At 65.0% G+C, this 55,948-nt stretch carries 53 protein-coding genes and 2 tRNA genes (2 of these 55 cut by a window edge); 25 read left to right on the top strand and 30 right to left on the bottom strand.

Going from position 1 to position 55,948, the window contains the following annotated elements; genetic code table 11:
- Positions 1–114, top strand: the 3' portion of a protein-coding gene (locus tag AC0QTQ_RS02710) for a hypothetical protein (RefSeq protein WP_480258143.1). Its footprint begins 201 nt before the window's first position; 114 of the gene's 315 nt are visible here — the last part of the coding sequence; its start codon lies beyond the left edge, outside the window; the stop codon is at positions 112–114.
- Here the strand turns inward: AC0QTQ_RS02710 and AC0QTQ_RS02715 are convergent.
- Together AC0QTQ_RS02715 and AC0QTQ_RS02720 are read right to left on the bottom strand one after the other, a co-directional pair.
- Positions 104–955 (bottom strand): hypothetical protein, encoded by an 852-nt coding sequence (locus AC0QTQ_RS02715; RefSeq protein WP_480258144.1) that lies wholly within the window; start codon positions 953–955, stop codon positions 104–106. The genes AC0QTQ_RS02710 and AC0QTQ_RS02715 overlap by 11 nt on opposite strands.
- A gap of 44 nt (positions 956–999) precedes the next feature.
- Positions 1,000–1,773 carry an ABC transporter permease gene (locus AC0QTQ_RS02720; protein WP_480258145.1) on the bottom strand — a complete coding sequence of 258 codons (774 nt, stop codon included), beginning with the start codon at positions 1,771–1,773 and terminating at the stop codon, positions 1,000–1,002.
- A gap of 579 nt (positions 1,774–2,352) precedes the next feature.
- Between AC0QTQ_RS02720 and AC0QTQ_RS02725 the strand changes: the two genes are divergently transcribed.
- Positions 2,353–3,564: a KpsE/RkpR family capsule polysaccharide export protein gene (locus AC0QTQ_RS02725; RefSeq protein WP_480258146.1), complete on the top strand. Its 1,212-nt coding sequence runs from the start codon at positions 2,353–2,355 to the stop codon at positions 3,562–3,564.
- A gap of 3 nt (positions 3,565–3,567) precedes the next feature.
- The gene (locus AC0QTQ_RS02730) at positions 3,568–4,224 is read left to right on the top strand and encodes an ABC transporter ATP-binding protein (protein WP_480258147.1); all 657 of its coding nucleotides are present in this window, start codon (positions 3,568–3,570) and stop codon (positions 4,222–4,224) included.
- 6 nt (positions 4,225–4,230) lie between these two features.
- On the opposite strand, the gene AC0QTQ_RS02735 is transcribed toward AC0QTQ_RS02730, so the two are convergent.
- Positions 4,231–5,172, bottom strand: a complete 942-nt coding sequence (locus tag AC0QTQ_RS02735; protein WP_480259185.1) for a glycosyltransferase — start codon at positions 5,170–5,172, stop codon at positions 4,231–4,233.
- Positions 5,173–5,378: 206 nt separating this feature from the next.
- Between AC0QTQ_RS02735 and glf the strand changes: the two genes are divergently transcribed.
- Together glf and AC0QTQ_RS02745 are read left to right on the top strand one after the other, a co-directional pair.
- Positions 5,379–6,542 (top strand): UDP-galactopyranose mutase, encoded by a 1,164-nt coding sequence (gene glf, locus AC0QTQ_RS02740; protein ID WP_480258148.1) that lies wholly within the window; start codon positions 5,379–5,381, stop codon positions 6,540–6,542.
- A 221-nt stretch (positions 6,543–6,763) separates the two neighbouring features.
- A complete protein-coding gene (locus tag AC0QTQ_RS02745; RefSeq protein WP_480258149.1) occupies positions 6,764–7,888 on the top strand; it encodes a hypothetical protein in 1,125 nt (374 codons plus the stop codon).
- A 37-nt stretch (positions 7,889–7,925) separates the two neighbouring features.
- Here AC0QTQ_RS02745 and AC0QTQ_RS02750 read toward each other — a convergent pair whose 3' ends face one another.
- From AC0QTQ_RS02750 to rpmH, 10 genes are all read right to left on the bottom strand, one after another.
- On the bottom strand, positions 7,926–9,758 hold the full coding sequence (locus AC0QTQ_RS02750) for a glycosyltransferase family protein (RefSeq protein ID WP_480258150.1): 1,833 nt from the start codon (positions 9,756–9,758) through the stop codon (positions 7,926–7,928).
- Positions 9,759–9,878: 120 nt separating this feature from the next.
- A complete protein-coding gene (locus tag AC0QTQ_RS02755; protein ID WP_480258151.1) occupies positions 9,879–10,943 on the bottom strand; it encodes a hypothetical protein in 1,065 nt (354 codons plus the stop codon).
- A 161-nt stretch (positions 10,944–11,104) separates the two neighbouring features.
- Positions 11,105–11,755 (bottom strand): ribosome biogenesis GTP-binding protein YihA/YsxC, encoded by a 651-nt coding sequence (yihA, locus tag AC0QTQ_RS02760; RefSeq protein ID WP_121531670.1) that lies wholly within the window; start codon positions 11,753–11,755, stop codon positions 11,105–11,107.
- A complete protein-coding gene (locus tag AC0QTQ_RS02765) occupies positions 11,755–12,510 on the bottom strand; it encodes an MOSC domain-containing protein (RefSeq protein ID WP_480258152.1) in 756 nt (251 codons plus the stop codon). Before AC0QTQ_RS02765 ends, yihA begins: the two co-directional genes overlap by 1 nt.
- Positions 12,507–14,339, bottom strand: a complete 1,833-nt coding sequence (gene yidC / locus AC0QTQ_RS02770; protein WP_480258153.1) for a membrane protein insertase YidC — start codon at positions 14,337–14,339, stop codon at positions 12,507–12,509. The genes AC0QTQ_RS02765 and yidC overlap by 4 nt, the downstream gene beginning before the upstream one ends.
- A 157-nt stretch (positions 14,340–14,496) precedes the next feature.
- Positions 14,497–16,035 carry an EAL domain-containing protein gene (locus AC0QTQ_RS02775; RefSeq protein ID WP_480258154.1) on the bottom strand — a complete coding sequence of 513 codons (1,539 nt, stop codon included), beginning with the start codon at positions 16,033–16,035 and terminating at the stop codon, positions 14,497–14,499.
- Between the two features lie 78 nt (positions 16,036–16,113).
- Positions 16,114–16,992 carry a tRNA 2-thiocytidine(32) synthetase TtcA gene (ttcA, locus tag AC0QTQ_RS02780; RefSeq protein WP_480258155.1) on the bottom strand — a complete coding sequence of 293 codons (879 nt, stop codon included), beginning with the start codon at positions 16,990–16,992 and terminating at the stop codon, positions 16,114–16,116.
- Positions 16,985–17,257: a membrane protein insertion efficiency factor YidD gene (gene yidD, locus AC0QTQ_RS02785; protein WP_480258156.1), complete on the bottom strand. Its 273-nt coding sequence runs from the start codon at positions 17,255–17,257 to the stop codon at positions 16,985–16,987. Before yidD ends, ttcA begins: the two co-directional genes overlap by 8 nt.
- Entirely contained in the window at positions 17,254–17,757 is a 504-nt protein-coding gene (rnpA, locus tag AC0QTQ_RS02790; protein WP_480258157.1) for a ribonuclease P protein component, read from the bottom strand. The genes yidD and rnpA overlap by 4 nt, the downstream gene beginning before the upstream one ends.
- 21 nt (positions 17,758–17,778) lie before the next feature.
- Positions 17,779–17,913: a 50S ribosomal protein L34 gene (rpmH, locus tag AC0QTQ_RS02795; protein ID WP_076483939.1), complete on the bottom strand. Its 135-nt coding sequence runs from the start codon at positions 17,911–17,913 to the stop codon at positions 17,779–17,781.
- A 304-nt stretch (positions 17,914–18,217) separates the two neighbouring features.
- Between rpmH and AC0QTQ_RS02800 the strand changes: the two genes are divergently transcribed.
- From AC0QTQ_RS02800 to AC0QTQ_RS02815, 4 genes are all read left to right on the top strand, one after another.
- Positions 18,218–19,618: a sensor histidine kinase gene (locus AC0QTQ_RS02800; protein WP_480258158.1), complete on the top strand. Its 1,401-nt coding sequence runs from the start codon at positions 18,218–18,220 to the stop codon at positions 19,616–19,618.
- Between the two features lie 83 nt (positions 19,619–19,701).
- Positions 19,702–20,205: a DUF4405 domain-containing protein gene (locus AC0QTQ_RS02805; RefSeq protein ID WP_121531685.1), complete on the top strand. Its 504-nt coding sequence runs from the start codon at positions 19,702–19,704 to the stop codon at positions 20,203–20,205.
- 111 nt (positions 20,206–20,316) lie between these two features.
- Positions 20,317–20,393 (top strand) — tRNA-Arg (locus tag AC0QTQ_RS02810).
- 327 nt (positions 20,394–20,720) lie between these two features.
- Complete coding sequence (locus AC0QTQ_RS02815) at positions 20,721–21,788, top strand: Hint domain-containing protein (RefSeq protein ID WP_480258159.1); 1,068 nt, start codon at positions 20,721–20,723, stop codon at positions 21,786–21,788.
- A 179-nt stretch (positions 21,789–21,967) separates the two neighbouring features.
- Here AC0QTQ_RS02815 and AC0QTQ_RS02820 read toward each other — a convergent pair whose 3' ends face one another.
- Positions 21,968–22,675 (bottom strand): GntR family transcriptional regulator, encoded by a 708-nt coding sequence (locus AC0QTQ_RS02820; RefSeq protein WP_480258160.1) that lies wholly within the window; start codon positions 22,673–22,675, stop codon positions 21,968–21,970.
- 274 nt (positions 22,676–22,949) lie between these two features.
- Between AC0QTQ_RS02820 and AC0QTQ_RS02825 the strand changes: the two genes are divergently transcribed.
- On the top strand, positions 22,950–23,180 hold the full coding sequence (locus AC0QTQ_RS02825; protein ID WP_480258161.1) for a hypothetical protein: 231 nt from the start codon (positions 22,950–22,952) through the stop codon (positions 23,178–23,180).
- A gap of 69 nt (positions 23,181–23,249) precedes the next feature.
- Here AC0QTQ_RS02825 and AC0QTQ_RS02830 read toward each other — a convergent pair whose 3' ends face one another.
- From AC0QTQ_RS02830 to AC0QTQ_RS02845, 4 genes are all read right to left on the bottom strand, one after another.
- A complete protein-coding gene (locus AC0QTQ_RS02830; protein WP_480258162.1) occupies positions 23,250–24,617 on the bottom strand; it encodes a polysaccharide biosynthesis/export family protein in 1,368 nt (455 codons plus the stop codon).
- Positions 24,618–24,642: 25 nt separating this feature from the next.
- A complete protein-coding gene (locus AC0QTQ_RS02835) occupies positions 24,643–25,290 on the bottom strand; it encodes a YjbF family lipoprotein (RefSeq protein ID WP_480258163.1) in 648 nt (215 codons plus the stop codon).
- Positions 25,287–27,395 (bottom strand): YjbH domain-containing protein, encoded by a 2,109-nt coding sequence (locus tag AC0QTQ_RS02840; RefSeq protein WP_480258164.1) that lies wholly within the window; start codon positions 27,393–27,395, stop codon positions 25,287–25,289. Before AC0QTQ_RS02840 ends, AC0QTQ_RS02835 begins: the two co-directional genes overlap by 4 nt.
- Before the next feature lie 128 nt (positions 27,396–27,523).
- The gene (locus AC0QTQ_RS02845; protein WP_480258165.1) at positions 27,524–28,303 is read right to left on the bottom strand and encodes a sugar transferase; all 780 of its coding nucleotides are present in this window, start codon (positions 28,301–28,303) and stop codon (positions 27,524–27,526) included.
- Between the two features lie 298 nt (positions 28,304–28,601).
- On the opposite strand from AC0QTQ_RS02845, the gene AC0QTQ_RS02850 reads away from it, so the two are divergent.
- Positions 28,602–29,393, top strand: a complete 792-nt coding sequence (locus AC0QTQ_RS02850; RefSeq protein ID WP_480258166.1) for a metallophosphoesterase — start codon at positions 28,602–28,604, stop codon at positions 29,391–29,393.
- Between the two features lie 128 nt (positions 29,394–29,521).
- Positions 29,522–31,585: a GumC family protein gene (locus AC0QTQ_RS02855; protein WP_480258167.1), complete on the top strand. Its 2,064-nt coding sequence runs from the start codon at positions 29,522–29,524 to the stop codon at positions 31,583–31,585.
- Positions 31,586–31,911: 326 nt separating this feature from the next.
- Here AC0QTQ_RS02855 and AC0QTQ_RS02860 read toward each other — a convergent pair whose 3' ends face one another.
- From AC0QTQ_RS02860 to AC0QTQ_RS02875, 4 genes are all read right to left on the bottom strand, one after another.
- On the bottom strand, positions 31,912–33,357 hold the full coding sequence (locus AC0QTQ_RS02860; protein WP_480258168.1) for a mannose-1-phosphate guanylyltransferase/mannose-6-phosphate isomerase: 1,446 nt from the start codon (positions 33,355–33,357) through the stop codon (positions 31,912–31,914).
- A 60-nt stretch (positions 33,358–33,417) separates the two neighbouring features.
- A complete protein-coding gene (locus AC0QTQ_RS02865) occupies positions 33,418–34,758 on the bottom strand; it encodes a phosphomannomutase (RefSeq protein ID WP_480259186.1) in 1,341 nt (446 codons plus the stop codon).
- Positions 34,759–35,166: 408 nt separating this feature from the next.
- Positions 35,167–35,880, bottom strand: coding sequence for a lysophospholipid acyltransferase family protein (locus tag AC0QTQ_RS02870; protein WP_480258169.1), 714 nt, complete (start codon positions 35,878–35,880; stop codon positions 35,167–35,169).
- A 55-nt stretch (positions 35,881–35,935) separates the two neighbouring features.
- Positions 35,936–36,178 (bottom strand): DUF982 domain-containing protein, encoded by a 243-nt coding sequence (locus AC0QTQ_RS02875; protein WP_480256797.1) that lies wholly within the window; start codon positions 36,176–36,178, stop codon positions 35,936–35,938.
- 1,098 nt (positions 36,179–37,276) lie between these two features.
- Here AC0QTQ_RS02875 and AC0QTQ_RS02880 point away from each other — a divergent pair.
- The 3 genes from AC0QTQ_RS02880 (at position 37,277) to AC0QTQ_RS02890 (ending at position 40,556) form a co-directional block, all read left to right on the top strand.
- Entirely contained in the window at positions 37,277–38,128 is an 852-nt protein-coding gene (locus AC0QTQ_RS02880) for a hypothetical protein (RefSeq protein WP_442772212.1), read from the top strand.
- Between the two features lie 257 nt (positions 38,129–38,385).
- Complete coding sequence (locus AC0QTQ_RS02885) at positions 38,386–39,813, top strand: plasmid recombination protein (RefSeq protein ID WP_480258170.1); 1,428 nt, start codon at positions 38,386–38,388, stop codon at positions 39,811–39,813.
- Positions 39,810–40,556, top strand: a complete 747-nt coding sequence (locus AC0QTQ_RS02890; RefSeq protein WP_480258171.1) for a hypothetical protein — start codon at positions 39,810–39,812, stop codon at positions 40,554–40,556. Before AC0QTQ_RS02885 ends, AC0QTQ_RS02890 begins: the two co-directional genes overlap by 4 nt.
- A 35-nt stretch (positions 40,557–40,591) precedes the next feature.
- Here AC0QTQ_RS02890 and AC0QTQ_RS02895 read toward each other — a convergent pair whose 3' ends face one another.
- From AC0QTQ_RS02895 to AC0QTQ_RS02905, 3 genes are read right to left on the bottom strand one after another with little or no spacing between them, the layout of a single operon-like run.
- The gene (locus AC0QTQ_RS02895) at positions 40,592–41,455 is read right to left on the bottom strand and encodes a hypothetical protein (RefSeq protein WP_480258172.1); all 864 of its coding nucleotides are present in this window, start codon (positions 41,453–41,455) and stop codon (positions 40,592–40,594) included.
- Positions 41,456–41,495: 40 nt separating this feature from the next.
- Positions 41,496–42,119: a hypothetical protein gene (locus AC0QTQ_RS02900; RefSeq protein ID WP_480258173.1), complete on the bottom strand. Its 624-nt coding sequence runs from the start codon at positions 42,117–42,119 to the stop codon at positions 41,496–41,498.
- A 35-nt stretch (positions 42,120–42,154) separates the two neighbouring features.
- Entirely contained in the window at positions 42,155–42,757 is a 603-nt protein-coding gene (locus AC0QTQ_RS02905) for a hypothetical protein (protein WP_480258174.1), read from the bottom strand.
- Positions 42,758–42,922: 165 nt separating this feature from the next.
- Between AC0QTQ_RS02905 and AC0QTQ_RS02910 the strand changes: the two genes are divergently transcribed.
- The 6 genes from AC0QTQ_RS02910 (at position 42,923) to AC0QTQ_RS02935 (ending at position 48,773) form a co-directional block, all read left to right on the top strand.
- Entirely contained in the window at positions 42,923–43,099 is a 177-nt protein-coding gene (locus AC0QTQ_RS02910) for a helix-turn-helix domain-containing protein (protein ID WP_480258175.1), read from the top strand.
- A 79-nt stretch (positions 43,100–43,178) separates the two neighbouring features.
- A complete protein-coding gene (locus AC0QTQ_RS02915; protein ID WP_480258176.1) occupies positions 43,179–43,736 on the top strand; it encodes a metallophosphoesterase in 558 nt (185 codons plus the stop codon).
- A gap of 500 nt (positions 43,737–44,236) precedes the next feature.
- Positions 44,237–45,871 carry a DEAD/DEAH box helicase gene (locus AC0QTQ_RS02920; protein ID WP_480258177.1) on the top strand — a complete coding sequence of 545 codons (1,635 nt, stop codon included), beginning with the start codon at positions 44,237–44,239 and terminating at the stop codon, positions 45,869–45,871.
- Between the two features lie 3 nt (positions 45,872–45,874).
- Positions 45,875–46,288, top strand: a complete 414-nt coding sequence (locus AC0QTQ_RS02925; RefSeq protein WP_480258178.1) for an EcoRII N-terminal effector-binding domain-containing protein — start codon at positions 45,875–45,877, stop codon at positions 46,286–46,288.
- Positions 46,289–46,300: 12 nt separating this feature from the next.
- A complete protein-coding gene (locus AC0QTQ_RS02930; protein WP_480258179.1) occupies positions 46,301–47,911 on the top strand; it encodes an ATP-binding protein in 1,611 nt (536 codons plus the stop codon).
- Positions 47,898–48,773: an HNH endonuclease gene (locus tag AC0QTQ_RS02935; RefSeq protein WP_480258180.1), complete on the top strand. Its 876-nt coding sequence runs from the start codon at positions 47,898–47,900 to the stop codon at positions 48,771–48,773. Before AC0QTQ_RS02930 ends, AC0QTQ_RS02935 begins: the two co-directional genes overlap by 14 nt.
- A 168-nt stretch (positions 48,774–48,941) precedes the next feature.
- On the opposite strand, the gene AC0QTQ_RS02940 is transcribed toward AC0QTQ_RS02935, so the two are convergent.
- The 4 genes from AC0QTQ_RS02940 to AC0QTQ_RS02955 all read right to left on the bottom strand — a co-directional run bounded on the left by AC0QTQ_RS02940 (position 48,942) and on the right by AC0QTQ_RS02955 (position 52,795).
- Positions 48,942–50,318: a type II restriction endonuclease gene (locus AC0QTQ_RS02940; protein ID WP_480258181.1), complete on the bottom strand. Its 1,377-nt coding sequence runs from the start codon at positions 50,316–50,318 to the stop codon at positions 48,942–48,944.
- A gap of 4 nt (positions 50,319–50,322) precedes the next feature.
- Positions 50,323–50,793 carry a very short patch repair endonuclease gene (locus tag AC0QTQ_RS02945; protein WP_480258182.1) on the bottom strand — a complete coding sequence of 157 codons (471 nt, stop codon included), beginning with the start codon at positions 50,791–50,793 and terminating at the stop codon, positions 50,323–50,325.
- On the bottom strand, positions 50,786–52,120 hold the full coding sequence (dcm, locus tag AC0QTQ_RS02950) for a DNA (cytosine-5-)-methyltransferase (protein ID WP_480258183.1): 1,335 nt from the start codon (positions 52,118–52,120) through the stop codon (positions 50,786–50,788). Before dcm ends, AC0QTQ_RS02945 begins: the two co-directional genes overlap by 8 nt.
- A gap of 105 nt (positions 52,121–52,225) precedes the next feature.
- Positions 52,226–52,795 carry a helix-turn-helix domain-containing protein gene (locus AC0QTQ_RS02955; RefSeq protein ID WP_480258184.1) on the bottom strand — a complete coding sequence of 190 codons (570 nt, stop codon included), beginning with the start codon at positions 52,793–52,795 and terminating at the stop codon, positions 52,226–52,228.
- A gap of 95 nt (positions 52,796–52,890) precedes the next feature.
- Here AC0QTQ_RS02955 and AC0QTQ_RS02960 point away from each other — a divergent pair, with 95 nt between their 5' ends.
- Complete coding sequence (locus AC0QTQ_RS02960; protein WP_480258185.1) at positions 52,891–53,151, top strand: hypothetical protein; 261 nt, start codon at positions 52,891–52,893, stop codon at positions 53,149–53,151.
- Positions 53,148–54,143, top strand: coding sequence for a site-specific integrase (locus AC0QTQ_RS02965; RefSeq protein WP_480258186.1), 996 nt, complete (start codon positions 53,148–53,150; stop codon positions 54,141–54,143). Before AC0QTQ_RS02960 ends, AC0QTQ_RS02965 begins: the two co-directional genes overlap by 4 nt.
- Positions 54,144–54,224: 81 nt before the next feature.
- Here AC0QTQ_RS02965 and AC0QTQ_RS02970 read toward each other — a convergent pair.
- Positions 54,225–54,298: transfer RNA gene (locus AC0QTQ_RS02970), tRNA-Cys, on the bottom strand.
- Between the two features lie 150 nt (positions 54,299–54,448).
- Between AC0QTQ_RS02970 and AC0QTQ_RS02975 the strand changes: the two genes are divergently transcribed.
- Together AC0QTQ_RS02975 and AC0QTQ_RS02980 are read left to right on the top strand one after the other, a co-directional pair.
- Entirely contained in the window at positions 54,449–55,099 is a 651-nt protein-coding gene (locus AC0QTQ_RS02975) for a protein-L-isoaspartate O-methyltransferase family protein (RefSeq protein WP_480258187.1), read from the top strand.
- A gap of 119 nt (positions 55,100–55,218) precedes the next feature.
- Positions 55,219–55,948: the 5' portion of a TolC family outer membrane protein gene (locus tag AC0QTQ_RS02980; RefSeq protein ID WP_480258188.1), read on the top strand. 674 nt of this gene lie beyond the right edge of the window; only the first 730 of its 1,404 coding nucleotides appear in the window; its start codon is at positions 55,219–55,221; its stop codon lies beyond the right edge, outside the window.

Here is a 55,948-nt window from a genome sequence, read left to right on the forward strand (position 1 = left end):
CTGATCTTGCCGCATGGCGCCGAGGCTTCCGAGGCGCTGCGGTTTCCGCCGCCGATCACGGTGACCGCAGACGGGCCGGTGGCGCTGTGGACCGAGCTGCCGGTCAGGGGGTGAAAAGGCGCAGCCCGGTTCCGCGCGCCTCTGCCCGGCGGCGCAGGACGGCGAGGTCGCGCGCCTCGATCGCGCGAAACAGCGCGTGCTCGCGCGCCTCCCACGGATCGAAGCCGGGCAGGTTCCCGCCGCGCGGCAGTGTCGCCGCCACCGTCTTCACCGTCTCGGGATCGACCGGTGCCGTCTCGGCCCGGGCGGTGATCGCGTCGATCGCCGCCTGCGAGAAGCCCGGGCGCTCGGTGCCCTCGTGCAAGGTGAAGGCGTCGGGCGCGAGGCCGGTGACGGCGGCCAGAAGCCGTGCCTCGTTTCCGGGAAGATCCTCGGCGCGATAGAGCAGCATCGGGCTGTCGGGGAAGGCCGCGCGCAACCGCCCGATCAGCGGCAGCCAGCTCATCGCCTCGGGCGGCCAGCGCAGGAAGGCGCGGAACGGCCGGAACGGCGTCGATTTCAGCGTCTCGCAATAGAGCGAGGGCAGGTAACCCGCGAAGCCGCGCAGCCCCAGCACCAGCAGCGGCGCCCGCAAGCCAAGATGGCGCGCCACGATCTGCGCGCGATCTGCGCCCTGCGGGTAAAGCCCGGCCGGTGTCACCGCATCCTGCACCAGCGCGAGGATGTTCTCGTCGAAGACGAGGCGGCGGGTGCAGTCGGGGAAGGTCTCGGCCGGGGCGGGGGCGGCGTCATGGTCGGCGTGCAGCAGCGGCCGGGTCCAGGCGGTGCGGAACGGCTCGAGCCCGGTCCAGCCCAGCCCTGCGGCCTGCAGCGCCTCCTGCGACCGGTCGAGCGACTTTTGCAGGAAGGTGGTGCCGGTCTTGTGCAGACCGAGCCAGAGAATGTCGCGCGGCATGGCGCCGTCTCCCTTTGCGCCCTGTGCACCCGACCCCGTCCGGGTCAGGTGTTCAGGATGTCCTTGTGATAGCGCATGAGCAGCACGAGCCCGAGCGCGGACAGGATCAGCGAAACCGACACGACATAGGCGGTCGACACGTAATCGGCATTGTACATCGGATAGAAGCCGCGCCGCATCAGCCCGATGATGTGGATGAGCGGGTTGTACCACAGGATGTTCTGAACCGAGTGCGGCAGCTGTTCCATCGTGTTCAGAACACCCGAGGCCAGGAACAGCGGCCGGGTGATGATCGACCAGACCTGCGTCCAGGTCGGGTAGAGCCCGGACAGGAGGCAGTTCATCGTGCCGACCCCGAGCCCGAGCAGCGCGCACAGCACGAGCGACTCGAGAATCGGGCCGAAGTCCAGAACCGTTCCGGTCTTCGCAGCCAGCAGAATGCCGGTGAACAGCAGGTAGATGACCATGAGATTGGTCAGCGAGTTCAGCACGAAGCGGGCGATGATGGCGTCCATCCAGGTGACGCTCGGATAGCGCAGCAGCGGGCGCGAGAAGGGCAGCGAGCTGGCAATCGCGCCGGCCACGCTGTTGTAGAACAGGAAAGGCATCATCCCCGTCGCATAGAACAGGATGAAACTGTTGCCGAGCGCAGGGGCGTGCATGATCAGCGAGAAGCCCGCCGCCAGCACCAGGATGCCGCCCAGGGGCTCGAGAATGGCCCAGGCATAGCCGCCCGGCGACCCCCCGTAGCGGGTCGACATTTCCCGCAGCATCAGGGCGATGATGGTGCGCAGGGTGGCGAATTGCCGCGTCTGCACACGGCTGGGCTCGCTTGGCGGAGACAGATCGCTTGGGGACATCGCACGGATTGTTGTTCTAGTTTTTCAGGCCCGCATTATGTAGAATAACCGCAACAAGATCAATTCCGGCCATCTCGGGACAGCAATTTGACAAAACAAGACACGATCGCGGGCGGCGGCACTGCGCCGGAAACCGCGCCCACGGCAGGCGCGCGGGACGCGGTGGCGCCGGCAGGTGCTGCAGCTGCGAAGATGGCGCCCGCCGGCGCGCCAGCGGGCTCTCCTGCCGGAGCAGGGGCCGCGGCTCCTGCCGGAGCAGGTGCAGGCGCCCCCGCGGGGACGCAGGCGGCTGCCGGTGCCGCACCGGCGGGGCCGGGGGCGGTGCAGAGGCCGCGTGTGCCCGGAGCGGGGGCGGGCGCCCCTGCGGCGGCTCCGGCGGCTGCCGGCGCAACGCCGGCGGGACCAGGGGCGGCGCAGAGACCGCGTCAACCGGGGGCAGGGGCCGGCCCCGGTGCCGGTCCCGGTGCCGCAGTCGGCCGCAGGCCGGGGGCGGCGGGACCTGGCGCAATGGGGCCGGGTGCGATGGGCCCCGGGGGAATGGCCGGTGCGGGCCGCGTGGGGCCGGGTGCCGCAGCCAAGGAACCGCCGACGGTCATCGTCCGGCCGCTGCCCGCGGTCGCGACGCTCAAGCGTCGGCACCGCGGGCTGATCTACAGCCTTGCCGCCGTCGTGCTGATTCCGCTTTTCGTCGCCGCGCTCTATCTGGGACTGATCGCGCGCGACCAGTATGCCTCGACCGTGGGCTTCACCGTGCGCCAGGAGGACGGCACCTCCGGCGCCACCTCGCTGCTGGGCGGGCTGTCGCAATTCGTCGGCACCAGCGGTGGCTCGCGCGACAGCGACATCCTGTATGAATTCATCCAGAGCCAGGAGATCGTTTCGGAAATCTCGAAGCGGATCGACCTCATCGGCCTCTATTCGCAGAACTGGCCCCGGGACCCGGTCTTCGCGCTGTCCCCCGATGCCACGATCGAGGACTTGCTGGACTACTGGCAGCGCATGGTGCGGATCTCCTACGACCAGTCGACCGGGCTGATGGAGGTGCGCGTGCTCGCCTTCTCGCCGGAGGATGCGCAGAAGGTCGCCTCCGAGGTCGTGCGCGAGAGCCAGAAGATGATCAACGACCTCAACACGACGGCGCGCGAGGACACGATGCGCTACGCGCTCGAGGATCTCGATACCTCGCTGACCCGGCTGAAGGGCGCGCGCGAGGCCATGACCCAGTTCCGGACCCGCACGCAGATGGTCGATCCGTCCTCTGACCTCGCTGGCCGGATGGGGGTGCTCAACAACCTGCAGCAGCAGCTGGCGCAGGCGCTGATCGATCGTGATCTGCTGCTCGACCAGAAAGGCGGGCCGGGCGACGACCCGCGGCTCCAGCAGGCCAGCCGGCGCATCGACGTGATCCGCGAGCGAATCGTCAAGGAACGGCAGAGCTTCACCAGCGCCACCGGCGAGCCGAGCGCGCTGCCCGAGAACTATCCGAGCCTGATCTCGGAATACGAGCGGCTGAACGTCGACCAGCAATTCGCCGAGGAGACCTATCGCGCCGCCCTCGCCGCGGTCGATGTCGCCCGCGCCAATGCCGCGCGGCAAAGCCGCTATCTTGCGGCCTATGTCCGCCCGACCCTGCCCGAGACATCGGAATTCCCGCGCAGCTGGGACATCCTCGGGCTGATGGCGCTGTTCCTGACGCTGGCCTGGGCGATCGCGGCGATGGTGTTCTACTCGATCCGGGACCGTCGCTGATCCATGATCCGCTTCGAGAACCTGACCAAGAGCTTCTGGGTGCAGGGCGAGCGCCGGGTGGTGATTGACAATCTCAACCTGACGCTGCCCACCGGCTCGTCGCTTGCGCTGCTCGGGCGCAACGGCGCCGGCAAGTCGACGCTGATGCAGCTGATCGCGGGCACCATGCGCCCCGATCACGGCCGCATCACCTCGGACGGGACGATTTCCTTTCCGGTGGGCTTCGGCGGGTCCTTCCACGGCGAGCTGACCGGGGCGCAGAACACCCGCTTCATCGCCCGCATCTACGGCGTCGATACCGACGAGCTGATGGCCTTCGTGCAGGATTTCGCCGAGCTCGGGGACTTCTTCTACGAACCGATCCGGGTCTATTCCTCGGGGATGCGCTCGCGGCTGGCCTTCGGCGTGTCGATGGGGATCCGCTTCGACACCTACCTGATCGACGAGGTGACGGCGGTCGGCGACGCCGCGTTCCGCTTCAAGAGCCAGGCGGTGTTCAAGGAGCGGATGAAAAGTTCGGACGCGATCCTGGTCAGCCACGACATGGCGCAGGTGCGCGAGATGTGCAGCGCGGGCATCGTGCTCGACCACGGCCGGCTCAATGTCTTCGCCGATCTCGACGAGGCGATCGAGTATCACCGCAAGCTGATGCTGGGCTGAGGTAGCTCAGTCCTCGCCGCTCCAGCGCAGCACCTCGGCATGCGGCACATGGCGCCGCCCGGTCAGCCCGTCGCGGATCGCGCGCCCGATCAGGGCGGTGAAGCGCCCGCGTGCCCCGCCATGCGCCCGCGCCTTCATCAGCCATTTCGGCAAGATCACCAGGAGCACCGGCCAGAACATCGGCCCCGCCGCCAGCCGATAGAGCAGCAGCAGGTTGCGGTGATAGTAATAGGCCTTCCACAGCGGCCGGAACTCGCCGCGCTGCTGGCCCGAGAAGGTGCCCATGTCGTGCTCGAAGCGGATCCGCGGCTCGAAGCACATCCGCCCGCCCTTCGCCGTCAGCCCGAGCGTGTAAAGCCCGTCGTCGCCATAGATGAACAGGTCCGGATCGGGATAGCCCGCCCGCGCGATCCCGGCGCGCGAGATGAAGAAGCCGACGAAGGAGGTCACGTCGATCGGGCTCGGCCGGTCGAGCGCATAGGCCGCGGGGGGCAGATGGAAGCCGCCGCGCCCGCCGCGCATCGTGCGCAGGAACTCGCGCCCGTGCCAGAACGGGTTGCGCGAGGGGCGGTTCATCTCGCAGATCGTGCCGTCGGGGAAATAGACCGCGGCGGCGATGCCGTCGACGCCCGTCTTGTCGAGCGCGTGGAAGGCCGCAAGGGCGCCCGGCACGGGCGAGCCGTCGTCATCCATCAGCACCAGCCAGTCGGGGTCGAAGCGGGCGACGGCCTCGCGCATGCCGCGGGCGAAACCGCCGGCGCCGCCGCTGTTGACCGGCTCGCGCAGCACGGTGAGCCGCGGATCGTCGAGCGTCGCCAGCCAGTCCGCGGTGCCGTCGGTCGAGGCGTTGTCGACCACCACCACCTGCGCCAGCTCCTCGGCCGGGCTGGCAAGCAGCCGCGCCAGCGTCACCTGCAGCTTGCCGAGCCGGTTGAAGGTCACGACCACGGCCGCCAATGTCTCTGTCCTTGCCGCGCGCGTCATTCCGTCTCCGCCGTCCGTCTCTTCGGAATTAGCCACTCCGGCACTGGCCGGCTGCCGTCAAGCCGAAACTGGCGGGCGATGGCGCAGCACGGGCGGAGAGACGCCGAGTGCCATTGCCCTCCCCCGGGCGCTGTTGGTAGGGTGCGCCGAGACGGTTTTGGAGGCTTTTCGTGCATATTCTTCTTGTCGGGGCCGGTTTGTCCGGTGCGGTGATCGGGCGTCATCTGGCCGAGGCCGGGCACCGGATCACCATCGTCGATGCACGTGATCATGTGGCCGGCAACTGCCACACCGAACGCGACGCGGAAACCGGCGTGATGGTCCATGTCTATGGCCCGCATATCTTCCACACCGACGATGCCGAGGTCTGGGACTACGTCAACCGCTTCGAGACCTTCCAGCCCTACAAGAATCGGGTGAAGACCACCTCGCGCGATCCGCAGGGCGAGCTTGGCGTGTTCTCGCTGCCGGTCAACCTGCACACGATCAACCAGTTCTTCCGCAAGACCCTGCGCCCCGACGAGGCCCGCGCCTTCATCACCGAGGAGCAGGCCGACACCACGATCGCCGATCCGCAGACCTTCGAGGAACAGGCGCTGCGCTTCGTCGGCCGCGATCTCTACGAGGCCTTCTTCAAGGGCTACACGATCAAGCAGTGGGGCGTGCAGCCCTCCGAGCTGCCGGCCTCGATCCTGAAGCGGCTGCCGGTGCGCTTCAACTATGACGACAATTATTTCTTCCACCGTTTCCAGGGCATGCCCGAGAACGGCTATACCGCGATGATCGAGCGCATTCTCGACCATCCGGCGATCGAGGTGCGGCTTGGCACCCAGTTCAGCCGCGACCAGGCGGGGGCGTATGACCATGTCTTCTACTCGGGGCCGCTGGATGGCTGGTTCGATTACGAACTCGGCCGGCTCGGCTATCGCACCCTCGATTTCGAGCGCTTCAGCTATCAGGGCGATTATCAGGGCTGCGCGGTGATGAACTACGGCGAGGTCGAGGTGCCCTATACCCGGATCACCGAGCACAAGCATTTCGCCCCCTGGGAAAGCCACGAGGGCTCGGTGTGCTACCGCGAGTTCTCGCGCGCCTGCACGCCCGAGGACATCCCCTACTACCCGATCCGCCAGGTCGAGGAGAAGGCGCTTCTGGCCGAGTATGTGGCGCGCGCCGAGGCCGAGCAGGGCGTGACCTTCGTCGGCCGGCTGGGCACCTATCGCTATCTCGACATGGACGTGACGATCCGCGAGGCGCTCGATGCCGCGCGCGCCTTCCTGACGCATGCGCAGGAGGGAACCGCGATGCCGGCCTTCGTCGCCGCGCCACTCTGAGCGGGGGCGGTGCCGGTGCAACGGCAGCTGGCGCACCGACGGGGGGCAGCGTGGTCCCGGGGCGGCCCTCGGCTCGGGCGCAGGGCCGGGCGGCGCGCTCTGGCTTGCACGGCGCCGGAGCGCTTCCGGTGATTGCGCGGACCGGGCGCCGCATCGGGGCAAGGCTCAGATCCCGCGTCATGTCTCGCCCAGCGTTTTTCAAGGACAAGGCCAACAGGCGTATGAAACTCATCCTTTACATCGGCCATCACAAGGTCGGCTCGACTTCCTTGCAGCAGTTTCTGGCAGGCAACAGCATCCCCCTCGCGCGGCAGGGGGTGCTCTACCCCGCGACGGAAAGCGACGGTCTCAGCTACATGCTGGCGAGCAGCCTGTTCGGCTCCGAGCAATTCGACCGGACGCTGTCGATCAACGCCCGCGAGCCGCACAACTCGCTGGCCTTCCGGATGCTTGCGTCCCGGGTGAAGGACAACAAGGGGCGGGTGCCGCCCTTCCTGACCGATATCCCGTCGCTGCAGCAGATGCGGGCCTTCCTGCGCAACCAGAAGGCCTATCTCAAGCCGCATACGATGGTCGTCTGCTCGGAAGTGATGGCGAATTTCGGCAAGGCCGATCAGACTTTGATCGACGAGCTTTATGACATCCTCGGCGCCAGGCCGGCAGAGATCTACTGCGCGCTGCGCCGCCCGGACGATTACATCGTGTCGTGGCACGGCCAGCGTCTGAAGTTCGGGCAGAAGATCCCGCGTCTCAGCGCCGGCGGCACGCAGGCCTATTTCAGCACCGTGCATTTCGACTATCGGTTGATGCTGGCGCCCTGGGTCGAGCGCAGCCCCGAGGCCCGGCTGCATGTCCGGCCCTACGAGGAGATCGTCGAGGCCGGGGGCTCGGTTCTCGATTTCACCCGGACGGTCTCTGTGGACTTCAGCAATTGCCGGATGCCGCGGGACGATTCGAACCCCAGCATCCCGAGTGCGGCGCTGGAAATCGCGCGCCGGGGCAACGGTGTGCTCGCGCCGCAGGGGGCGCAGGTGCTGCGCCAGTTCCTGATCGAGATGCGCAAGCACAAGGCGGTGCCGGCCAATGCCGAGGTCGAGCTTTTCGGGGCTGCGGCGCGGGCGGCGATGGCCGATGCCTTTGCGCCGATCGAGGCCTATCTCGAGACGCTGACCGGACGCACGCCCTTCTTCCGCGATCTCGAGGCCCTGCGTCAGGAGCGGCCGATCCCGGAAGAGGAGGCCAACCGCGCCGTCCTGCGTCTGCTCTCGCCGCAGGAACCCCGCTTCCGCGACGAGCCGGGGCTGCCCGAATTCATCGCGGAGCTGCGCCGGGAATACGGTCTGTGATTGCCGGTCCGGGGGCAGGGCCCCCGGACCTCGAGCCTCAGTCCGGGGTGTCGAGTTTCAGCCGCTTGCGCCAGAAGGTCTCGGTGGCGAGGCGGTCATAGCCGGCGCGCCACTCGCTCCGGATCTTGTCGTAATCGCGCAGGAAGACGCGGGCGTTCTTCAGGAAGCGTTTCGTCTCCTTCCAGGCCCGGCGCTTCGAATGCACCATGGTGAAGGATTTGCCGGTCTTCTCGTCGCGCCAGGTGATCTGCGCCGCGCCCCAGACCGGGGCAAGCTGACCGCGCTGGCTGGTGGTCAGCGTGACGCGGTTGCCGATCAGCCGGTAGAACGGGATCAGGTGGCCGTTCAGCGTGGCAAGCATCGCCAGCGCCGCCCAGCGACGGCGGATCCTCAGGCGGATCCGGTCGGGCACGGGGGGAGTGCCGTCGCGCAGGGTCTCGTCATGGCGCAGCGCGCCAATGGTGGCGCGGCGCTCGGCCATGTCGGCATTCTCGGCGAAGAATTCGGGCCCCTTCATCACGTCCTCGAAGGCGAGGTTCAGCGCCGCGAGCGTCTCGTAATGGCATTGCACCAGGCTGCGGGCGAAGAACCAGGCCGGGATGCGCAGCGCGCCGCGCGCGCTCAGCGCCAGGCCGGGCTGGGTCAGGTGATGGACGAGGTGGCTGCGCAGATCGAGATAGAGTGTCTGCAGCGTCTCCTTGTCGGAGAAATCGGCGTCCTGGAAGCACACGACGCCATTCAGCCGCGCGATGCGGAACGGGTTCGCCAGGCTGAAGCTGATGTCGTCGCCGCGCACGAAGAAGGGGAAGGGCTCGTGCACAACCTGGTCGAGCGGGAAGGCGAAATACCACCAGCCGCCATAGAAATTCGCCGGCGGCTTGCGCGTGGTCTCGTATTCCATCGCCAGGATCTGCTCGGGGTTGCGCAGGTCGGTGCCGATGAACTGCGGCTTGCAGTTGTGGTCGAAGACGGCGCCGTTCTCCCACATCGAGAAGCGGGCCGAGGCCATCGTCATCGCGCCGCAGACCGCGGTGGCCGGATCGGTCGCATAGGCGAGGAACATCCAGGTCCGCTCGAGGCTTTCCATGTGGATCGCGGCGTCGTCGTCCATGAACAGGCAATGGCTGGCGCCCCGGTCCTGTGCCGCGAGCAGCCCGCGCGCGAAGCCGCCCGAGCCGCCGAGGTTCTCGTTCGGGATCGCGGTGACATGGGCGCTGCTTTCGATGCCGGCGCTCTGGCCGTTGTCGACGACGGTCAGGTGGATCCTGTCGCGCAGGCTCGAGCCGGGCAGGAAGGTCTCGAAACGGCGCACGGTGGCCTGCACGGCCTCCTCGCGGCGGAAGGTGGTGATTGACAGCATCAGCTCGGGGCTGCGCTGCGGCGCCTGCCGGGTCTGCCAGGCGGCATCGAGGAACAGGCAGCCGTCTTCAAGCGCGCGCAGCTCGAAATAGGTGACGGCGCGGTCATTGATGCCCAGCACATGCGACAGCTCGAAGCGCAGCGGCCGGCCCTGTTCCAGAACGATCTCCTCGTTCACCGCGCATTCCCACGAGCGGTCGGGGAAGGCCGCGAAGACCTTCAGCTCCATCCGGCCGCGGCCCTCGAGGCGCAGGTGCAGATCCTCGAGCCCGCACAGGCCGCGCCATTTGCCGAGGTTGAAGAGGTTGAACCAGGTGTTGGCGATCAGCCGGGCGTTTTCGGCAAGGCTGACCTGGCCCGAGCGTTCGGAATAGGCGGCAAGCCCGTCGAGGCGCAGGTAGAGGTCGCGTTCGGTGCAGATCCCCTGCTCGGTACGGACCATGCCCTGCAAGGTGACGAACCCGTCGGGGTCACGCGGCACCCAGGGCGTTTCGGTGGTGGCAGTGGTCATGGCTGGGTCTCTCGCTCTGGATGGATGGGCGGCCGGGCGCGGCAGTCCGTGCCGGGTCGGTTCGGGATGCGCAGGGGGGCAGTCACCGCGGCGCCGGGCATGGCACGCGGTTCCCTCACGTCAGGCCTCGACCTTCGGGGCCGGGGCGGCGGCCGCGACCTTGCCCTCGGTCAGCATGAAGGCGCTGAGATAGGCAAAGTCCTGCAGGCTGATCACGCCGATATTGGAGGTTTCCCCGAGTTCGGAGCGCGGGGGGAACAGCGGGGCGGGGTGGTCGGGCAGGAAGGTGCGGCGCACCCATTCGTTGCCCTTGAAATAGCGTTCGAGAATGCGTTCAGACTGTGCGCGCGCCATGTAGGCGCGGGGGTGGTCGGGAAGCTGGTTGATCCGCGCCTCGAGAAGCTGGCGCTCCGGGTTGATGCTGTTGCCCTGGTAGAAGGGCACGAAGGGCTGGATCCGGCGCAGGAATTCCAGCGCCGGGGCCGAGAGGCTGCGGTTGTCCTCGCGCGGCAGGGCGAGCCCCGCGGTGTCGGTGATGCCGAAGATGCGGGCGAGGAAATCCGTCAGCACGTCGCCGCCGAGCATCTGGGCGCGGTCGAACAGCAGCACGCGGATGGCCTCCGCGCCGAAGGCCTCGACCCAGAATTCCAGCATGACGCGGTATTGCAGGAAATGCGGCACCGCCGGGTGGGCAGTCGCGCCCCGCACGAAGGCATCGAAGGTCTGGTTGTTGTAGCCACGCCGCATGAACTCGCCATACATGCTGAGCACCGCATCGTCCTGGCGGCGCAGGTAGATGACGATCTCGATCTCGTCGAAGAGCGGGCGCAGCATCTCGGCGAGGTTCAGGACATCGTGCCGGCCGAGGTTGCCGGTCAGGTTCTCCGAGGAGAACAGCATCGTATGGGCATGCGGCGGGGCCGCGTCGATCTGGCCGCGGATGTGCTCGACCAGCCGGGCACGGAAGGCCGAGACCTCCTCCATGCTGTGCAGCCCATAGGCGACCGCCGAGGGGTCGAGATAGGTCGCCGCGGCGTAGAAGAGGGTGATGTGATTGGCCAGCGGGGACAGCAGGTCCGGATAGATGATGCCACGTTCGAGAAACCAGTCCCGGTTCTGCTGAAACGTGCCCTGAAGATAGGTCGACCCCGTCTTCGGGGTTCCGATGTGGCAGACAAGCTTCAATTCAGAACGAGGTCCCTGTTTTCATCGCTGCGGGCTCCGCCCCCGGGAGCACGAGCTGGCGACGGAAATCTAGCAATCGTGCCGCTGCGGTGCAACATGCGGGGTGGCGGCAGGGCCCGAAGGCCCGGCGGCTTCCCGCGCAGCGCCCCGCGCGCGAAGGCTCACTCGAGCGTGGTGATGATGGTGCGCAGCACGTCGATGCCCTCGCCCTTCTCGGACGATGTGACGACCAGCTCGGGATGCGCGGCCGGGTGTTTCGCCAGTGCGCCCTTGACCTGCTCGAGCACCGCCTCGCGCTCGGTGCGGCTGATCTTGTCGGCCTTGGTCAGTACCACCTGGAAGGTCACCGCCGAGCGGTCGAGCAGCGTCAGGATCTCGTCATCGACCTTCTTCACGCCATGGCGCGCATCGATCAGCACGAAGGCGCGGCGCAGGTTCACCCGGCCCGAGAGATAGGCCTTGAGCAGGTCCTGCCATTTCTTCACCACCGGCACCGGCGCCTCGGCAAAGCCATAGCCCGGCAGGTCGACGAGATAGGGCCCGCCGGTGGTGGTGAAGAAGTTGATCTCCTGCGTCCGGCCCGGCGTGTTCGAGGCGCGGGCGAGGTTCTTGCGGTTCGTCAGCGCGTTGATGAGAGAGGACTTGCCCACGTTCGAGCGGCCGGCAAAGCAGACCTCGACCCGGTCGGCGGGCGGCATCCCCGACATCGCGACGACCCCCTTCAGGAAGTCGACGGGGGCGGCAAACAGCAGCCGGCCCTTCTCGCGGGCGAAATCATCGGGCTCGGGGGCAAGGGTGAACTGCATCTGCATCAGAGAATCTCCACGGTGTCGCCGCGCGCGATCTTGCCGCCGCGGGTGACTGTCGCGTAAAGCCCGAAGAGGGTGTCGCCGTTCAGCGCCCTGAGAGGGGCGAGCGTGTCGACGTCTTCGGTGCCGGTTTCGGGATTGGCGCAGGTGGCGCGGCAGCGGGTGATCGGCATCGCCACCTCGAGCTCGGCCGCGCCGATGCGCAGGCGCCGGCCGACGAGGTCGCGCTCGGCCCAGGGCGCCCAGCCCTCGACCCAGAGATTGCCGCGGAAGCGGTGGCGCGACATCGGCGAGCCGGTCGCGTCGGACAGCGCGCCGAGCGAGGCGAGCGACAGGATCGAGACATAGGGTTCGGCCATGTCGGCAAGCGTCACGCCCGGCACACGCTCGACCCGGCGTGGGGCTGGGCGGTTCGCGGGCCACAGCGGCGCCAGCCAGGCGATCAGCTTCGCCTGGTCCTCGGCCCGGTCGGGATCGACCACAAGGTGCCACAGCTCGGGATGGGTCAGCTCGATCCGGCCGTCATCCATCGTCCGGGCCGTCACCGCCATCAGCCCGGGGGCCGCGACGCCGCGCACGAAGTTGCGCTTCGATGCCCATTCGGCCAGCGGCCCGTTAAAGCGCGCCTCCTCGTGCGAGATCGCCCAGAGCCGGTCAAAAGGCATGGCGCGCCCCTCGTCGAGGAGCGCGCCCGTGATGTCCTCGTGGCCCACCGACTTGATCGGGTGGCGCACGAGATGCGCAAGATGCGCCGTCATTTCTTCGGTTTCTCGAGGGCCGGCTTCTTCTTGCGGAAGCCCGACTTGATGTTGTCGAACAGCTCGGGCCGTTTCCCGTGCATCGACATGATCGTGTACTGCTGGATGAAGGTGATGGTGTTGTTGGTGATCCAGTAGAGCACGAGGCCCGAGGCGAAGCTGCCCAGCATGAACATAAACACCCAGGGCATCCAGGCGAAGATCATCGCCTGGCTCGGGTCGGTCGGCGCCGGGTTCAGCTTCTGCTGGAACCACATCGAGATGCCGAGCAGGATCGGCAGCACGCCGAGCGAGAACATGAAGAACATCGAGCCCGGTTCCGGCGTGGCGAAGGGCAGCAGGCCGAAGAGGTTCAGGATCGACGACGGATCGGGCGCGGAAAGGTCACGGATCCAGCCGATGAACGGCGCGTGATAGAGCTCGATCGTGACGTAGATCACCTTGTAGAGCGAGAAGAAGATCGGGATCTGCAGCAGCACCGGCAGACAGCCCGCGGCGGGGTTGACCTTCTCGCGCTTGTAGAGGGCCATCATCTCCTGCTGCATCTGCTGCGGGTTGCCCTTGGTGCGCTCCTTCATCGCTTCCATCTCGGGCTGCAGCTCCTTCATCTTCGCCATCGAGATGTAGGATTTGCGCGCCAGCGGGAAGACCAGGGCCTTGATGATGAGGGTCAGGCACATGATCGCCCAGCCCATGTTGCCGATCGCGCCGTGCAGCCAGTGCAGCAGGCGGAACATCGGCTTGGTCAGGAAGAAGAACCAGCCCCAGTCGATCGAGTCGACGAAACGGGTGATGCCGGCGTCGTCCTGATAGTGCTTGATCACCTCCCACTCCTTCGCGCCGGCGAAGAGGCGGGTCTGCGCGACGGCCGAGGCGCCCGGGGCAACCTCCATCACCGGCAGGCGGGTCTCGGCCTGATAGAGATCGGCGCCGGGGGTGTACTTGATGACCGAGGTGAAGGCCCCGTCATTCGGGATCAGCGTGGTCATCCAGTACTTGTCGGTGAAGCCGATCCAGCCGTTCTGGCTGGCCGAGGTCAGTTCGGCCTGGCCCTCGCCGGCGACGGCGTCGAGCTTGGTCAGGTTCTTGTACTTGATCTCTTCGAGCGTGCTGTCGGTCATCCGCACCGCACCCTCGTGCAGCACGTAGACGCGGTTGCTCTGCGGGATGCCGTGGCGGGCGATGATGCCGTAGGGCGCCAGGCGCACCGGCGCGGCGGTGTTGTTCTCGACCCCCTGCGCGACGGTGAAGAGATAGTTGTCGTCGACCGAGATCGTGCGGGTGAAGCGCAGGCCCGCGCCGTTGTCCCAGCTCAGCGTGACCGGGGTTTCGGGGGTCAGCACCGCATCGGCGGGCGCGGTCCACAGCGTCTTCGGCCCGGGCACCAGCGCCGGATCGAGCCCGCCGGCGGGCGACCAGCCATAGACGGTGTAATAGGGCTTTGCCGCACCGAGATCGGTGCCGCCGACCGGGGCAAGCAACCGCACCAGCGGCGAGTCGGCGTCGAGCGTTTCCTTGTATTTCTTCAGCGACAGGTCGTCGAAGCGGCCGCCGAGCAGCGAGATCGTGCCGGTCAGCGCGGGCGTGTCGATCCTGATGCGCGGGGCGTTCGCGTCGCTCGTCTGCGCTGCGGCCGTCGCGGCGTCGAGCACGGTGCCGGCCACGGCCTCGGGCGTCGCGGCGGGCGCGGCCGGGGTGGCGGTCTGCTCCGCGACCGGGGCGCCGTCCGTCGGGGCCGCGGGCTCCGGCGGGAAGAAGTAGGTCCAACCGATCAGCACGAGCGCCGAGAGGACGGTCGCGATGATGAGGTTCTTGTTCTGGCTATCCATGGGGGTCCATCCGCCTGCCGGTCCGGGTTTGCGGTGGTTCAATCGAAGGGGCGGCCAAAGGTCAAGCGCTTTTCCCCGAAATCACGAGGAAACCATGGGCCCGGGCCGCGGGCGGGGCGCGGTTTTCCCCGCCCCGGCGACGGTTCTCCCGCCCGGCTCAGCCGCCCTGAAGCCGCGGTGTCGCGGCCAGTTTCTCCGCGTGGCGCTCGAGCCAGGCAAAGCTTTCCTCGAGGCGCATCGGCGGGGCGATCGCATCACCCTGCACGTGGTTCGCGCCAAGCTGGGCCAGCATCGCATGTTCGCCGATGCTCGAGACGCCGTCGGCCAGGGTCTCGATGCCGATCTGTTCGGCCATCGAGATGACCGCGGTGACCAGGCGCTGCTGGTCGGGGTCGGTGTCGACATTGCGCACGAAACTTGCGTGGATGCGCACCCGCGTGGCGCCGGTGCTGCGGATCGCATTGACCGGGACCGCACCGGTGCCGAGGCCGGCCAGCTCCAGCCGGCAGCCGATCGCGCTGCAATGGTTGAGGTTGCGGCGGATCACCTCGTCATCGAAGCGCGAGAGCGTGCCGCCGCTCAGCACCAGACGCAGTCGCTCCGGCTCGATGTCGAAGCGCTCGAGCTCCCATTTCAGCCGGGTGGCCATCTTCGGATTCGACAGCACCTCGGGCGAGATGCCGATCGACAGCGTGCCGACCGGCAGGCCGACCCGCTGCCAGCTGCGCAGCGCGCCGAAGCCCTGGAAGAACATCACCTCGGCCAGCCTTTCGCGCAGCCCCTCCGAATCGATCGCGGGCAGCAGGTCGTCCTCGGTCAGGATGCCGCGCTCGCGGTGCAGCCAGCGCGGCACCGCCTCCATCCCCGAGACCTCGCCGGTGTCGGTCGACAGCTGCGGGCGGAAATGGCAGGTGACCTGGCCGGCCTCGAGCGCCTCGAACACCTCGGCCGCCAGCGCGCTGCGGCTGCGCTGGCTGCGCTGCACCTCGGAGGAGAAGGCGCGGATCGCGCTCGGCCCGTTGCGCTGCGCCTCGTCGGCGGCGCCCTCGGCCGCGGCAATCAGCCCCGCGCCGCTTGGCACCGGCGCGCGGCGCATCAGGCAGAAACCGACGTGGATGGTGGGCGAGAGGTTGCGGCCCTTGACCGCATAGGGCTCCTCGCAGCCCGTCTGCAGCCGCACGGCGAGCTGGATCAGGCTTTCGAGGTCCTGCCGCTGCGTCGGCTGCAGCATCACCGCAAAGCGGGTGCCGCCGAGCCGGCCGATCCGGTCGCTCTCGCGCACCGCGCCGCGCAGCCGGTCGGCCAGCAGCTGCAGCAGGGTCTCGTATTCGTCGGGCAGCAGCTGCCGTTCCAGTTGCGCGGCCTCGTCGCAGCCGATCACCAGACAGGCGGTATGGCGCCCGGTCCGTTCCGCCTCGCGCAGCAGGTCGTCCATCAGCCATTCGCTTTCCGGGCGCAGCGGCAGGCCGGTGGCGCCATCCCCGCCCGCGCCCTCGGCCGTCGGGGCGAGGGGGCGCGTCAGCCAGGCGACGGCAAGCGCGGTGAGGCCGATCACCAGCATCGCGTCGATGCCGAACCAGAGCCCGGCCAGCAGCATCGCGGGCAGGAAGGGCAACAGTTCCTTGCGGCCGAAGATCGGCCCGATCCGCGTGCGTCTCGGGGCGCCGCCCCTGCCCATCTGCCAGAACCTGCCCATCGTCCTTTCCCCCCCGCTGCCGCGCGGGACTCGCCCGCAGCGGTCACGCTAGGCCGAAGACGTCAGCGGAAGGTTAATTCAGCCGCGCAAATCCGGGATCCCGGGGCCTTTGGACGGGGTTTCAGGCGCTTCGCCGCGCATCAGTGCCGCGAAATCGAAGATCGAGGGGTCGCACAGATGCGAGGGGCGCGCGTTCATCAGGGCGCGGAACATGATCTGCCGCCGGCCCGGGCTGCGCGCCTCCCAGCCGTCGAGAATCTGTTTCACCTGAACGCGTTGCAGCCCTTCCTGGCTGCCGCACAGGTCGCAGGGGATGATCGGATAGTTCATCGCGCGGGCGAATCGCTCGCAATCGGCCTCGGCGACGAAGGCGAGGGGGCGATAGACGAAGAGATCCCCCTCCTCGTTCACCAGTTTCGGCGGCATCGTCGCCAGACGCCCGCCGTGGAACAGGTTCATGAAGAAGGTCTCGAGGATGTCGTCGCGGTGATGGCCGAGCACGACGGCGGAACAGCCCTCCTCGCGCGCGATGCGGTAGAGATTGCCGCGCCGCAGCCGCGAGCACAGCGAGCAATAGGTCCGCCCCTCGGGGATCTTCTCCTTCACCACCGAATAGGTGTCCTGATACTCGATCCGGTGCGGCACACCCATGTCCTCGAGGAACTTCGGCAGCACGGTCGAGGGGAAGCCGGGCTGGCCCTGATCGAGGTTGCACGCCAGCAGATCGACCGGCAGCAGCCCGCGCCATTTCAGCTCGTGCAGCACGGCCAGCAGGGTGTAGCTGTCCTTGCCGCCCGACAGGCAGACAAGCCAGCGCGCACCGCGTTCGATCATGCCGTATTTCTCGATCGCGTCGCGGGTCTCGCGCACGATGCGCTTGCGCAGCTTCTTGAACTCGGTCGAGGAGGGGGCGCCGGCGAACAGCGGGTGGATCGGGGCGTCTTCGTCGTCAAGCATGGTCATGATCCTTGCAGCGGCGGTGCGCGTCGAACTCGGGATCGGCGCCGGGCACCGGATCATAGCCGTGCCCGCCCCAGGGATGGCAGCTGAGCACCCGTTTCGCCGCGAGATAGGCTCCCCTCAGCGCGCCGTGCCGTTCAAGCGCGTCAAGCGCATAGGCCGAACAGGTCGGCTGATAGCGGCAGCCATGGCCGATCCAGGGGCTGAAGAACAGCCGGTAGGCGCGCACCGGAAGGGCGACGATCTGGGCGAGCGGGCTCATCCCTTGCCCCGGCGCCGGCCCTTGGCCGGTTCGCTGCGCGGCCGGGCCTTTTGCGCGCGGCCGGAATGGACGTCGCGCAGCGCGCGGGCCAGATCGGCCTGCAGCGCGGCGAAATCGCGGCTGATGGTCGCCTCGGGGCGGCCGACGAGCACGTAATCCCAGCCGGGCTGCGCCAGGCCGGGCAGCACCAGTCGCGCAATCTCGCGCAGGCGACGACGGGCCCGGTTGCGCAGCACCGAGTTGCCGACCTTTTTCGAGCAGGTGAAGCCGATGCGCACGAGGCCCGGAAGGGCGGTTTCCTCCGGGCTGCGCGCACGAGCCTGCAGCAGGAAACCCGAGGTCCCCTGACGCAGCGCCGCGGCGGCGCGCAGGAAATCCGCCCGCTTGCGCAGCACATCGATGCGCGGCGCGGGGACGGTCTCCGGATAAACGGAAACCGCCGGGGCGCTGCCCGCGCCCCGACCTTGTGGGTCAGTCACGGGAGCCTCCGGCGGTGTCATGGCGTGCAGATCTGTGCGGCCTTACGCCGACAGAACCTTACGGCCCTTGGCGCGACGGGCGTTGAGGACCTTACGGCCGCCCTTGGTCGCCATGCGCGCGCGGAAGCCGTGACGGCGGGCGCGCACGAGTTTCGACGGCTGGTAGGTGCGTTTCATCGCGGTTACTCCGGTTCGTTCTACGGTCGGGCAACACAAACCTGCCGGATTCGGCTGCCGCTCATATTCGAGGCCCGTGCTTTAGGGGCAACCGGACGGCAAGTCAATTGATCTGTGCGTCTTTTTCTCGCGTCGATGCGCTGGCGGCCGCTCACGCGGGGGCTGCAGCGATGCGCGCCCTTCCGTCCGCCCCTGCCGGCGCCTATTTATTCGCGGTAACAACTGGTATTTCATGTGAAATGCCGGCTTTGGTGTTACAGGCGGAGAATGAGGCCGCGGCAGGCGGTCCGCAGCGCGTATCAGGATGAAGATCAACACACTCTCCGGCCGGTTCCTGTTGCTCACGACGATTTTCGTCGTGCTGGCCGAAGTGCTCATCCTTCTGCCCGGTCTTGCCAATTTCCGCGAAGACTACCTGCTGACGCGACTCGAGCGGGCGCAGATCGCCTCGCTGGCGCTGCTGACCACCGACCAGATGATCGAGCCGGACCTCGAGCAGGAGCTTCTGAACAACGCCGGGGTCTACAACGTCGTGCTGCGGCGCGATGCGGTGCGGCAGCTGGTTCTGTCCTCGCCGATTCCCCAGCCGATCGCCGATACCTATGACCTGCGCGAATCGACGTTCTGGACCCGGGTGCGCGATGCGCTCTCGGTTCTGGCCGATCCGGAGAATCACGTGATCCGGGTGATCGGCGATCCGGTGCAGAAGGGCGGGCTGGTGATCGAAGTCACGCTCGCCACCGGGCCGATGCGGATCGCGATGATCGAATACGGGCTGCGGCTGCTGTCGCTCTCGGCGATGGTCTCGGGGATCACCGCCTTCCTGCTGTTCTGGCTGGTGCGGCGGCTGATGGTGGTGCCGATCAAGCGCGTCGTCGCGCATATGGCGGCCTATGCCGAGGCGCCCGAGGATGCGCGCCGGATCATCGCCCCCGAGGCCAGCATCGAGGAACTGCGCGTGGCCGAGGATGCGCTGGCCTCGATGCAGCGGCAGCTGACCGCCGCGCTGAAGCAGAAGGAGCGGCTCGCCCAGCTTGGTCAGGCGGTGGCGAAGATCAGCCACGACCTGCGCAACATCCTGACCACGGCCCAGCTTTTCGCCGACCGCATGGAGGGTTCGGACGATCCGGTGGTGCAGCGCGCCGCGCCGAAGCTGATGAACTCGATCGGCCGCGCGGTGAACCTGTGCGAGACGACGCTGGCCTTCGGGCGGGCCGAGGAGCCGCCGCCCAGCCTGTGCCGCTTCCCGCTCGCTGCGCTGGTGCAGGAGGTGACCGAAAGCGAGCAGCCGCCGGCCGATGCCGCGCAGATCGACTTCGTCACCGATGTGCCGCCAGCGCTCGAGATCCGGGCCGACCGCGAACAGCTCTACCGCGTGCTGTCGAACCTGGTGCGCAACGCGCGCCAGGCGATCGAGGCGACGGGCAAGCCCGGCACCATCGAGATCGGCGCGGGCGAGGAACCCGAGGGCTGGTGGATTCGCGTGCAGGACACCGGCCCCGGCCTGCCCGAACGCGCCCGCGAGCACCTGTTCCAGCCGTTCTCGGGCGGGGTGAAGAAGGGCGGCACCGGGCTCGGCCTTGCGATCGCGGCGGAACTGATCCGCGGTCACGGCGGGCGGCTCGACCTCGTGCGCACCGATGCCGACGGCACCGAGTTCAAGATGCACCTGCCGAGCGAATTCGCGATCGCCTCGCAGGAATAGCGGGCCTGCGGCATCGCGCCGCGACGGAAGCGGATCTGGCGGGCGTAACATCGGCAGATCAATCGTTTCGAAAGGCCATTTCCGTGTCTCTGCGTTCCTGGGCTACCCCGCTTGTCATCGGCTCCTTCCTCCTGATGGGAGTGACGGGGGTGCTGATGTTCTTCCATCTCGATACCGCGACGATGAAGACGGTTCACGAATGGGCGGGCTTCGTGCTGGTGGCGGGCGCCATCGCCCACCTGATTCTCAACTGGCGTCCGTTCACGCTGTATCTGCGCCGGCCGCTCGCGGCGACGATCATGGGGCTTGGTGCGCTCGCGCTGGTCGCGACCTTCGTGCCGAATCTGATCCCGGGCGTCGTCGAGGGGGCGGGTCTTGGCCCGAAGGTGGTGATGGACGCGATGGGCAATGCCACGATCACCTCGCTTGCCGAGATGGCGGGCAAGCCCACCGATGCGCTGATGGCCGAGCTCGAGGCCGCGGGCCTGACCGGCATCGACCCGGCCAAGACCGTGAAGCAGAACGCCGCGGGTGACGGCGGCAAGCTGCGCGAAATCCTCAGCGTCGCACTGGTGCCGCAGGGCTGAGCCCGAAGGGGCCCGAAAGGCCTGCCGGACGGGCGGGCGAAAAAACTTTCGGATAATCTCGATTTAGCTCTTGCGCCCCCCCGACGCAGGGGCTAAATCCCGCCGCACAGCGCACCCGTAGCTCAGCTGGATAGAGCATCAGACTACGAATCTGAGGGTCGGGCGTTCGAATCGCTCCGGGTGCACCATTTCACCTTCCGTGCTGTAAGACGACTGAGTGGCGTTCCGTTTCGGGACAGCCGCGAATGTCGCTTCCGGTCGGGGGGCGTGTCGCCTGGCCGCCTATGGCGGGCCGCGCTGCGCACTCTTCTCCCTTCGTCCGAACTCTCCCTGTGTCGTTTCCCGCATCCGCGGGGCGTCTCGTGCGCGACGCGCGGCGTGCTGCCTTAACGTCACCTTAAGCCTGCCCTCTGTACCGAGGGCCGTGAGGTGTGTCTGTCGGGCGGGGGAGCCCGCGGGGCACGGGCGCGTGTCGAGACGGCTGCCGTCGCCACGCAAGACCTGCGGGGGGGCGGATGAGCTTCGAGATTTCCGGAACGGCGATCCAGCGGGTCACGAGCCCGATCCGCATCGATTTCTCGACCGGCAACGAATATCTGGTGAACTATCCGCTCAACCTCGGCTCGCTGCGCACCCAGACCGGCACTCTGACCGCCGACGATCAGAGCGGCAATGGCGGCATCTCGGTCGGCGAGACGATCGACCACGACAACACCAATATCCCGCTCTTCGACGCCATTCCCGACCTGACCGACGCGACGGTGCTGGGCGTCGGCTACATGGGCGGCTTCGTCAGCGATCTTGCCGTGCGCTATCCGGTGATTCTGGTGCGCTCGGGGGCAAGCCAGTACCTGATCTATCCGGAGGGCGCGCCGGACCTGCTGACGCAGATCACCGGAACGGTGAACACGACGCTGCATTTCTATGCCAATGCGCAGTATTTTCCCGGCGGTGGGGTTCCCTGCTTTGCCGGCGGCACGCCGATCAAGACATTGCGCGGCGAGATGCCGGTGGAGCGGCTGCGCGTGGGCGATCTCGTGCTGAGCTTCGACGACGGGTATCGCCCGATTCGCTGGGTCGGGTCCCGGCGCCTGTCCGCAGGAGACCTGGCGATGAGCCCGCAGCTGCGGCCGGTCCGCATCCGCGCCGGCGCCCTGGGGGCGGGGCTGCCCGAGGTCGATCTGATCGTTTCGCCGCAGCACCGGGTCCTGGTGCGCGCGGCCGTGGCCAGGCGGATGTTCGGCGAGGCCGAGGTTCTGGTCGCGGCAAAGCACCTTCTTGCGCTCGACGGGATCGAGGTTCTCGAGGATCTCGCGGGTGTCACCTATTGGCACATCCTGTTCGATGCGCATCAGCTGGTGTTCTCGGCCGGGGCGGTGACCGAGAGCCTGTTCACCGGCCCCGAGGCGCTGAAATCCGTCGGCCCCACGGCGCGCGAGGAAATCTTCACGCTTTTCCCGGAGCTTGCATCGGGTGGCACGCCGGTGCCCGTGCGTCTGCTGGTGCCCGGCAGGCTGGCGCGCCGGTTCGCCGAGCGGATCGTCCGCAATCGCAAGGCTCTCGTGGGCGCCTCGGCCGGCTGAGAGGCGCCCTGCCGGCTGGGGGCGTGTCGGTCATCGATCCGGCGGCGGCGGTCACCGCACTAAGGGCGCCGCGCATCGCTCTGCTGCCCCCGTCGGCCCGCGCGCGCCGAGAACCTGCGCCGCGGGTTCCTGCGATGCGGCCTCCGTCGCCGACAGGGCTTCTTCGGGCGCGCGGTCGCTCAACGTCGGGGGTCGAAGAAGATCCGCGCCAGACCTTCCTTGGTGACCTCGATCGCGTGATCCGCGCTCATCACGATGTGACGGTGCAGGATCTCGAGCCCCTCCGGATCGCGCCGGCGCAGGCAGTCGAGCACAGCGGCGTGTTCGTCTTGGGTCTTCTGCCGCCGCTTCGGATTCTCGAGGTCGATCCGGCGGAAGAAGCGCAGCTTGGCGTTCACGTCGACCAGCGCGGTGACGGCATGGGGGTTGCCCGACATCCTCGCCAGCTCGACGTGGAACTGTTCGTCGGCCTTGCCAAGGCGTTCGCAGTCCTCGCTGGTGGTGGTCTCGGCCCAGAAGGCCGCAAGGGTGTCGATCTGGTCGGGGGTGGCGCGCTGCATCGACAGTCGGTAGGCACCGCATTCGAGCAGCGCGCGGAATTCGCAAAGACCGCGCACATCCGCGGGCGAGATCTCGCGGGCATAGAAACCGCGGTTCGGCACGAAATGTACGAATTCCTCATGAACGAGGCGGCTGAGCGCCTGCCGCACCGGCGTGCGCGAGACGCCGAAATGCTGTGCGAGTTCGACCTCGTTGATCCGCTCGCCAGGGCGGAAGCGGTATTCGACCGCCATCTCGCGAACCTGGCCATAGACCTTCTCGACCACGTCAGCCGCGCGTTTCACCGGGGCCCGGCCCTTGGTTTTCGCGGATTTCGCCGTGCTCACGGGAAACTCCATGTCTCGAAAGGCGATTGCCGATGGCGGCAGGCTATCGGCGTGGAAAGATGAGGGCAATTCAACATTTCAGTGTGCATACAGCGATGAATTGTTGCCGGTATTCAGAAACGGGAAGCGTGCCCCGGATCCCCCATATCGCCCCTGACGCGCGGCGGGGGGACGGGACGCGTTCCGGGGCCGTGTCTGTGGCCCTTTTTGTGGACATTCCGCCAATATTTGTTAGGGTATCCGAATACACACATTCATTTTGAAAGGGGCCGCAATGACCCGGATTTTGACTGCGACGACCCTGAGCCTGATCCTTGCCGTGGCGCCTGCCTTCGTGAGCGCCGATCCCGCGCCGAATACCGTGCTGCCGGGTGGGCCTCTGTCCGATGACATGGAGCAGAACCTGAAAGAGCTGACCCCGGCCCTGGGCGTTCTGGGCATCCTGATCTTGGCCGGCAATGGCGGGACGAACTCGACCACGTCGACGCCCTCGACCACGAACTGAGGCGAAAGCGCCGCAAACGGAATGAAAACGGCGCCCTTTCGGGCGCCGTTTTCCGTCGCATGGTGCGGATCAGTTCGCGGCTGCGTTTGCGCTCGACACGATGAGCGAGGGGGTGATCGCGTTGACCACATTGCCCCAATGCGCCACCGGCTGGGTCGCCACGAAGATGACGTCATTCGCGTGCAACTCGAAGCGGGTGGCCAGAAGCAGCGAGGCGGCATTGCGCGCGTCGATGTGCCAGGCGGTAATGGAGTCGTATTCCATCGGATCGGCAGAGCCGCGCAGCACGTAGATGTGCTTGGGGTCCGATTTTGCGGTCACGAGGCCACCGCCCGAGCCGTAGATCGCATCGGCAAGGGATGCCTTGCGGTCATAGGGCAGCGGGAAGCGCGACTGCTTGGCCACTTCGCCGGTCAGATAGGCGTAGTCGCGCGCCTCGGACTCGAGCTGCAGGCGGGTGTTGAAGGTCTGTCGCTTCTCGTCGAGCTCGGCGCGGCGCAGCGTGACCTCGGTCTCGAGCGCCTGCAGCCGGCTCGTGCGCTCGACCTGCTTGAAGTTGGCAAGCTTGATCTGTTCCTCGAAATAGGACGCGGCCTTGTCGAGCTGATAGGCGCTGTCGACGAAGATGCTGTCGTCAGGGGCAAGCTGGATCCGGGCATTGCCGTCGTAGAGCGATTTCAGCGGGATCTGATAGAGCTTGCCGGCGCGATAGAGCCGCACCACGGCGGTGTTGGTGTCCGCCGTGCGCGCCCCGCCGGCGGCGGCCAGCGCCTCGTCGAGCGTGAGTGGGTTGAGCGTGATCGGCACCACGGTGGGGGCGGCGACGTCGCCGCCCACGGCGACCCTCTTCGAGTGGAACTCGGCGATCTCGAGCGAGAAGGTGGGGTCGATCTGCTTGTCGAGGAACTTCTGGAACAGTGTCGCTTCGGCATCGTCGACGGTCTGGCCGGCAATCACGACGCGCCCGACATTCGGGATCGAGATCGAGCCGTCGTCCTGCACGGTGTAACCCTGGCGGGAACTCTGCGCGGCGAGAATGCCGGTGAGCTGTTCGACGGTCGAACCGCTTTTCGGCGTCGCAAGAAGCACGACGTCGCCGACGCCGATCTTGTAGCTCGAGGGCGGCAGGGGCGGCGGCAGGCGGGTGTCGACCTGATCGGTGCGCGCGATCTGTTCGAAGGCGCCGGTGGGGGCCGTGACCGGCCCCGACATCGTGCCCGACATCCCGGCGCTCTGGTTGAAATAGGCCGGCAGCTGGCGCGGCTGATAGGGGGCGCGGTTCGCCACCAGAACCGATTCCGCAGTGAGCGGCAGCACCCGCACCTTGCCTTCCGAGCTGATCCCCTGCGAGACCGACGTGGTGTGATAGACCACGCCACAGGCGGCAAGCGGCAGGGCCACCACGCTGGAAAGCAGGGCAATCGTCAGTCTTCTCACAGTCAATCCTCCGTCGGCGGGGCTGTCATCGCGCGTAGACGCGCAGGGAGATCTTTTGCGTCAACTCTCCAGCCCACTGGCTGGACTGCAGGATTTCGCCGCTGCCGGGAACGACCCAGTAATAGTTCGAGAACTGGATGTCGGCGTTGCGGCAGGTTTCGGTCATGGTGCGGGTGGTGACTGTGCGATCCCGCAGCGGCACGGTGTCGGTGCCGTAGGGCGCGATGGTGCAGCGCAGCGCCCGGCTGACGGCGTGATCGTCACCGTCGAGCAGGGTCATCACCCGGGTCGTGGTGCCGCTGCCGAGGCCGTGGATCAGGGCTGCGCTCTCGGACACGTCCGAGGCCATCACATCGGCCCCGAACCCGCGGGTGCCGACCAGGATGCCATCCTGCAGCAGCAGCTGCGCGCCGTCGGTGCCGATCCAGGTGCTGACGCCGGCGGCATTGGCGCGGCGCTGGCGCAGGAAGATGCCGATCGTCTCGGGCCGGCTTTCGACCGCGCCGGCGAGGCTCGGGGCGCCGGCCTGCCGGGCGGCAAGGAACTCGGGGACGGGGGCGCGCTCGGTCGAGCGGCCGAGCGGCAGCAGGTTCCGATACCGCGCGTCGAGCTGCGGATCCGAGGCGCATCCGGCCAGCAGCACCGCGGCGAGGGCGAGGAAGATTGGTCTCATCGCCAGAACTTGCCCCACTGGTTTTGCATCTCGCTCTCGTTCGTGCCGCGCACCTGCTCATAGAGCCGGTTCGCGATCTCGACGCGGGCGCCGCCGTCGCGCTGGATCGGCCGGACGGTCTGCGACAGCGCGCCGCGGCCCGGTTCGCCGGAGAGCCAGGAAATCGGGATCGACAGCCGGATGCCCTTGTCGAAGGACCCCTCGCCGAAGTCGTCGAAGGACACGTCGGTGAGGGTGAAGAAGGCGCCGACCCGGAAGCCGTTGTCGAATTCGCGATCGAACGAGATCGTGGCGCCCCAGTCCCTGGCGAGGTAGCGCCCGGCGTCGATTTCGCCGCGGTAGCCCTGGCCGAAGTCGTAATAGGCCGAGAGGTGACCGCTTGCCACGCGGTAGTCGGTCAGGTCGAGCCGGCTCTCGGGATCGCGCTGGCCGAGGTAATTGAGTTCGGCCCCGAGGGCGAGGCGGCTGCCTTGCGGATACCAGAGCAGCTCGCCCGAAACCCCTGCGAACATCGCCTCGAAATAGCCGGCCGAAAGCCGGCCATAGAGCGCGGGGGCCGGGCGGAACAGGTAATCGGCGGTGAGGATCGAGACGCGCGGCCCGGAAAACTTGTCGTAGAGCGCCGCATCCGAGCGGACATGCGGCAGCACCGAATCCGACAGGCGGGTCGACTGGTCGAGCGTGCCGAAGGCTTTCTGGCGCATGATCGCCGTCAGCGACAGGCCCGGGGCCAGGGTGTACTGCAGGCTGGCCTGCGCGCCGACGTCGATGCGCAGGGGATTGTCCGGGTCGAAGAGCTCGGTGCTGTAATAGGGGGTGAGCGCCCAGTCGAGCCGGGGATAGATGCCGGCGTCCGGGGCAAGCCGGGTCGGCGCATCCGCGATGTCGGCGCGCACGAAGCTTTGCCAGCTGCCGTCCCAGGCGGTCTCGAGCGCGTGCAGGTCGGCGCGGCGGAAGGTGCTGCGCGAGGTCGGCATGCCCTCGACCGCAAGCGTGATCTCGAAGGTGGACAGCGCGGCGGGCAGGGTGTTGGCCATCACCCGCGCGGCGCGACCCAGGGCCTCGGCGGTGTTGGGATAGGTCGGGTTGGCCAGCACCACGCGTGCCGTGGCGCCGCTCTCGGCATAGCTTTCGAGCTCGAGCCCCTGCGCCCTCAGCGCCTGCGACAGCCGGGGCCGGCTGCTGTCGATGTCGCCCGCCTTCCAGCCGAGTGCGGCGATGTCGGCCGGTGGGATCAGGGCAGGGGTGTTGCGCTCGATCCCGCCGGGGAATTGCGGCGCGCGCGGGTCGATCACATAGGTGAAGCCGAAGCCGGCCTGCGCGCCGCCGATGACGAAGGCGTTGAAGGTCAGGTTCTTCGTGGCGCGGTAATCGAGACCGAAATTGAGCGGCGTGCGGTGTTCGAAGCCCATGCGCTTCACTTCTTCCGTGTAGGCATCGGAGGAGTATTCCACCGCAAGGCGCAGCCGCTCGCTGGCCTGGTATTCGATGCCGCCGAAGAGGGCCGCATCGCCGCGGAAGAAGCGGTTGAAGGCGACGCGTCCGGTATCCCCGATGCCGGAGAAGCCGGGGCGATGATCGAACCGGTCGTCGATCACGCCGAGCGGGTTCGAGAAACTGCCAAAGGAGCCGAGCCGCCCCCAGCCGATACCGCCGCTCACCGTGAGGCGGTTGTCGAGAAAATGCCTGGAGGCGACGAGATATTCGCTTTCGAACAGGCCGGTGCCGCCAAAATCGCGCAGGCCGATGGCAAGGGCCGGAAATTGGGCGCTTTCCTCGCGCAGGAGATAATGCAGATCGAAGCTGCGGTCGAAGCGGTCCTCGGTCTGATCGTAGCCCCGCAGGATCGAATAGCGGAACACCCCCGAAAGCCGTGGCGTGATCTGGAAATGAAGCGAGTTGCGCGTGTGATCCTGCAGCAAGGAGGTGGTCCAGCTCAGCGTGCCATCCCGGGTGGCGGTGGCGCTCGGCATGTCGATCAACCCGGGGGTGCCATAGCTTGAGAGTCCGTCTGCCTGCGCGCCCGTGCTCAGCGCAATCGCCGTGGCGGCCGAACAACACAGGAAACGCAGGGGCCGCAGATGCGGTTCGACAAGATCAAGCATTCAGCGAAGGCAATCTGAGCAATAGTTTCAATGGCATCTCTTTTGTTTCGATAGCATGGGCGAGTTTCGATTGCGTGTCTGCCCCCTTTTTCCAGTGCAGGCCGTTTTCGGCCCTGCCGCCGGCAGAATCAGGTTCCGGTGCGTAGAAGAACGGCTTTCGCGGTGCGCAGGATCAGGCTCAAATCCGCCAGCAACGAGAGATTGGCGCCGTAGGCCTCGTCGAAACGCACGCGAGAGGCAAAAGTGGTGTCGTGACGGCTGAACACCTGCCACAGTCCGGTCACGCCCGGGCGCAGGGTGTAATAGGCGCAGCCGCCGGCCCGATCGTAGATATCGCGCTGTGCGGGCAGGAAGGGGCGCGGCCCGACGAGGCTCATATCTCCCTTGAGCACATTGAGAATTTGCGGCAGCTCGTCGAGACTGGTCTTGCGCAGGATCCGGCCGATCGTGGTGATGCGCGGGTCATTTGCGAGCTTCTGGAATTTGGCCCATTCCTCGGCAATTCCTGCATCGCTGGCGCACATTTCCTCGAGGACGCGCTCGGCATTCGGAACCATGGTGCGAAACTTGTAGCAGGAATAGATTCGACCGTCGCGCCCGACGCGCGGCTGGACAAAGATTGCGGCGCCACCATCGCGGCGAAGCGCAAACCAGATTGTCAGCATCAGGGGAAGCAGCACCGGCAGAAGAACCATGCCGATCAGGAGATCGAGGATTCGCTTGCCGGATGTGGCGTAGAACGCCCGAAGAAGGTTTCTTTTGCCCGTGGCCTCTGCATGCAGAAGCGATGGGGCTTCATCAGTCGCGAAAGCGTCTTGAATGGCCATAAAAAATTCCCCTGAAGGGCAGATAATCTGCAAGAAAATCAAGTCTTGATAAGCACCACCGTCACTCGTGTCGTGAATCAACACGGCCTGCCTAGTAATTGGCATGACCCGGGTCGCGCTTGGACGATACACGCCCCATTTGAATATTTGATAACATCGATCCCGACCAAAACTTGGGATCGAGGCCATATTAATTGCCTTGCCCATCCTGATCGCACAAAGAACGGGCGCTCGCAATGATTAACGCCGCCGGTGGCGACGCTTCATTATTTTATAGTGGACGCGAAAATAAGATACGACCAGTTGAATTATCTCCTGACGTATCGGATTGTAGCCGTGATTCGCCGGGAAGCCGAATATCGGGGAGCTGTAAGCGGGCATGCGTAAGATCTTGCGACATCTCGGATTAATCAAATCGCGCCCCGTCCTGCGGCAGCTCCCCCGGCAGATGCCCGCCTTTCCGCCGCCGCGCCCCGAGACGACACTCGCGGTGATCGGCGATGTGCATGGCGAGTTCCTGCTGTTCGAGCGTCTGCTCGCCCGGCTCCGGCGGGAGGCGCCCGAGGCACGGCTGATCTGTGTCGGCGACCTGATCGACCGGGGAGAGGCCAGCGCGGAGGTGTTGCGCCTTGTTCATGCGCGGCGCGATGACATCACCGTCGTCATCGGGAATCACGAGGAGATGCTCTTGCGGTTCCTCGAGGCGTCCGACGCAGAGATCGAGCCTGCGCTGACGCGCTGGCTGCGCAATGGCGGCCTGCAGACCCTGGCGAGCTTCGGCATTTTCGCGCCCGGCGCCGCGCCCTCACGTGCCGAGTGCCTGGACCTGCGGGGTTGTCTGCACCGCGCGCTCGGGGTGGAGCTGGAGCGCTGGCTGCGGCACCTGCCGCAGCTTGTGGTCAGCGGAAACGTCGCGGTGACCCATGCCGGTGCGGACCCCTGGCGGCCGATTGCCCAGCAGAGCGGCGAGGCGCTGACCTGGGGCTGTCCGGATTTCGGGCATCGCCGACGCACCGACGGACTTTGGGTGGTGCACGGCCACAACATCGTTCCGAAGCCGGTTGCGGCGGATGGAGTAATCTCTGTCGATACCGGCGCTTTCGCAGGCGGGGCGCTGAGTGCTGCAATCATTTCGGGCGGCGGTGTTCACTTCTTAAGCGAATTTCTTTGATCCGGTTGCAATCTTCAGCTTTGGGCTGCACAAATTGAAGGGATTACACCGCTTTCATCCCGATGATGTCGGGAAATTTTGATCCAAAACATGATGGCCTCGGCAGAATGAATATGAATAGAATTCCCATGGCTGATGTGCGAGCCGACGGCGGTGATGACGCAATCGATCTGGCGCAATTGTTTCAGTCTCTGCGCGCGGGCTGGCGGGTGATTGCCGCCGTGACCGTTCTGATGATCGGTCTTGGCCTGATCTATGCCTATGGCCTCGCGACGCCGATTTATACGGCCCAATCGGTGGTGGTGCTCGACACGCGCAAGAACCAGGTCGTTGATTTGCAAGGCGTGATGAGCGGAATTACCGGTGATTCCGACGAGCTGAATACCGAGGTCGAGGTGCTCAGATCGCGCGGCCTGGCCGAAAAGGTCGTGGATGAGACCAATCTCGCCGCCGATCCGGAATTCAATACCGCGCTTCGTCCGCCATCGCTGCGAGCGCGTCTCAAGGGGCTGTTCGGGGCGCAGATCCAGACCGAGACCTCGAAGGCGGGGGTGGTGGATGCGCTGCTCGACCACCTTTCGGTGCGCAATGTTCCCTCGAGCTATGTCTTCGAGATCGCGGTCCAGTCGCAAGATCCGCAAAAGGCCGCGATGATCGCCGACGCGATCGCCAAGCGATACATTCTCAATCAGATCGAGGTGAAGTTCGATGCCACGGAGCAGGCGACGGCCTGGCTGACGAATCGTGTTGCCGAATTGAAAAGCGATCTCGAGGCGGCCGAGGAGAAGGTGAAAGCCTTCAATTCGGCGACCACGCTCGTCTCGCCCGAGATGCTGGCCTCGCTGGAAGTGCAGCTGAAGGATATCCGTGAGCGAATCGGGCAGGGCAAGGCGCAGGAGGCGGCGGCGCAGGCGCGCGTGGCGCAGCTGAAGGCTGCCGACACGCCCGAGGCGAAGCTTGCCGCGGCGCAGGACATTGTGCTGACGCGACAGGCGGCGGGCAGCGTCGAATTCGACGCGCGTTTCGCCCAGGTGCTGGCCCGCGCCGAACTCGACGCTGCCCGGGCGACCGATCAGCGTGCCGCGTTGGAGCGGTCTTTGGAGACGATGAGCGGGCAGATCGCGAAGCAGGGGGACGACATGATCCAGCTGCAGCAGCTCACCCGCGAGGCCGAGGCGAGCCGCACGCTCTATGAATACTTCCTGGGCCGTCTGAAGGAGACCTCGGCGCAGCAGGGCATCCAGCAAGCGGACAGCCGCGTGCTGTCGATGGCCGTCGTTCCCGGGGCTCCGACCGCCCCGCGCAAGAGCCTGATCGTCGCGATGTGTGTTGCGCTCGGCTTTCTCGTCGGGGTCGGGCTCGTGCTGGTGCGCGAGGCGCTGAACAGCGGTTTCCGGACGGCACGCCAGCTCGAGGAAGAGACCGGTGTGGTGGTGATGGGCCAGATCCCGATCATCCCCGGCAAGGAGCGCGCGGAAATCCTGGCCTATCTGGCAAGCAAGACCTCTTCGGCGGCGGTGGAGGCGGTGCGCAACCTGCGCACCTCGGTGCTGCTTTCGAATGTCGACCATCCGCCGCAGGTGATCGTCTCGACCTCCTCGATCCCGGGCGAGGGCAAGACGACGAACTCGCTGGCGCTTGCGATGAACCTCGTGGGCATCGGCAAGTCTGTCCTGCTGATCGAGGGCGACATCCGCCGCAACACGCTTGGGCAGTATTTCCCGGCGCAGGCGCAGAAGGCCAAGGGGCTGGTCTCGGTCCTGTCGGGCGAGGCGACGCTGGAAGAGGCGATCCTGCGCCCGGCCGAGCTGGGGATTTCGGTGATCATGGGGGAACGGTCCGCAATCAATGCCGCGGATCTCTTCATGTCGGACGCCTGGCACGAGTTCGTCCGGAAGGTGCGTTCGCTCTACGATTACATCATCATCGACACGCCGCCGGTTCTGGTCGTGCCGGATGCGCGCATCATCGCCCAGCAGGCGGATGCGGTGCTGTTTTCGGTGAAGTGGAATGCCACCAGCCACGGGCAGGTGCACGAGTCCTTGCAGATGTTCGAGACGCTGCAGCTGAAGGTCTCGGGGCTGGTGCTCAGCCAGATCGACGGGGCGCAGATGAAACGCTATGGCTATGGCGGCAAGTATGGCGGCTATGGTGCCTATTCCGCCTATGGATCGAAATATTACAACGGCTGAGGCATTCAGGCCGCGCGCCTGTGCGATCGCTGATCCGGAGGGATCTTTCCCGCGAAGTCGAGGCTGATTATCGTCGCGTTTTCCTGCCGTCGATCCTGCGCGGGTCAATCCGGTGGCATCGGATTTTTCGACCGGGAAAACAGATCGGGTCGCATGGAGATATCAGGCCGATGCCGGCCTGATATTTTCTAATCAATTTTTATCCAATATCCTGAAGACAGGAACTCTCCGGTCTTTTCAATGGCGGGGCCGGAGATACCCCATAATTCGGATGGCCCGGTGGCGCATTGTTGCCGGCCCAATAGGCAGAGCCATTTCCCGCTCGGCTATCCGCGTTCGCCCTGCCCGCGTGCATACATGTCGTCGTAGCGCACGATGTCATCCTCGCCGACATAGGCGCCGGTCTGGACCTCGATCAGCACCATCGGCACCCGGCCCGGGTTTTCCAGCCGGTGCTTGATCCCGAGTGGCACGAACACGCTCTCATTTTCAGAGACCAGATGCACCTGATCGCCCACCGTCACCTGTGCGGTGCCCTCGACCACGATCCAGTGCTCGGCGCGGTGGAAGTGGCTTTGCAGGCTGAGCCGCCCGCCGGGGTGGACATGGATGCGTTTGACCTGGAAGCGCGGCCCGGTGACGAGGCTTTCGAACCAGCCCCAGGGCCGGTGGTCCTTGGGGAAATGGGTGGCCTGCCGGGCCTCTTTCGCCTTGAGAGCGGTGACGGCCCTCTTGACCTGCTGCGCCTCGCGCATGTCGGCGATCAGCACGGCATCCGACATGGCAATGGCCATGATCCCTTCAAGGCCGATGCCGACCACCTCCAGCTGCTCGCTTTCCGAGCGCAGCAGCGTGTCGCGGCAGTCGATGGCCGTCGCGCGTGCGCCGGCAACCACACCATCGGCGTCGGGCTCCATCTCGCGCCAGACCGAGTCCCAGCCGCCGAGGTCCGACCAGCGCCCCGTGAAGGGCACCACCGCAAGATTGCGGGCCTTTTCCATCACCGCGTAGTCGATCGAGATCTCTTCCACCGTGGACCAGGGGGCAGGGGCGAGACGCAGGAAGCCGAGGTCGGCCTGGGCGGCCGCGACGGCGGCCCTGGTCGGCTCGACGAGCGCCGGCGCATGAGTCTCGAAAGCGGCGATGATGTCGCGGGCGGCGAACAGGAAGATCCCGGCGTTCCAGAGGTAATTGCCCGCGGCGAGCATCCCGGCGGCGCCGCTCGCATCGGGTTTCTCGACAAAGCGCGAGAGCGCGATGGGGGCGCCGCTGCCGTCGGGCTGGGTGGAGAGTTCGAGGTAGCCATAGGCCGTCTCGGGGCGGTCGGGGGAGATGCCGAAGGTGACGAGCTTGCCCTCGGCCACGGCCTCGAGGCCGCGGGTGACGGCGTCGTGGAATGCCGCGCTGTCGGGAATGTCGTGGTCGGAGGGGGCAACGAGGAGCACGCCGTCGGGATCGGTGGCGGCGACATGAAGGGCGGCGGCAAGCACGGCGGGGGCGGTGTTGCGGCCTTCCGGCTCGATCAGGATCGGGCCGGGGTCAATGCCGGCTTCGGCAAGTTGCTCGGTGACGATGAAGCGGAAATCGGCGTTGGTGAGCACCAGCGGCGGTGCGAAGGTCAGGCCGTTGGCGCTGGTCAGGCGGCGGGCAGAGGCCTGAAACGGGGTCTGGGCGCCAAGGAGGTTGACGAACTGCTTGGGGTAGCTCTTGCGGCTGAGGGGCCAAAGGCGGGTGCCGGAGCCGCCCGAGAGGATGACAGGGGTGATTTTCATTGCGTGGGTTCTCCGGGAAAGAGGGGCGGAAACGCAGGAAACACTCGTGATGGTAAGGGGTTACGGTGCAATTTCCTCCGCGACACGGGGCAGCCAGCGTGCAAGCAGGAGCTGCGCGGCCTCGGGGCTGTCGGCCTCGGTGTAGACGCGGAACTCGGGCGCGTTGCCCGAGGGGCGCAGATGGACGATGTCTCCGGTCGCGAAGGTCAGCCGGAGCCCATCGGTGGTGTCGACCGCAGCAATCTGGCCGGCCTCGGCAAAGAAGGCGGTGCGGGCGTCGGGCGTCGCCGCGAGCCGGTCGAGCAGGGGCGCTGACACGGTGGTCGGGATGCCCCTGAGCCGGTCGGCGGCGGTAAAGCGCGCGGGCAGCTTCGCCACCGCTTCGGCCAGGGTCTCGCCAGCGCGATGGGCGGCGACGAGCGGCGCGAGAATCGGCAACAGGCTGTCGCGGGTCATCAGGGGCGCGAGGTGGCCGTTGCCGGTCGCGGCGGCAAAGCCGAGCAGGAAGCCGCCATTGGCCTCGAAGCCGACCACCCGCGCCGCGGGGGAGGCGGCCAGGAGGTCCGTCATGCCGGCAACCACGAAGGGCGAGCCGATCCGGGTCAGGACGACGCGGGGGAAGAGCCCTGCCGAGACCATGGTGTTGGAAGAGACCGGGGTGACGACGCTTTCGGCGCCCAGGGCGCGGGCGGTGAGCACGCCGAGGACGTCGCCGGCCAGCGTCGCGCCTGTCGCGTCGGTGACCATGGGCCGGTCGGCGTCGCCATCGGTCGAGACGATCGCATCGAGACGATGGCTGGCGCACCAGGCGGCGAGCTGGGCGCGGGTCCCGGGATCGACGGCCTCGGTGTCGACCGGGATGAAGGTGTCCGATCGCGCGAGCGGCACGGCCTCGGCGCCGAGCGCGGCGATCACCTCGAGGAGGAGGTCGCGCGCGACCGAGCTGTGCTGATAGATGCCGATGCGCAGACCGGCCAGCGCGCCCGGACCGAAGGCGCCGGTGTAGCGATCGGCATAGGCCGCGAGCGCATCGCGCTGTTCGTCGGTTCCGGCCCCTGGGGAGGGGACGCAGTTGCCGGCATGGGCGATCTGGATGGCGGCTTCGTCCTGCTTGGTGATCTCGCCGGCCGGCGTGTAGAATTTCAGCCCGTTGCGATCTGCGGGAATGTGGCTGCCGGTGACCATGATCGCCGACGCCCCTTCGGCGGCCAGCGCGAGCGCGGGGGTGGGCAGCACACCGCAGTCGATCACCGCAAGGCCCGCGGCGCGCGCGGTCGCGCGCACCTGTTCGGCGATGGCGGCGGAAGAGGGGCGCAGGTCGCGCCCGACGAAAATCAGGCCGGGTGGCGGGCAGGCGACAAGGAAGGCGTTGGTCCATGCCGCCACCGCGTGCGGCGTCATCTCGGTCACGAGCCCACGGAGCCCGGATGTGCCAAAAACCAATGACAAAGAATTCTCCAATAAAATTGGGATCACTGTGGGGGGTGCATGTGAAACGGTCAACACAATCTGCGACCGCGCCGGCATTTTCGGCGTGTCCTGCCCCGGGGGCAGCAGAATCGGAGGTCGCTGCCGGTTTTGGGGGCTGAGACATCGCGACGCTCCGCCGCGCCCGGGGGAAACGGCATGTCCTTTTCCGGCTGCGGGCGGCCGGCCTCTTCCGGCAGGGAAAACCGGATTGCGGGCCGCATGGGCCAGGGCATGACGGTGCCGGAACGGGTCACGCCCCCGCCGGCGCGAGGGGTGCATGTGGGCGAAATGGCGATGAGCCAGGCAGGGGATGCGCCGGTTGCGGCGGAACCGCCGCGCTCAGATCTCTGCCGGGACGAGGCGGCTCTTCTCGGTGTTCAGAAGCTGTTCGACCTGTGCCATCACGTCAGCGGGGGGCAGGCCCGGCGGGATCGGCGGGAAATAGGAAACGACGATCGTGCCGCCCCGCTTTGCGCCTTTGCCCCAGAAGCAGCCGGCATTGTGCACCACCGGAACCACCGGCAGATCGAGCTTGCGATAGAGCGCGATCAGCCCGGGCTGGAACTTGCGTTGCTCATGCACGCCGATGCGGGTGCCTTCGGGGAAGATCAGGATCGAGCGACCGCGCGCCACCTCCTGCCGCGCCTCGGAGATCATCGCCGCCATTGCCCGGCCACCGCCGCTGCGGTCGATCAGGATCATCGGCGCATGGCTGAGGAACCAGCCGAAGACCGGGATCCTGCGCAGCTCCTGCTTGGCGATGATGCAGACGTCGGGGACCAGCTGGTTGAACGCGAGGGTTTCCCAGGTGGACTGGTGGTTGCAGACATAGATGCAGGGGGCATCGAGATGCTTGTTCTCGATGCCCTCTTCGCGCAGGCACAGCCCGAGGATGCGGTGCGACAGGCCCAGCACGCCGCTGGTCCAGAAGCGGATCGCGGCGCGGGTGAGGCCGGGGCGCTGCAGCAGCGCAAGGGCCGGGATGAAGGGGCTCTGCAGCAACGTCCAGAGCCCGAAAAACACGTCGAAAAGTCTCGATCGGACGATCAGCATCCTTGGCCTTGTGCTCCTTGGCATCAGCCTGCAGTCGGGTGAGCCCCGGCCGCCATCAGGCGGCGAGGGGCAGGGTCTGGCGGTGCTGCGGCACGAAGCCGGCGCTGCGGGCGGCATGCAGGAAGGCGTGGCGCGCCTCGCTGACCGAGCCCAGACAGTCCATCGCAGCCTCGAGACGGCCAAGCGCATGCTGGCGCGCCGCGTCAGCGACGGGCCACTTCTTGCGCAGCCAGTATTGCGCCTGTTCGATCGTGCTGAACTTCTGCACGTCGCCTTCCGGCGAGATCACGAGAGACATGGGTTCACCCCAGTAGATTTCGATCAAGATATTGGTCTTTCTTGGAAAACGTGAGGGCACTCGGCAAAGCCGGTGTTCCTCTCACGGCAGGCGTGTCGGTCGCGGGGCCGATCGCGCCAGGTTGATTTGTGCGGCATCGGCTCTGGCCGCGCGCTGCGCATGCCAGGAAGCCTGCCCATGTGGTCAGGCGCGACGTCGGGCGTTGCAAGCTGACCTGTGCCCGGTGGCACGTTCGGCTTGCCTGCCTGCCGCGGCAGGGACGAGCCCATCCCGTCTGTCGACCGCCGCTGCGGTTCGGACGTGTTGTGTGGTGGTCTGGTCGACCTGTTTCACGCTGGCCGGATCGGTCATCGTGCGTTCCTTTCCGAAGTGCCGCCCACAGGATGCGGGGGGCCGGGCAAAGCTCAAGATCGTCGCTGAGCCGGAAGGAACAGGGTCCGAGAAGAAGAGATGCAGGTTCTAGATAGGGGCTCGCCCCATGAATTGCGAGAAAATAAAGCACCCCCGCAGACAGGTTCGGGCAACCCTTTCCTGCCAAAGGAGATTATCTTGAAGGTCCCGTCGCGCGGATCATCCGGCGAGCCCCTTGCGTCGGCATTCTTGCGCTTGTCGGGGCCCTCCGCCGCTCCCGCCTTTCCCCGGAACTTGAGGCGGTGGCTTCGAGCCGCGCTCCATGGCTGAGCGGCAAGCGCCACCGGCTCGGGCGCAGCCGCGCAGGAGGCGGAGCCGTCCGCTGCTGAGCGGCCGGACGAATGCGGGGGGGGGGCGGGAGCGGGAAAAATGTGCGCCGTTGCCACCATGTCACGCTGTGTGGAACAGGGCAGGCACGGAACGAGAATGTTGCCGCGCGCGCCACCGGGCTTTTCCGCCGCGCGCTGCCTGTCTCGTAACTGCTTGAAAAGTCTTGGAGGCGGGTACCGGAATCGAACCGGTCTTCACGGATTTGCAATCCAACAGGTTCAATTATGAATTCAATGACTTAGAAGGTAAAAAGTATCAGGACAAAGGCCGAACGCCTTGTGAACATGATACCCTTCTTTTCCGCCCGTTTTCAGTCTCGCGCGGCCTCCCCGGCTTCACCGTGGTGAGGTGGCAGCAATGAGCCGGCACAGCTTCGACCCTGAGATTGCAGCCCTGGTGGGGGTCAACTCCGCCATACTCTATCAGAACCTGTGCTACTGGATCGAGAAAAACGAAGCCAATGGGCACAATTTCAAAGAGGGGCGATATTGGACCTACAACTCGATAGCGGCCTTCGCCAAACTCTTCCCTTATTTCTCCGAGAAGCAGATCCGGACGGCTCTCGACAAGCTGCTCGACGCCGGGTTGATCCTGAAGGGGAACCACAGCGAAGACAGGTATGATCGCACCGCGTGGTATGCCCTTGCCGATACGACTTGCCCTTCCGGGCAGATCGAGCTGCCCGGAAGGGAGAGTGAGGGATTTGCCCCAAATGGCAAAGGGAATGCCCTCGGAGGCAAATCTCTAGAGAACAGATATAACCCAGATACAAACCCAACTTCCTCGCCCGGCAGCGCGGCGACGGAGGCGGATCTGGATTTGATCTGGGCGGCTTACCCCGATGATCGTCGCCGGGATCGGGCGGTGTGCTCGCGGCTCGTGACGGAGGCCTTGCAGGAGGTTTCGCACGCTGAACTGCTCGCTGCCGTGAAAGCCTATGCAGCCGAGAGTGAAGGTTTCACGCGGTCGAAGGTCAGCTTCAGCGACAATTGGCTGCGGGACGGGAAATGGCGGCGCTATGTCAGTGACGCCCGGTCGCGGCGCGCCACGCGTGAGGCGTCGCTCGCAGAGACGCTGACCCGGATTGCGTCCTGGGTGAAATCCGGCAGCGACCTGTGCCGCCTCATCTCGCAAGATCAGATTTCAATGGCTCTCGAACGTGGTCTGGTGACGCGTGAAGAGGTGAACGCAGCGGGGTTCAAGCGATGATCCCGATCTGTCTGGTTGCTTTGGTCGCCGGAAATGCCCTGCTGAACGGCGTCGCCCTCTTCGCAAAACCCGACCGGAGCGCCCGTCACAAGGCTGGCGAAGGTCGGGTTTTGCAGCCGCCATTGGCGGCTTCGATCCGGGACGGATCGGCGGCGCAGCCGCTGGCTGGGTCGAGGGGCGCAGCGCCTTCGCCGACATGTTGCTTGCAACATAATAGTCGGTCCATATTGCGTTTCTCCGGCAACGGGGGCTGAGCCATGGCCGGACCCCAGTTTTTCCACCTGCAGACCTATTCCCGAAAGCCCAACAAGGCAGGCCAGTCGGTCGAACAGGTTCTGGCGGAGGCGCGGCGCGATCCGATGTTCTCGACGCACGTTTCCGAGCCGCGCCCCTTCCGGGTGATCGCCGGCGTGTCGCCTCAGGAGGTGCAGCGCCTGCATGACGAGATGGTGGCCGCGGGCAGTGTCGCGGTCACGCTGAAGGATGGCGGGTCGGCGCGCCGGGGCATCCGGGCCGACCGTCACACCCTGCTGACGGCGGTGGCCTCGCATCCGCATCTGACCGCGCAGGTCATGGGAAACCCGGAAGCCCGGCGGGACTATGACGCCTGGGTGCAGCGGAACCTGACGTTTCTGCGCAGCCTCTTCGGCGAGCGCCTGGTGAGCGTGATCGAGCATGTCGACGAGGAGCACCCGCATCTGCACGCCTACGTCTTGCCGCTGGATGATCCCGCCTGTTCAGCCCGGGATCTGAACCCGTGCTGGCTGGCCAAGAGCGAAGCCGAAGCTGGGGCGCGAGGCGAAGGACATGACGACAAGACGGCGGTGAAGCATGGAAATCACGCCTACCGCGCACGGGCCCGCGAGCTTCAGGACCAGTATCACCACGAAGTGGGGCTGCCGTCCGGGCTGACCCGCACCGGCCCGAAACGGGAGCGGCTGTCGCGGCAGCAATGGCGCGCCCGGAAGGACGAGGCCAGCCGCAACGCCCGCACGCTGAGGCAGATGGAGGAGATGGTCAGCGACCTCGCCGATCAGGAGGATGCGCTGAGTGCCTCGGCGGAGAGAATGGCACACGATCTTGAGGCGAGGCTGCATCAGGCGGATGGGCTCCATGCCGAGGCCGAAGCCGAACGATCTGCGGCGGCGCAGGACCGGGTTGTGGCGGCGGCGCGCAGAAAGACAGCCGTCGCCCTCCGGTTGGCGGCAGAGGAGGAGGTCCGCAAGATCAGGAGCGCGGCAGAACAGAAGGCGACGGATCTGATTTCCGCCGCCGAAGAAATCAGGGCCGCCGCCGGAAGGGAAGCCGAAGCGGGCGCTCGCCGGCTTCAGGACGACAGACAGGCGTTCGAGGCCGAGAAGGCGGTGATTGCACGACGCATCGCGCAGGAAGCGGCGGCTGTCGCGGTGCTGGTCATCGTCGGCGTGCTGACCGGCAAGGTCTGGCGTCCGGCGCAGGGCTCCGGGTGGGAGATCCGCGACAGGGCGCTGCGTGAACGGGTCGAGGCCCTGCAGATCGGCCCGGCGCTGCGGGAAGCGGTAACCGTCGTCACCTCGCTCTGGGACCGGCTGAAAGCGCGCCTGTCTGCCCCGGAGCTGGCCCGGGAGCAGGAACATGCGGCCGAGCGGGTGCGGGAGCACGATCTTCCGGCCTCGGCCTTTCGGAACGGGGAGATCGGGCGATGACCATTGATCTGGATGCGCGGATCGCGGAATTGCGGCAACGGCGTCGGGCTGAAGAAGACGATGCCGCGGGCGAGCTGGATCGCCTGAAGCAAGGCCTCGCGGAGCATGCCGACGGCATCGGGCGGAAACTCGACGCCGAGGGGAAGCAGATCCGGCTGATGATGTTCGCGGTCTCAGGGCAGGTCGCCGTGGAGCAGGCAAGGCTGGAGGCTTTGCGGACCGATAACGAGGAGCTGAGAACCCGACTGGACGCCAACGGGATTTTACTCCGGCGACAGGTGAAATGGACGTGGGCCGCGCTCGGTGGGATCTGTCTCGTCGCCGCAGGCATCCTGCTGTTGGCGGTATGGGGCGCCACCCGCCTGGTCGACGGGGCGAGGCAGGAGGCCGATACGATCCGGGCCGCGAATGCCGGGGAACTGGCGGCGGCCCGGGAAGACGGTGCGCGCGCCCTCGCGACCCTTGAGGAGCAGCTTGCGGCGCAGCGGGCGGGTGTCGAGCAGAGCCTTGGCGCCGCCGGGGCGGAGCTCGCGGGGCTGGAGGACGAGCGGGCCTCCGTCAAAGCAGAGCTCGAACAGTTCGTCGCCCTGCGCGACCGCATCGGCATCCAGCTTGTCGAGAGCCACACCCGGCCGGTCATCGTTGTCCCCGAAGGATACGAGCTGAGGGGCTGGAGGGCGGCGGGGCTGTCCGATCTCGCCCGCTACAACGGCCGGATGTACCGGGTGATGGCGCGGAAATGACGGGGCGCGGCCCCGGGCCTGACCGCGCCGCCCCGTTACAGATCCATGTTCGAGGCCTTGGCCGTCCCGGTCAGGGCCTCGTTGATCTGGCGATCCGTCTCCTCGCGCGCCTTGCGCGCCCGTGCGAAATCGGTGAGCGAAAACCGGATCTTCGACTGCCCGGCTTTCGATTCGTAAACGACCTGATAGCGGGCCGAGCATCCCGGGGCGATGGGCTTGTCGCTGTTCAGCTTTTTGTAATCCACCTGCATCGTGCCGAAGCCGGAGGACACGCAGGGGACGTATTCTGTCGTCGAGGTCCCGGATCTGGTTTTCTCCTCCATCTCCAGCGGGGCCGCCTGATCCAGCGCGGTCAGCTTCGCGCCCGCCTTGTCCCAGCCGTAAAGGATCGTCATCTGCCCGCCGTGATCGACCTCCACGAGCGACGGCTCACCATATTCTTCGGTGAGCTGCGCGAGCAGCTCTTCCGGCTTCGGCAGATCGGCATTGCTGCCCTGAATCATACGGCCGACCGAGATGATCCGGCCGCCAAGCGCCCCCAGATCCAGCGTGCCGGTAACCTCTTCATAGCCGGCGCCGGACAGGCGCGTGTTGAGGCCTACGCCGGCCGTGCCGAACTTCGCCACCGCCGACAGATCGAAAGTCTTGCCCTTGGGCGAGGAGGCGCGCAGATCGACCTTCTCGGTCGACAGCTCCAGACCGCGCTTCGCCATCGCCGCGCGGGCCTCGTCCAGCGTCATGCCCGGAACGATCCCGACCACGGCGAGTTCGCCGGAGGCCGGCGGCGCGGAATAGTCGACCGCCTTCAGTGTGTCGGCCAGCGCAAGACCGGGCAACAGGACCGCGCAGACCGAGGCGGCGAGGCATTTCTTCAACATAATGGACTCCTGACGATGCAATGGGGCGCGATCCGCGGGTGGGGCGCTGAAACGCGCCCGGTCATTTCTCGAAACATCCGCGCCCGCCCTCAAAGGACAGCAGGCTCGACACGCCGCCGACCTTCGCGTCATCGGTAACGCGCGTGGGTCTGGGCGGTGCTTCACCATCAAGTTCGGCGGACAGGATATTCGCGAAGAAGAAGTTCTTCTTCGCTGCCCCCGGCATCGTGCCGCCCATTTCCCATTCGCCAGCGATGGCTTCGAGCTGCCGACTGCCCTCCTCGAAGATCAGCGCATCGGTTTCCGAGAAGCGGATCTTTGCATCGAACATGGCATTGTTCTTGAGATCGCCGTCGCCGTTTGGTTTGTGCAGCGTGATCAGAAGGTTATCCCGGCCCCACTTGGAGCAGACCTCGAACCCCGCTGCCTTGAAATCGGCACGCGCCTGATCGTCCAAGAACATATCGCCATAAACGCCGACCGTCACCCGTGACTTGATCGGCGCGAGAACCTTGATAGCCTCGGCGATCTTCTCGCGCGAGACCGCGCCGTAGATCAGCCAGACAGCCTTTCCATTGGACGCCATCGCCCGGTCCAGATCCTGCCGGATCGGTGCCAGATCGAGCCCTTCGGCATAGGCGGGCGAAGCGAGGGCCAGCAGCAGCCCGAGCACAAATCTCTTCATCATCAATTCCTCGAACCAAAATCTCGCGGATGGGACTATCCGTCGATCCGCCCCGGTTTCGCGCCGCCTGTGCGGGCGGACAGACCGAGCTGGAACCGTTCCGCGTGGCTCAGCACGCGACCGCTTCCGTCCGCATAGATACCGGTGTTGCGATAGCAGGCTTCCGCCTCGGCCTTCCGACCGGCCATCGACAGGCGATGCGGCCTCGCCGCTTCCTCCGCCATCCGGGCCGCGTAGTTCGCATCACGACGGGCCTGATCAGCCGCCATACCAGCACTGACAGCGGCCCGCGTCAGCTCGCGGGTTGCATCGCTCCACTGCCAATACCTGACAGTCATGAGACGATCCACAAGCTCCACGCGCCGAGCCTCCGGCTCATGGGGGAAATTCTCGTCCACATAAGCCCGGTAGATCGCCGGGGCTTCTCGCAGCGCCTCCTGATTGAGAACCCAATAGTCCTCGCGCCACAGGTGCGCAGGCATAGGAACAGCCGCCACGATCTCTTCCAGCATGGCCTTCGGCAAATCCTTCGCCCAGGCCTTCGCTTCACGCTTTGCAGCGGCGTGCTCCGACCTGCGCTGAAACCAGAGCCCCACGCCGGCCAACAGGTCGCTTGCAGCAGAGATGGCGTCTTTCATTGCGGACCTCCAATTGTCACCCCCATTTTGGGGTTAAACCCATAATGGGGTCAATAGCTGAACCTGTCGAAATCAAAGGCAGGCGGACAATTGGCGGGCAGCGTTCATTCAGATGCGTATCGCAGTCTTCTGAAGGCGCTGATCGCCCTCCGGACGGAACGCGCCATGTCGCAGGCGGACCTGGCGGCGAAGCTGCACAAGCCGCCGTCCTTTGTCGGGAAATATGAGCTGGGCGAGCGCCGGCTTGATGTGATCGAGCTTCTGGTGATCCTCCGCGAGCTGGATGCGGATTTCGAGAGCTTCTGGACGCCCGCCGCGATCTCGCTGCCGGATCGGCTGTAACGGTAGCTCTTGCGGGCTATTGACCCGGCCCCCGCTGGTGCGGCACAACCGCGGCCCCGCCTGCAACGGATCTTTCACGATGACGCATTGGTATACCGCCGACCCGCATTTCGGGCACGAGAACATCATCCGTAACGCGCATCGCCCGTTCCGGGACACGAGCCATATGGACGCTGTGCTGATCGAGCGACTTTGGGAGAAGGTCAGTCCCGAGGATGACCTGTGGATTGTCGGAGACTTCGCCTTCGGCCCGCAGGCCAAGGACGAAAGCTGGCTGCTGACAATCTTCGGACAGCTTCCCGGAGCACGCCGGCATCTGATCGTCGGTAATCACGACGGCGCCCTGACGCAGGCGCTGCCCTGGGACAGCGTGGCGCTTCTGGCCGAGGTGGAAGATCCGTCGGCCGACCGGCCGGTGACGCTCTGCCACTACCCGATGATGACGTGGAACCATGCCCGCAAGGGCGCGCTGCATCTGTTCGGCCATGTGCATGGCAACTGGAAGGGAAGCGCAAACGCGGTCAATGTCGGTGTGGACGTCTGGGATTACTACCCGGTCACGGTGCAGGATGCCGCCCGGCGGGCAAAAGCGTTGCCCACGAACCGCCACTGGAAGGATGTCGAGCCGAGGGCGTGAAGACACGGCTTGCCTAAGTTTAGGCGCAGCCTTCAACGCCACGCGTGAATTCGGCGAGGTTGAGCCAGTTATTGCCGGTTGAATTGAGCAAATAAGTTGTGAAAGGTGCTAGAGTTCGCACAAGATAGTGTGTGCTTAGTTGTCTTGTTATGTGATGATTTTTGAGAATCGAGCCGTGGGCGGTTGTGAGTATTGGCGCCCAAAATGGAGGAATATATTTGCCGGTAAGTTCTCACGACGAAGGCCGAGTATGGAAATGGGAGGCCGTAGATTCCGAGTTGTCGTTGGTTGATCCCGGGGGTGAGCATCGCCACCCATCGGCGTCTGAGATCTACCGTGCGCTCGTGGAACACCAGCCGGCGGAACCATGGATTCCAACCATTGCTGAGGGACTGCATGCTTCTCGCTATCCACTGTCTCCGGAGCTGACCATCGCGCGGAATGCAGAGGGCTTGCCAGCCTTTTCAATAGTCGGGACCACGCGGGGAAAAACGGTTCAATTGCAGGTTGCCGACCTCGAACGCGGTCACATCATCGCGGGGGACACATGGTACCCACTTGAGCCCGAAGGCACACAAGAGGTCGTTGAACTGATGCGTTCCACAGGGGCGGAGTTGGGGCCAGCCACTTCGCTGAGGGCGTTTCTTGCAGTTCGCAGAGCGGGCAACGCCGGCGGTGCCGTCGACGACCAGATGGCCGATGACACGATCCCTGCGCTCGCTTTTGCCCCGCCTGCTGACGATACCCCGGCCGGGGTCAATGCGAGCCTATATGGATACCAGCTGGCTGGCTGGCGATGGCTTAAGTTCTTGCTGGCAGAAGGAATAGGCGGTCTGCTCGCAGACGAAATGGGTCTGGGCAAGACGTTGCAGGTGATCGCGGTACTTCGCGATTCCGGTAGCGGTCCCCTCCGCCCTTCACTGATCGTGGCGCCCGGCTCTCTGCTTGAGAATTGGCGTCGCGAAATTGCAAAGTTTGCGCCAGACATGAAGGTGTTGAAGCATCACGGTCCACTGCGCACTGGCCGTCCGGCGGAATTGCAGGGATATGATGTCGTGATCACGTCTTACGACAATGCCGTCGGGGACAACAGCCTGCTAAACATGATCCATTGGAAGGTGATCATCCTCGATGAAGCGCAGTTCATTCGCAATCCGGAAGCTCAACGCACACAGGCCGTGAAGCGCTTGCCCCGTGAAGCCGGACTCGCCATGACCGGGACACCTGTTGAAAACCGGCTTCTGGATCTTTGGTCCATCATGGACTTCGTGCTCCCCGGGCATCTTGGGGAAGCTAAGTCTTTCTCGGCGCAGTTTCCTGACGACGTGGATGGCGCGAAACGGTTGGAACCTTTAATCTCGCCACTCATGCTGCGCAGACGCGTTGCCGAGGTGGCGAAGGACTTGCCGCCGCGCATCGACATACCACAAGCGGTTGAGTTGGACGAGGCTGAGGCGGCCGCCTATGACGCCGAGCGCGAGCGCATAAGCGAAGAATACGGCGCGGCCGCCACCCTCGTCGCCCTCACGTCGCTACGCCGCTTCTGCGCGCATCCGAGTCTGATGGACGGCACGTCGGCAACCGTCGATCCCATGTCATTTTCGAAGTTCCGGCGCCTCGCCGAGATCGTGGAGGAGGTGTTCGCGCTGGGAGAAAAAGCCATAATCTTCACGTCTTTCACAGCAATGGCGGACTTGATCGCCAAGCACATTACCATGCGGTTTAACGCATTCACCGGAATCATCGACGGACGTCTTCCCATAGACGACCGCCAGCCATTGATTGATCGATTCAGCGCCGTGAAAGGCGGAGCAGCCCTCGTTCTGAACCCTAAGGCGGGCGGCGCGGGGTTGAACATTACCGCGGCCAACCACGTCATTCACTACAATCCCGAATGGAACCCGGCGTTAGAGGACCAAGCCTCGGCCCGAGCGTACCGGCGTGGGCAGGAGTTACCAGTTACAGTTCATCGCCTCCTTGTCGCCGATACGGTCGAGGAGGTGGTGGATGAGCGGCTTACTCGTAAACGCGCGCTGTCCAACACGGCCGTGATTGGAATCGAAGGAAAAGATGACGACTATGGCGATATCGTCGCTGCACTGAACCGTTCACCATCAAGACAAGCAGGCAAATAGAGCATGTCAGAACCGAAGATCGTGAAAGTTCTGAGCGCCAACGACACTGGCGAAACGGGCGGACACCAAGCTGGCATCCTTGTGCCGAAGGATCCCACACTCCTCTCATTTTTTCCGAAACTCGATGCCAGACAATATAATCCGCGTGTTCACCTGAACTTTGTTGACGACGCCGGCACCTTTTGGGAGTTTGCCTTCATCTATTACAACAATGCCCTGTTTGATGGCACCCGCAATGAGTACCGACTGACCCGGATGACGAAATATATTCGGCAGGCCCGCCTTTCGGTCGGCGATGAGGTGATCCTTTCCAAAGACGAAGACCGCTACCGCGTTTCTCATGCACGCAAGCAACAGACAAAGGCTGCCTCTGGCGTACTGCAGCTCGGCTCTGGCTGGCGTGTGATCCAGCTCTGAGAGAGGGAACGAATGAACGATATTGAAGAATTCGAGCTGCCGCCCGATCCCGAGCGCGTAATCGTCGGCCTGCGAGATACCGGTTACGAGTTCGATACTGCCGTCGCCGACATAGTTGACAATTCGATTGCCGCCAACGCCTCGAAGGTTCAGCTTTTCCTTGCCGCCGACTTCAACGGCGATATCCGTCTGCTGATCGCTGATGACGGAGAGGGCATGGATCGGCAAGGTCTGGTCAATGCCATGCAGTATGGGTCGAAGGTACGCCCGAGCGCGGCAAGCCTTGGAAAGTACGGCTTGGGCCTCAAGACCGCCTCCACCGCGTTCTGCAAACGCCTTTCAGTGATTTCGCGCGCCGAAGGCGACGCGCCTGCGCTCATGGCAACGTGGGACCTCAACCATGTTGCGAAGGTTAACAAGTGGTCTCTGCTTCTCACTGATATCTGCGACGAGGAGGCACTCAATTTGCTTGATGCCATCGCTCCCGGCAAGCCGGGAACAGTAGTCCTGTGGGAAAACGTGGATCGCCTTATCAAAGACTATACCAACCCGACCGGTTCGCCGGCCAAGAAGGCGCTTCAGGCCAAGGAGACCGCCCTTCGTCACCATTTGGCTATGGTCTATCAGCGTTTTCTGGATCCTGATGACGACCGCGCGCAAAACGTCCGCATTGAACTCAATGGCAAGGCGGTCGCACCTTGGGATCCGTTTCAGCGTGGGCTTGCGGAGTTGGTCGCTGAACAGGTCATGCCGACCCAGTTGTCCGACGGCCGCGAGGCCACATTCACAGTACGGGCCTATATTCTGCCGCGTCGTGAAGAGTTCCCTGACGACAAGCTGGCATCGGCGGCACTTTTGTCCAACGAGCGACAGGGCATCTACATATACCGCGAGAACCGGCTCATCCATGACGCCGACTGGCTTGGGCTGTACCAGAAGGAGCCTCACCTCACCTTATTGCGAGTCGAGTTCTCTTTTGATCACAGGCTGGACGACGCATTTCACCTAGACATCAAGAAGTCACAGATCATCCTCAACGAGGACTTGGCAAACTGGTTGCAGACACAGTTCCTGCCAGCACCCCGCCGCGAGGCCAATCGTCGCTCGCGCGAGGGCCAGCAAAAGGCGATCTCCAAGAAAGGTGAAGGCGCACACGACACGTCGAACAACAATATCCGCAATCGTGAAGCGGCCGCGGGCGGACCTGAAGTGAACATTGCGGACCCGAACAAGGGTGAAGCCTTCGTCCACAATAAGCACGGGACAACGCGGCTGAAACTGACCATTACTTCAGCCAAACGGCCGGGCGAGGTTTTCGTGCAGCCGGTGGAAGGGATCACCAATGGGCTTCTGTTCCAGCCAGCGTTAATCGAACAGCACAGGGCCGTCCAAATCAACACCAGCCATCCCTACTATCACAAGGTCTACATCCCCAACCTCAACCGAAGCGTGACCATGCAAGGCATGGACTCGTTGATGTGGGCTTTGGCAGTTGCAGAGCTGTCCACGGTTCAGGACAGTACGGCAGCTATGTTCCAAGACATGCGCTACGAAATCTCACGCATCCTGGAAAAGCTAGTCGAAACATTGCCGGAACCGGACGTGGACAATGACGCCGCCTGATCCACGCTCGCTCGCAGACTTGGTATCTGCTGAAACTGGTCTCCTGTTCATCGGCACCGAAGGTCGCGATCCGGACGGTAATCGCTGGCTCGAACTGCGACCCGCTGACTATCCTGCTGGCCAGACCTTCACCTTACGTACTGTTATCGGCTGGCGACGGATCGATGTTCAATTCCGCCCCGGCAGTTTCGCCGGTGAGCTCATAGACGCCATGGGGAATTCCGACGAAACAGGGCGCCAGACTTTCCGAACTTTGCTTGGCGTCTGCCGCGAGGCCGGCGCCAACATCTCGATGGCCGTGAACGGCACGGTAGTCGATCCCGAGGACAGGGCGGTTTGGTCTGCTCCGTGGCGCAGCTTGGACCTTGTCCTCGGTCGTGGAATGCTTGCGATCAATGAGGGCGATTCCAATGCGGACGCTCGTGTGATTGAGCTGTGGACTTCACGTGCTGCAGCGGCAGTTTCTGCTCTTCTGCCGCTTGAAGAAGATGGCGAGGACGCCGAGCCCGGAACTTTAGGTCTCCCTGAGGGGGCGAAGACCCAGGTTGCGGTTAACCGATATGAGCGTGATCGCCGCAATCGGGCCGCTGCGCTTGCGATACACGGGTACTTCTGCAAGGCTTGTGGTCTCAATTTAGGGCTACGCTATGGGCCAGAAGCTTTAGGCCTGATTGAGGTCCATCACGTTACACCAGTATCAGACGTTGGGCCGGGCTATATTGTTGATCCCCAAAAAGACCTTGTGCCACTATGTCCGAACTGCCATTCGGTAGCGCACCGTAGATCGCCTCCATTTTCGGTTGAAGAACTCCGTGAAATGCTAAACCCTACCTCTGACTATGCCTTAGATCGGCACGATTGATGACTTATGGTGGAGTTATGCAAGCCGGATATGATTTTCCTAGAGATAGAGGGGTAAATGTAATCTGCTGACGATAATGCTCCCTTGAAATGCTTTGGGATCGTTTATCGTCCCTTCCGGTGCGGCCAGAAGATGAGCATCGGTATTTGCGTTACCATCTCCTCCCCATCAGGCGACACCGCGCCAGGCCTCCAGATTCGGCTGCACGATCTCATCGCAGAACCGCCGGAATGTCAGGACGTTTTCATGTCCGGCATATTCCGTCTCTCTGGCGTCCATCAGGCTTTCGGGGATCACCAGTTGCACGCCGATCCCTTCCATGTCCTGAATTGCATTTCCGGCGATATTTTCATCAACCGTTGTCAGGTAGAGCTTGCGGTTGCCTTTCTCTCGCTCGACCTGTTTCCAGCGTTCGCGCAGCGTCGTCTTGGCGCTCAGAATGAGCCCCGTCGCGGCGAGGGCATCCGCCCTGCTGACGAAAGCTAAAGACGGCAGAATGAAGTCGGGGCGCTTCTTCGCCTCGATCACCACCTGCTTTTCAAACGGTATCTTCCCTCCGCGCAGCATCGCCTCGATGTGATGCTCGTAAGAGTAGCCGGCCCGTGACTTTCGTTGCTGGCTCGCAGACAGCATCAGCGCGTCGATCCGGGGCAGTTCGTTGACGAGCTGCCGGATCATCTCTGCGACGGTCATCCCCCGCGGGGCATCGCCCAGAACGATCCGCACCAAGTCGACCGCGCGCTCGCGCCGCTGAAAGGTCCGGAACATTTCCCATTCGATGCTGCGGCTGATCTCGCGCAGCGCATCTCCGGGGCGTTCGATGGCAAAGGGATCAAGAACCTCCAGCCCATGGAGCTCAAGGTATCGCGCTAGTGCCCGGCGGGCGAGCTCCTCTGTCCCGGGTATGGCCGCGGTCCGGGCAAAGTCTGCAATCGTCCCGGCCTGCCATGCAGCAATCAGCTCGGCAGCAAAGTCCAGAACGCGATCCTGCTCCTGTGCCCGGATTGCAGCGGGCTCGAACTCTCCGATCAGAAAATCCGGTGGGATGTCGAGTTGTGCAAGGAGCAGCTCGGCTTCATCGCTCGCGGAATCCACGGTCAGGCATTCGTAAACCGTGCCTTGCTCCTTCCGGTATCGCCCCATGACAAGGAAGGATGCCGGTGAAAGCTGCCCAAAGCACTCCTTCGGCAGCCGGGTCATATGCGTCTCCGGGCCCTTGCTTGTGTAATGCACGATCCGGGTTTTCCTGTTCTGCCTGCCGTCCAGAGCCTGGGGCCAGACCGTATCGAACAGGGCTTCCCGTATCGGCCTGGCAGCCGGATCCTCGCGCTCTTTTTCTTCCAGGGCAGGGAAGAAGCCGCCGTCCCGATGGTCCGCTGGAATGTAAACCCCGGCCTGGTGCTTGTTGGCATACCGCGCCCAGTCCCGGTCATTGTTCGAGAGTTTCTTGACAAGGACAAGTTCTGCCCGGCCGAGCAGGTCCGTCAGAAGTCCGGCCTGTCCCGAACCCTCGCCGTCGAAATCAAAAATGCCTTGCTCGCCCAATGTATTAACTGCCTGTTTCTGTTTTCAGGCCTTCAAGTGTCAGCCTTTGGCCGTCAGAACACAGCCAATCGGACAGCGAGTCAATCACGGCGTCCGCCGGCAGTTTTTCGCGGCCCTTCAGGGCGCATTCCCAGATCGTGGCGATGCGCCAGCCGCCGGCGCGGAGCATGGCCTCATTCCGGGCGTCCCGCTCCATGTTGCCGGTGATCTTGGCGCGCCAGAATTCCTCCCGCGTTGCGGGCCAGCGAAACAACGGGCAGCCGTGGCCGTGCCAGAAGCACCCGTTCACGAAGATCACGGCATGATATTTTGACAGCACGATATCGGGCGTCCCCGGCAGCTTGTGGTCGTGAAGCCGGTAGCGAAATCCGCGGGCATGCAGTCCGCGCCGGATCTGCATCTCTGGCCTGGTGTCGACGCCCCGGATTGCCGACATGTTGCGGCTCCGGGTCTTGCCGTCGTAAACGTCAGCCAACTTTTCTCAGCCGTTCGGCGCCGATCAGAGACAGGATATGCGGGGCCATGACCCGGGCGACTTCGGCAAAAACCGGCACCGCGACCGAGTTGCCGAACTGCTTATAGGCCTGGGTGTCCGAGACCGGGATGCGAAAGTCGTCCGGGTAGCCCATCAGCCGCGCACACTCGCGCGGGGTCAGCCGGCGCGGGTTCTGCCCCTCGCCGCGGCTGACCAGAATTTCCGAGCCATCCTTGTAATAGCGCGCGGAAAGCGTGCGGGAGATGCTGTCACCATCCACCATCCCGAAGCCGAAGCCGTTTCCCTTGGCCTTATGCTTCTCGGCATAGGCTTGCAGATAAGCCCAGAGCTTGTCGGTGAGGGTGTACTTGTCGCTCACCATGGCATCCGGTCCGACAGTGTAGTGGCTTTCCGGACGCTCGGTACCATTTTCCGGATGCAGGATGTGGCGCAGACGTCTGTTTCCATAGGCCGGCAGCTTTACATCGTCGAAACTGAACCCTGTGGCTTCCCGGAAGCCAACCATGACGATCCGCTCGCGGTGCTGAGGAACAAAGTGCCCGGCGTCGATGATCCGGGTCTCAAGGGTGTAGCCGAGTTCCTCGGTCAGCTTGCGCCGGATCACGTCGAATGTCCGGCCTTTATCGTGACTTTTCAGGTTCTTGACGTTCTCAAGCATGAAGGCCGCAGGGCGGTGGTGCATCAGGATGCGCAGCACATCGAAGAACAGCGTGCCCTGGGTCTCGTCATCAAAGCCATGAGCCCGGCCGAGCGCATTTTTCTTCGAGACACCGGCAATCGAGAAGGGCTGACAGGGGAAGCCTGCGACCAGAACATCGTGCGGGGGGATCTCTGCCGCATCAATGGCGCGGATATCCCCGACAGGCGGATGGTTGTCGGGGAAGTTGGCCATGTAGGTCTGCTGGGCGTATTTGTTCCACTCCGACGTGAAGATGCACCGGCCTCCGGCGCTTTCCATCGCGCGCCGCAGGCCGCCGATCCCCGCAAACAGGTCGATGAAGGTGAAGGACTTTTCGGCATCCGCGGCGCTGCGCTTGCGCTCGATCTCCATGTTCAGCAGGCGGATGACGCCTTCGCGGGGGATTTCCTCTCCGCGCTTCCAGCGATAGATGTGCCCCTCAGAGTAACCAAGGGCACGCGCGGCTTCGGGGACAGAGTATCCGGCCTGTGCCAGAAGTGTCGAAAAATCAGCCTGCATGCGCTCGCGTCCCTCCGGGAATTTTTCTAACATAGTGTCGCGGAAGAGTGTCAGCCGCAAGAACAAACATCGAATTAACGGCGATTGAAATTGGCCGGACTGGCGCATGCAGCCGTCTGCGACCGGCGTGGGAGCCCGCAATCTCTCGCCGATTTACGTCGGCGGGGAGTTCCCTTCGGAGAAGGTGCCCCCCCGACGGCTTAGGGGGCGGGATCAGTCTTCACTTTCTTCAGGTTTGAACAGGGCATCATAGCAAAGCATGAGGCCTGCGCCGTCCACATTGGTCTCCCCTTCGGAGCGGCTCATGTAGAGCGTTACCAGCGCGTCGGCTTCCTCCGTCGTCAGATCCGGATAGGCTTCGGCGACCTGCCGCGCCACCTTCAGGGTGAGCTGGCTGAAGGCGGTTTTCCAGTCCTCGGAGGGCTCGTACGGGGTGCCGGTGAACAGCTTGTGCAGGTCTATGCCGAAGTTCACGTATAACGTGGAGAGAAAATCGGCAGTCGGCGAGCGCTCTCCGGCTTCGTAGAGGTGGAGGCTGCGATTGGCGGCTCCCATACGGGTCGCCATTTCTGCCTGCTTCAGGCCAAGCCGAAGCCGAAGGGCTTTGAGGTTGGTGGGGAGGCACAGCTCGGCCCTGCGTCGCGCCTGGTTCTCAGCAGCGGTTTCTTCGGACAACGACTCATTGAGATGGTCATCGGCCAGCTCTGCCCATTGGTCATCAGCCAGTTCTTTCTGGCCGGGCAACTTGCGCGGTTTTCTGAAACGGAAGGACTGATCGGGCATTGCTCTGGCTCATATTTTCACTCACATGTTCATTCGTATATCTTATAGCTTGACAGCGCAAGCCAAACCGCTCAGTTTTATATGCACTATAGTGTATGTGGATGCTTGTCCGCATTCTGCTGAACAAAAGGCTGCAGGGCTTACGAATGTCTCAGGTTGTGCCGATATTCGCCTCGGAGGCGACTGCAGCAAAGCTGCTCGACATGACGCACCGGCAGTTTCGTGATCTCGTGGCAGCCGGACTTCTGCCTCGCGGCAAGGAATTTGTGCCAGGGGTATGGCGTTGGGCTGTGGATGACCTGCGTCGCATTGCTTCGGGCGATGCGGTCGACGGCATGGGAGATGTTAAGTGGTGAGGAAGAAATACCTTTGGCGCCATCCGAGCGGCCGCATCTATGTCCGCGTGAAGGGGCAGTTGCACAGGATCGTTGCGGCTGAGGGAACGGCAGATTTTGATCGTGAGTACTGGGAGATTCTGACCGGCACGCGGATGAAGGTCAGGACTTCATGGGGGGCACTGATGGATGACTACCGCACATCGGATCGCTGGAAGGGGCTGAAGCCTCGCACGCGAGCCGACTACGACAAGGTGATGACCTATCTGCGCGAGAAGATCGGCAAGCGGGATGTGAAGGCTCTGACTACGCCCGACGTGATTGCCGCACAGAAAGCAAATGCCCACCGCGTCCGCTTTGCGAATTACATTCCGCAGGTGTTTGTGGTCCTTTGCATACATGCCATCCAGATCGGATGGCTGGAACGCAACGCGGCCAAAGGCGTTCGCGCCCTCAAGACGCCGGAGGAGAAAAGGCTCGATCATACTCCCTGGCCGGACGAAGCCGTGGAGGAGTTCCGCGCTAAGGCCAGCGACCTGTGTCGCCTCATTTTCGAGATCGGAGTTGGGACTGTTCAGCGGCCCGGGGACTGGGTCGGATTTCGTTGGGGCGATTACGACGGCGATTCTCTGACACTGGTGCAGAACAAGACAGGCAAGCGTCTGGTGCTGCCCTGCACGGAACGCCTCCGGGCGGAGCTGGACCGGGCGAAGGCTGAACTCGGTGCCATCCCGATCGCCTCTCGCCCCATACTGATGAAGCGCGACGGTAATCCGATCAGCTACCGCTACATGGCGGATCTGATGCTGAGGGAGCGCAAGCGGCTGGGGCTGGAAGCCTATGATCTGCACGCGCTGCGCTATCGTGGCGTGAAAGAACTGGCGTTGGCAGGATGTGACGATGATGAGATCTCCGCATACTCCGGCCATGCCACAAAAAAGATGGTTGTGAAGTATGCAGGAGAGGCGCGACAGGAGATGCGGGCGCGTCAGGCACGGGAGAAACGGCAATGAACAGAACGAGACCAGAACAGGAAACTGATACCCGTTGTGATACCCTTTACCGGGCGCCTTCGGCTAAGTCATTGAAAGATTTGGAGGCGGGTACCGGAATCGAACCGGTCTTCACGGATTTGCAATCCGCTGCGTAACCTCTCCGCCAACCCGCCAGCCTCAAGGATGCCCTCACCTAAACAATCGCACGCGCTCGTGCAAGAGGTCTTGCACAATCCCCCGCGCGATGCCGCGGCATCTGTTGCCCCGCCTGTTTTTCTGTGGCAAAACCGAACCTAGGCACACCAGACCGAAGAGTTCAGAAGATGCAAGATTTCGCCACGCGACGCACGATGATGGTGGATACTCAGGTCCGCCCCAATGACGTGACGAAATTCCCGATCATCGAGGCGATGCTCGCCGTGCCGCGCGAGGACTTTGTCCCCCCCGCCCGCCGCGAGGCCGCCTATATCGGGGAAAACGTTCCGCTGGCGCCGGGCCGGGTCCTGCTTGAGCCGCGCAGCTTCGCCAAGATGCTCGACGCCCTAGACATCCAGCCCACCGACCTCGTTCTCGATATCGGCTGCGGCCTTGGCTATTCGAGCGCGGTGATCGCGCGCATGGCCGAAGCCGTGGTGGCGCTCGAAGAGGGCGACATGGCGACGCTTGCCGAGGCCGCGCTGGCGCGCGCCGGGGCCGACAATGCCGCCGTCGTCGCCGCACCGCTGATCTCGGGCGCCGACAAGCACGGCCCCTATGACGCGATTCTTCTCGAGGGCGGCGTCGAAGCCGTTCCCGCCGCGATTCTCGGCCAGCTGAAGGAAGGCGGCCGCATCGCCGCGATCTTCATGCAGGGCGCGCTTGGTGTCGCGCGGATCGGCCGCAAGATCGACGGCACGATCGCCTGGCGGGACATCTTCAACGCGGCCGCCCCGGTGATTCCGGGCTTCGTCGCGGAAAAAGAGTTCGTGCTCTGAACGCGGCTTCGCGTTATTCAGGGTTCATATAGATGGATTTGAATATCTGGGCCGTTCCGCGGCCCCGAGCTCGGGCCGCCGAAAGAAGTGGCCGGAGCAACCCAGATGAGGACCCAGGCATGACGCGCAAGATCCTGAAACCGCTTCTTCTCGCCACCGTGGCGGGGCTCGGGCTGATGAGCTCCACGCTGGTTGTCTCGGCCGAGACGCTCGCCGATGCGCTGGTGTCGGCCTATCGCACCTCGCATCTGCTCGAGCAGAACCGCGCCACGCTGCGCGCCGCGGACGAGGATGTGGCGCAGGCGGTGTCGGCGCTGCGCCCGGTGCTGCAATGGACCGCCGATTACGGCTATTCGGCGACCGATTCGACGCTTGCCACCTATCGCGCCCAGCACAAGACCTACGACCGGCTCACCGCCTACAGCTCGCTCGTGGCGCAGATGACGCTCTATGATTTCGGCCGCACCCGGCTGGCCATCGACATGAAGAAGGAAGCGGTGCTGGCCACGCGCGAGGCGCTGCGCTCGGTCGAGCAGAACGTGCTGCTGAATGCGATCAGCGCCTATACCAGCGTCAAGAGCACCGCCGAGCAGGTTTCGATCAACGAGAACTCGGTGCGCGTCTACGGCGAGGACCTGAAGGCCGCGCGGGACCGCTTCGACGTGGGCGAGGTGACGAAGACCGACGTGTCGCAGGCGGAAGCGGCCGAGGCTGCGGCGCGGGCGGCGCTGGCCGCGGCGCGCGGCAACTATCAGATCGCACGCGAGGCCTACAAGGCGTCGATCGGCCATTATCCGGACAAGCTCTCGCCGCTGCCGAAGGCGCCGACGCTGCCGAAGTCGCTTGATA

It is taken from the genome of Paenirhodobacter sp. YD-8, assembly GCF_056590935.1.

Excerpts from the sequence above, each read along its gene's own strand:
- AC0QTQ_RS02885 (WP_480258170.1), top strand. The coding sequence starts at position 38,386 with ATGGCCGGACCCCAGTTTTTCCACCTGCAGACCTATTCCCGAAAGCCC.
- rpmH (WP_076483939.1), bottom strand. The coding sequence starts at position 17,913 with ATGAAACGCACCTACCAGCCGTCGAAACTCGTGCGCGCCCGCCGTCAC.
- AC0QTQ_RS02800 (WP_480258158.1), top strand. The coding sequence starts at position 18,218 with ATGAAGATCAACACACTCTCCGGCCGGTTCCTGTTGCTCACGACGATT.
- AC0QTQ_RS02825 (WP_480258161.1), top strand. The coding sequence starts at position 22,950 with ATGACCCGGATTTTGACTGCGACGACCCTGAGCCTGATCCTTGCCGTG.
- AC0QTQ_RS02900 (WP_480258173.1), bottom strand. The coding sequence starts at position 42,119 with ATGAAGAGATTTGTGCTCGGGCTGCTGCTGGCCCTCGCTTCGCCCGCC.
- AC0QTQ_RS02870 (WP_480258169.1), bottom strand. The coding sequence starts at position 35,880 with ATGCTGATCGTCCGATCGAGACTTTTCGACGTGTTTTTCGGGCTCTGG.
- AC0QTQ_RS02855 (WP_480258167.1), top strand. The coding sequence starts at position 29,522 with ATGGCTGATGTGCGAGCCGACGGCGGTGATGACGCAATCGATCTGGCG.
- AC0QTQ_RS02750 (WP_480258150.1), bottom strand. The coding sequence starts at position 9,758 with ATGACCACTGCCACCACCGAAACGCCCTGGGTGCCGCGTGACCCCGAC.
- AC0QTQ_RS02850 (WP_480258166.1), top strand. The coding sequence starts at position 28,602 with ATGCGTAAGATCTTGCGACATCTCGGATTAATCAAATCGCGCCCCGTC.
- AC0QTQ_RS02905 (WP_480258174.1), bottom strand. The coding sequence starts at position 42,757 with ATGAAAGACGCCATCTCTGCTGCAAGCGACCTGTTGGCCGGCGTGGGG.
- AC0QTQ_RS02765 (WP_480258152.1), bottom strand. The coding sequence starts at position 12,510 with ATGACGGCGCATCTTGCGCATCTCGTGCGCCACCCGATCAAGTCGGTG.
- AC0QTQ_RS02860 (WP_480258168.1), bottom strand. The coding sequence starts at position 33,357 with ATGAAAATCACCCCTGTCATCCTCTCGGGCGGCTCCGGCACCCGCCTT.
- AC0QTQ_RS02910 (WP_480258175.1), top strand. The coding sequence starts at position 42,923 with ATGTCGCAGGCGGACCTGGCGGCGAAGCTGCACAAGCCGCCGTCCTTT.
- AC0QTQ_RS02775 (WP_480258154.1), bottom strand. The coding sequence starts at position 16,035 with ATGGGCAGGTTCTGGCAGATGGGCAGGGGCGGCGCCCCGAGACGCACG.
- ttcA (WP_480258155.1), bottom strand. The coding sequence starts at position 16,992 with ATGCTTGACGACGAAGACGCCCCGATCCACCCGCTGTTCGCCGGCGCC.
- AC0QTQ_RS02865 (WP_480259186.1), bottom strand. The coding sequence starts at position 34,758 with ATGACGCCGCACGCGGTGGCGGCATGGACCAACGCCTTCCTTGTCGCC.
- AC0QTQ_RS02925 (WP_480258178.1), top strand. The coding sequence starts at position 45,875 with ATGTCAGAACCGAAGATCGTGAAAGTTCTGAGCGCCAACGACACTGGC.
- yidC (WP_480258153.1), bottom strand. The coding sequence starts at position 14,339 with ATGGATAGCCAGAACAAGAACCTCATCATCGCGACCGTCCTCTCGGCG.
- AC0QTQ_RS02875 (WP_480256797.1), bottom strand. The coding sequence starts at position 36,178 with ATGTCTCTCGTGATCTCGCCGGAAGGCGACGTGCAGAAGTTCAGCACG.
- AC0QTQ_RS02835 (WP_480258163.1), bottom strand. The coding sequence starts at position 25,290 with ATGAGACCAATCTTCCTCGCCCTCGCCGCGGTGCTGCTGGCCGGATGC.
- AC0QTQ_RS02840 (WP_480258164.1), bottom strand. The coding sequence starts at position 27,395 with ATGCTTGATCTTGTCGAACCGCATCTGCGGCCCCTGCGTTTCCTGTGT.
- AC0QTQ_RS02935 (WP_480258180.1), top strand. The coding sequence starts at position 47,898 with ATGACGCCGCCTGATCCACGCTCGCTCGCAGACTTGGTATCTGCTGAA.
- AC0QTQ_RS02975 (WP_480258187.1), top strand. The coding sequence starts at position 54,449 with ATGCAAGATTTCGCCACGCGACGCACGATGATGGTGGATACTCAGGTC.
- AC0QTQ_RS02880 (WP_442772212.1), top strand. The coding sequence starts at position 37,277 with ATGAGCCGGCACAGCTTCGACCCTGAGATTGCAGCCCTGGTGGGGGTC.
- AC0QTQ_RS02915 (WP_480258176.1), top strand. The coding sequence starts at position 43,179 with ATGACGCATTGGTATACCGCCGACCCGCATTTCGGGCACGAGAACATC.
- AC0QTQ_RS02815 (WP_480258159.1), top strand. The coding sequence starts at position 20,721 with ATGAGCTTCGAGATTTCCGGAACGGCGATCCAGCGGGTCACGAGCCCG.
- AC0QTQ_RS02730 (WP_480258147.1), top strand. The coding sequence starts at position 3,568 with ATGATCCGCTTCGAGAACCTGACCAAGAGCTTCTGGGTGCAGGGCGAG.
- AC0QTQ_RS02890 (WP_480258171.1), top strand. The coding sequence starts at position 39,810 with ATGACCATTGATCTGGATGCGCGGATCGCGGAATTGCGGCAACGGCGT.
- AC0QTQ_RS02745 (WP_480258149.1), top strand. The coding sequence starts at position 6,764 with ATGAAACTCATCCTTTACATCGGCCATCACAAGGTCGGCTCGACTTCC.
- AC0QTQ_RS02930 (WP_480258179.1), top strand. The coding sequence starts at position 46,301 with ATGAACGATATTGAAGAATTCGAGCTGCCGCCCGATCCCGAGCGCGTA.
- dcm (WP_480258183.1), bottom strand. The coding sequence starts at position 52,120 with ATGCGCCAGTCCGGCCAATTTCAATCGCCGTTAATTCGATGTTTGTTC.
- AC0QTQ_RS02955 (WP_480258184.1), bottom strand. The coding sequence starts at position 52,795 with ATGCCCGATCAGTCCTTCCGTTTCAGAAAACCGCGCAAGTTGCCCGGC.
- AC0QTQ_RS02725 (WP_480258146.1), top strand. The coding sequence starts at position 2,353 with ATGGCCGGTGCGGGCCGCGTGGGGCCGGGTGCCGCAGCCAAGGAACCG.
- yidD (WP_480258156.1), bottom strand. The coding sequence starts at position 17,257 with ATGAGCCCGCTCGCCCAGATCGTCGCCCTTCCGGTGCGCGCCTACCGG.
- AC0QTQ_RS02960 (WP_480258185.1), top strand. The coding sequence starts at position 52,891 with ATGTGGATGCTTGTCCGCATTCTGCTGAACAAAAGGCTGCAGGGCTTA.
- AC0QTQ_RS02715 (WP_480258144.1), bottom strand. The coding sequence starts at position 955 with ATGCCGCGCGACATTCTCTGGCTCGGTCTGCACAAGACCGGCACCACC.
- rnpA (WP_480258157.1), bottom strand. The coding sequence starts at position 17,757 with ATGACACCGCCGGAGGCTCCCGTGACTGACCCACAAGGTCGGGGCGCG.
- yihA (WP_121531670.1), bottom strand. The coding sequence starts at position 11,755 with ATGCAGATGCAGTTCACCCTTGCCCCCGAGCCCGATGATTTCGCCCGC.